At 72.5% G+C, this 56,581-nt stretch carries 51 protein-coding genes and 2 pseudogenes (1 of these 53 cut by a window edge); 24 read left to right on the top strand and 29 right to left on the bottom strand.

What is annotated here, in order from left to right; translation table 11 throughout:
- The 7 genes from IE172_RS22725 to IE172_RS22695 all read left to right on the top strand — a co-directional run.
- Positions 1–30: the 3' portion of a fumarylacetoacetate hydrolase family protein gene (locus IE172_RS22725; RefSeq protein ID WP_190099141.1), read on the top strand. The gene continues 798 nt to the left of window position 1, outside the view; only the last 30 of its 828 coding nucleotides appear in the window; the start codon falls outside the window, past its left edge; the stop codon is at positions 28–30.
- Entirely contained in the window at positions 27–659 is a 633-nt protein-coding gene (locus IE172_RS22720) for a maleylpyruvate isomerase N-terminal domain-containing protein (protein ID WP_190099140.1), read from the top strand. The genes IE172_RS22725 and IE172_RS22720 overlap by 4 nt, the downstream gene beginning before the upstream one ends.
- Positions 660–687: 28 nt before the next feature.
- Positions 688–1,941: an FAD-dependent oxidoreductase gene (locus IE172_RS22715; protein WP_229886305.1), complete on the top strand. Its 1,254-nt coding sequence runs from the start codon at positions 688–690 to the stop codon at positions 1,939–1,941.
- Positions 1,938–3,131 carry a thiolase family protein gene (locus IE172_RS22710; RefSeq protein ID WP_190099138.1) on the top strand — a complete coding sequence of 398 codons (1,194 nt, stop codon included), beginning with the start codon at positions 1,938–1,940 and terminating at the stop codon, positions 3,129–3,131. Before IE172_RS22715 ends, IE172_RS22710 begins: the two co-directional genes overlap by 4 nt.
- The gene (locus IE172_RS22705; protein WP_190099137.1) at positions 3,128–3,820 is read left to right on the top strand and encodes a 3-oxoacid CoA-transferase subunit A; all 693 of its coding nucleotides are present in this window, start codon (positions 3,128–3,130) and stop codon (positions 3,818–3,820) included. The genes IE172_RS22710 and IE172_RS22705 overlap by 4 nt, the downstream gene beginning before the upstream one ends.
- Positions 3,820–4,479, top strand: coding sequence for a 3-oxoacid CoA-transferase subunit B (locus IE172_RS22700; RefSeq protein ID WP_190099136.1), 660 nt, complete (start codon positions 3,820–3,822; stop codon positions 4,477–4,479). Before IE172_RS22705 ends, IE172_RS22700 begins: the two co-directional genes overlap by 1 nt.
- Positions 4,480–4,571: 92 nt before the next feature.
- Positions 4,572–5,180, top strand: a complete 609-nt coding sequence (locus tag IE172_RS22695) for a TetR/AcrR family transcriptional regulator (protein WP_190099135.1) — start codon at positions 4,572–4,574, stop codon at positions 5,178–5,180.
- Between the two features lie 12 nt (positions 5,181–5,192).
- Here the strand turns inward: IE172_RS22695 and IE172_RS22690 are convergent, their stop codons facing one another.
- The 4 genes from IE172_RS22690 to IE172_RS22675 are packed head-to-tail and all read right to left on the bottom strand — an operon-like array spanning position 5,193 to position 8,623.
- Positions 5,193–6,116: a LysR family transcriptional regulator gene (locus IE172_RS22690; protein WP_190099134.1), complete on the bottom strand. Its 924-nt coding sequence runs from the start codon at positions 6,114–6,116 to the stop codon at positions 5,193–5,195.
- A gap of 10 nt (positions 6,117–6,126) precedes the next feature.
- A complete protein-coding gene (locus tag IE172_RS22685) occupies positions 6,127–7,269 on the bottom strand; it encodes an NAD(P)/FAD-dependent oxidoreductase (RefSeq protein ID WP_190099133.1) in 1,143 nt (380 codons plus the stop codon).
- Positions 7,266–7,454, bottom strand: a complete 189-nt coding sequence (locus tag IE172_RS22680; RefSeq protein WP_190099132.1) for a ferredoxin — start codon at positions 7,452–7,454, stop codon at positions 7,266–7,268. The genes IE172_RS22685 and IE172_RS22680 overlap by 4 nt, the downstream gene beginning before the upstream one ends.
- Entirely contained in the window at positions 7,451–8,623 is a 1,173-nt protein-coding gene (locus IE172_RS22675; RefSeq protein WP_190099131.1) for a cytochrome P450, read from the bottom strand. Before IE172_RS22675 ends, IE172_RS22680 begins: the two co-directional genes overlap by 4 nt.
- A 245-nt stretch (positions 8,624–8,868) precedes the next feature.
- On the opposite strand from IE172_RS22675, the gene IE172_RS22670 reads away from it, so the two are divergent.
- The 7 genes from IE172_RS22670 (at position 8,869) to IE172_RS22640 (ending at position 16,519) form a co-directional block, all read left to right on the top strand.
- Entirely contained in the window at positions 8,869–9,843 is a 975-nt protein-coding gene (locus tag IE172_RS22670) for a phosphotriesterase family protein (protein WP_190099130.1), read from the top strand.
- Between the two features lie 48 nt (positions 9,844–9,891).
- Positions 9,892–10,848, top strand: coding sequence for a phosphotriesterase family protein (locus IE172_RS22665; RefSeq protein WP_190099129.1), 957 nt, complete (start codon positions 9,892–9,894; stop codon positions 10,846–10,848).
- Positions 10,849–10,861: 13 nt separating this feature from the next.
- Complete coding sequence (locus IE172_RS22660; protein WP_190099128.1) at positions 10,862–11,977, top strand: FAD-dependent oxidoreductase; 1,116 nt, start codon at positions 10,862–10,864, stop codon at positions 11,975–11,977.
- Between the two features lie 4 nt (positions 11,978–11,981).
- Positions 11,982–12,905: an alpha/beta hydrolase gene (locus tag IE172_RS22655; RefSeq protein ID WP_190099127.1), complete on the top strand. Its 924-nt coding sequence runs from the start codon at positions 11,982–11,984 to the stop codon at positions 12,903–12,905.
- 35 nt (positions 12,906–12,940) lie between these two features.
- Entirely contained in the window at positions 12,941–13,882 is a 942-nt protein-coding gene (locus tag IE172_RS22650; RefSeq protein WP_190099126.1) for an MBL fold metallo-hydrolase, read from the top strand.
- Positions 13,883–13,897: 15 nt separating this feature from the next.
- Positions 13,898–15,631, top strand: coding sequence for a CocE/NonD family hydrolase (locus IE172_RS22645; RefSeq protein WP_190099125.1), 1,734 nt, complete (start codon positions 13,898–13,900; stop codon positions 15,629–15,631).
- A 96-nt stretch (positions 15,632–15,727) separates the two neighbouring features.
- Positions 15,728–16,519 (top strand): VOC family protein, encoded by a 792-nt coding sequence (locus IE172_RS22640; protein WP_190099124.1) that lies wholly within the window; start codon positions 15,728–15,730, stop codon positions 16,517–16,519.
- Positions 16,520–16,700: 181 nt separating this feature from the next.
- Here IE172_RS22640 and IE172_RS22635 read toward each other — a convergent pair whose 3' ends face one another.
- Positions 16,701–17,354 (bottom strand): phosphoribosyltransferase, encoded by a 654-nt coding sequence (locus tag IE172_RS22635; RefSeq protein WP_190099123.1) that lies wholly within the window; start codon positions 17,352–17,354, stop codon positions 16,701–16,703.
- A gap of 84 nt (positions 17,355–17,438) precedes the next feature.
- Here IE172_RS22635 and IE172_RS22630 point away from each other — a divergent pair, with 84 nt between their 5' ends.
- Positions 17,439–17,864 carry a VOC family protein gene (locus IE172_RS22630; RefSeq protein WP_190099122.1) on the top strand — a complete coding sequence of 142 codons (426 nt, stop codon included), beginning with the start codon at positions 17,439–17,441 and terminating at the stop codon, positions 17,862–17,864.
- Positions 17,865–17,924: 60 nt separating this feature from the next.
- On the opposite strand, the gene IE172_RS22625 is transcribed toward IE172_RS22630, so the two are convergent.
- Both IE172_RS22625 and IE172_RS22620 read right to left on the bottom strand, forming a co-directional pair.
- Complete coding sequence (locus tag IE172_RS22625; protein WP_190099285.1) at positions 17,925–19,751, bottom strand: ATP-binding cassette domain-containing protein; 1,827 nt, start codon at positions 19,749–19,751, stop codon at positions 17,925–17,927.
- A 296-nt stretch (positions 19,752–20,047) separates the two neighbouring features.
- Positions 20,048–20,581 carry a VOC family protein gene (locus IE172_RS22620; RefSeq protein WP_190099121.1) on the bottom strand — a complete coding sequence of 178 codons (534 nt, stop codon included), beginning with the start codon at positions 20,579–20,581 and terminating at the stop codon, positions 20,048–20,050.
- 181 nt (positions 20,582–20,762) lie between these two features.
- Between IE172_RS22620 and IE172_RS22615 the strand changes: the two genes are divergently transcribed.
- The gene (locus tag IE172_RS22615; protein WP_190099120.1) at positions 20,763–21,611 is read left to right on the top strand and encodes an NAD(P)H-binding protein; all 849 of its coding nucleotides are present in this window, start codon (positions 20,763–20,765) and stop codon (positions 21,609–21,611) included.
- Between the two features lie 43 nt (positions 21,612–21,654).
- A pseudogene (locus IE172_RS22610) lies at positions 21,655–21,942 on the top strand (nuclear transport factor 2 family protein); the annotation flags it as partial.
- A 28-nt stretch (positions 21,943–21,970) separates the two neighbouring features.
- On the opposite strand, the gene ligA reads toward IE172_RS22610, so the two are convergent.
- A complete protein-coding gene (gene ligA / locus IE172_RS22605) occupies positions 21,971–24,049 on the bottom strand; it encodes an NAD-dependent DNA ligase LigA (RefSeq protein ID WP_190099119.1) in 2,079 nt (692 codons plus the stop codon).
- A gap of 118 nt (positions 24,050–24,167) precedes the next feature.
- Here ligA and IE172_RS22600 point away from each other — a divergent pair, with 118 nt between their 5' ends.
- From IE172_RS22600 to IE172_RS22590, 3 genes are all read left to right on the top strand, one after another.
- Positions 24,168–24,740, top strand: coding sequence for a TetR/AcrR family transcriptional regulator (locus tag IE172_RS22600; protein ID WP_190099118.1), 573 nt, complete (start codon positions 24,168–24,170; stop codon positions 24,738–24,740).
- Between the two features lie 56 nt (positions 24,741–24,796).
- Positions 24,797–25,981 carry a GDSL-type esterase/lipase family protein gene (locus tag IE172_RS22595; protein WP_190099117.1) on the top strand — a complete coding sequence of 395 codons (1,185 nt, stop codon included), beginning with the start codon at positions 24,797–24,799 and terminating at the stop codon, positions 25,979–25,981.
- A 210-nt stretch (positions 25,982–26,191) separates the two neighbouring features.
- Positions 26,192–29,470 (top strand): LamG-like jellyroll fold domain-containing protein, encoded by a 3,279-nt coding sequence (locus tag IE172_RS22590; protein WP_190099116.1) that lies wholly within the window; start codon positions 26,192–26,194, stop codon positions 29,468–29,470.
- Between the two features lie 85 nt (positions 29,471–29,555).
- Here IE172_RS22590 and IE172_RS22585 read toward each other — a convergent pair whose 3' ends face one another.
- The 8 genes from IE172_RS22585 to IE172_RS22550 form a co-directional block, all read right to left on the bottom strand.
- Positions 29,556–31,916 carry an AbfB domain-containing protein gene (locus tag IE172_RS22585; RefSeq protein WP_190099115.1) on the bottom strand — a complete coding sequence of 787 codons (2,361 nt, stop codon included), beginning with the start codon at positions 31,914–31,916 and terminating at the stop codon, positions 29,556–29,558.
- Between the two features lie 137 nt (positions 31,917–32,053).
- Positions 32,054–33,091, bottom strand: a complete 1,038-nt coding sequence (locus IE172_RS22580; protein ID WP_190099114.1) for an ABC transporter permease — start codon at positions 33,089–33,091, stop codon at positions 32,054–32,056.
- Positions 33,088–34,050: an ABC transporter permease gene (locus IE172_RS22575; RefSeq protein WP_190099113.1), complete on the bottom strand. Its 963-nt coding sequence runs from the start codon at positions 34,048–34,050 to the stop codon at positions 33,088–33,090. Before IE172_RS22575 ends, IE172_RS22580 begins: the two co-directional genes overlap by 4 nt.
- Entirely contained in the window at positions 34,043–35,602 is a 1,560-nt protein-coding gene (locus IE172_RS22570) for a sugar ABC transporter ATP-binding protein (protein WP_190099112.1), read from the bottom strand. The genes IE172_RS22575 and IE172_RS22570 overlap by 8 nt, the downstream gene beginning before the upstream one ends.
- A 68-nt stretch (positions 35,603–35,670) precedes the next feature.
- A complete protein-coding gene (locus tag IE172_RS22565) occupies positions 35,671–36,765 on the bottom strand; it encodes an ABC transporter substrate-binding protein (protein ID WP_190099111.1) in 1,095 nt (364 codons plus the stop codon).
- Between the two features lie 629 nt (positions 36,766–37,394).
- A complete protein-coding gene (locus IE172_RS22560) occupies positions 37,395–38,426 on the bottom strand; it encodes a LacI family DNA-binding transcriptional regulator (protein ID WP_190099110.1) in 1,032 nt (343 codons plus the stop codon).
- Between the two features lie 543 nt (positions 38,427–38,969).
- Complete coding sequence (locus IE172_RS22555) at positions 38,970–40,526, bottom strand: MDR family MFS transporter (RefSeq protein WP_190099284.1); 1,557 nt, start codon at positions 40,524–40,526, stop codon at positions 38,970–38,972.
- Positions 40,527–40,669: 143 nt separating this feature from the next.
- Entirely contained in the window at positions 40,670–41,341 is a 672-nt protein-coding gene (locus IE172_RS22550; RefSeq protein ID WP_190099109.1) for a TetR/AcrR family transcriptional regulator, read from the bottom strand.
- 95 nt (positions 41,342–41,436) lie between these two features.
- Here IE172_RS22550 and IE172_RS22545 point away from each other — a divergent pair, with 95 nt between their 5' ends.
- Together IE172_RS22545 and IE172_RS22540 are read left to right on the top strand one after the other, a co-directional pair.
- Entirely contained in the window at positions 41,437–42,627 is a 1,191-nt protein-coding gene (locus IE172_RS22545) for an MFS transporter (RefSeq protein WP_190099108.1), read from the top strand.
- Positions 42,628–42,691: 64 nt separating this feature from the next.
- A complete protein-coding gene (locus tag IE172_RS22540; RefSeq protein ID WP_190099107.1) occupies positions 42,692–43,663 on the top strand; it encodes a pirin family protein in 972 nt (323 codons plus the stop codon).
- 135 nt (positions 43,664–43,798) lie between these two features.
- Here IE172_RS22540 and IE172_RS22535 read toward each other — a convergent pair whose 3' ends face one another.
- The 3 genes from IE172_RS22535 to IE172_RS22525 all read right to left on the bottom strand — a co-directional run bounded on the left by IE172_RS22535 (position 43,799) and on the right by IE172_RS22525 (position 46,033).
- Entirely contained in the window at positions 43,799–44,479 is a 681-nt protein-coding gene (locus IE172_RS22535; RefSeq protein WP_190099106.1) for a class F sortase, read from the bottom strand.
- 5 nt (positions 44,480–44,484) lie between these two features.
- A complete protein-coding gene (locus IE172_RS22530) occupies positions 44,485–45,324 on the bottom strand; it encodes a DUF4397 domain-containing protein (protein ID WP_190099105.1) in 840 nt (279 codons plus the stop codon).
- A gap of 361 nt (positions 45,325–45,685) precedes the next feature.
- Complete coding sequence (locus tag IE172_RS22525) at positions 45,686–46,033, bottom strand: helix-turn-helix transcriptional regulator (protein ID WP_190099104.1); 348 nt, start codon at positions 46,031–46,033, stop codon at positions 45,686–45,688.
- A 138-nt stretch (positions 46,034–46,171) separates the two neighbouring features.
- Between IE172_RS22525 and IE172_RS22520 the strand changes: the two genes are divergently transcribed.
- A complete protein-coding gene (locus IE172_RS22520) occupies positions 46,172–47,191 on the top strand; it encodes a TerC family protein (RefSeq protein ID WP_229886275.1) in 1,020 nt (339 codons plus the stop codon).
- 107 nt (positions 47,192–47,298) lie between these two features.
- Positions 47,299–47,736 carry a universal stress protein gene (locus tag IE172_RS22515; protein WP_190099103.1) on the top strand — a complete coding sequence of 146 codons (438 nt, stop codon included), beginning with the start codon at positions 47,299–47,301 and terminating at the stop codon, positions 47,734–47,736.
- 101 nt (positions 47,737–47,837) lie between these two features.
- On the opposite strand, the gene IE172_RS22510 is transcribed toward IE172_RS22515, so the two are convergent.
- The 10 genes and pseudogenes from IE172_RS22510 to ppdK form a co-directional block, all read right to left on the bottom strand.
- Complete coding sequence (locus tag IE172_RS22510; protein ID WP_190099102.1) at positions 47,838–48,104, bottom strand: metal-sensitive transcriptional regulator; 267 nt, start codon at positions 48,102–48,104, stop codon at positions 47,838–47,840.
- A 40-nt stretch (positions 48,105–48,144) separates the two neighbouring features.
- A complete protein-coding gene (gene trxA / locus IE172_RS22505; protein ID WP_190099101.1) occupies positions 48,145–48,513 on the bottom strand; it encodes a thioredoxin in 369 nt (122 codons plus the stop codon).
- Between the two features lie 167 nt (positions 48,514–48,680).
- On the bottom strand, positions 48,681–49,541 hold the full coding sequence (locus IE172_RS22500) for a sulfite exporter TauE/SafE family protein (RefSeq protein ID WP_190099100.1): 861 nt from the start codon (positions 49,539–49,541) through the stop codon (positions 48,681–48,683).
- Positions 49,542–49,546: 5 nt separating this feature from the next.
- Positions 49,547–50,128 carry a rhodanese-like domain-containing protein gene (locus IE172_RS22495; RefSeq protein ID WP_190099099.1) on the bottom strand — a complete coding sequence of 194 codons (582 nt, stop codon included), beginning with the start codon at positions 50,126–50,128 and terminating at the stop codon, positions 49,547–49,549.
- Positions 50,125–51,528 carry an MBL fold metallo-hydrolase gene (locus IE172_RS22490; RefSeq protein ID WP_190099098.1) on the bottom strand — a complete coding sequence of 468 codons (1,404 nt, stop codon included), beginning with the start codon at positions 51,526–51,528 and terminating at the stop codon, positions 50,125–50,127. Before IE172_RS22490 ends, IE172_RS22495 begins: the two co-directional genes overlap by 4 nt.
- Entirely contained in the window at positions 51,525–51,872 is a 348-nt protein-coding gene (locus IE172_RS22485; RefSeq protein ID WP_190099097.1) for a rhodanese-like domain-containing protein, read from the bottom strand. The genes IE172_RS22490 and IE172_RS22485 overlap by 4 nt, the downstream gene beginning before the upstream one ends.
- Positions 51,873–52,104: 232 nt before the next feature.
- Positions 52,105–52,314 (bottom strand): annotated as a pseudogene (locus tag IE172_RS22480) (hypothetical protein); the annotation flags it as partial.
- Positions 52,315–52,412: 98 nt separating this feature from the next.
- A complete protein-coding gene (locus IE172_RS22475; RefSeq protein ID WP_190099096.1) occupies positions 52,413–53,060 on the bottom strand; it encodes a CBS domain-containing protein in 648 nt (215 codons plus the stop codon).
- An 85-nt stretch (positions 53,061–53,145) separates the two neighbouring features.
- Positions 53,146–53,529, bottom strand: coding sequence for a hypothetical protein (locus tag IE172_RS22470; RefSeq protein WP_190099095.1), 384 nt, complete (start codon positions 53,527–53,529; stop codon positions 53,146–53,148).
- 132 nt (positions 53,530–53,661) lie between these two features.
- On the bottom strand, positions 53,662–56,358 hold the full coding sequence (ppdK, locus tag IE172_RS22465) for a pyruvate, phosphate dikinase (RefSeq protein ID WP_190099094.1): 2,697 nt from the start codon (positions 56,356–56,358) through the stop codon (positions 53,662–53,664).
- Between the last annotated feature and the right edge of the window lie 223 nt (positions 56,359–56,581).

Here is a 56,581-nt window from a genome sequence, read left to right as displayed (position 1 = left end):
GCCTGCGCCAACAAGGTGGTCGAGGGATGACCGCCCCACGGACGCTCGCCGAGGCGCGCGCGTGGGCCCGCACCGGCACCGAGCTGATGCTCGACGCCGTCGCGGGCTTCGACGAGGACGCCTTCACGGCCCCGAGCGTGCTGCCGGGCTGGTCCCGCAAGCACCTGGTGGCGCACGTCGCCGCCAACGCCGACGCGCTGTGCAACCTGGTGCACTGGGCGGCCACCGGCGAGGAGACGCCGATGTACGCCTCCGCCGAGGAGCGCGCCGCCGGCATCGCCAAGGGCCCCACCCTCTCCGCCGGCGAGCTCCGCTCCTGGCTCACCGACTCCGCGAACAAGCTCGCGGCGGGACTCGACGGGCTCACCGACGAGCAGTGGCGGCACGAGGTCGTCACCGTTCAGGGCCGTACCGTCCCCGCCACCGAACTGCCCTGGATGCGTGCCCGCGAGGTCTGCGTCCACGCCGCCGACCTCGGCAGCGCGGTCGTCACCTTCGCCGACCTCCCGAAGGGCTTCCTGACCGCCCTGGTCGCCGAGATCGGCGCCAGACGGGAACTGGCCGAACTCCCCGACGGCCCGCTCCCCGAGGTCGCCGCATGGCTGGCCGGCCGTCCCCACTCGCTCGCCGACGCTCCCGAGCTCGGCCCGTGGCTGTAGAGAAGTGAGTCCCATGTCCAACCCTGATGTGATCGTGGTCGGTGGCGGCATCGGCGGCCTCGGTGTGGCGTTCTCGCTGACCCGCCAGGACCGACGCGTCCGCCTGCTGGAGAGCGCCCCCGCCTTCGGCGAGGTCGGCGCCGGCATCCAGCTCGCCCCCAACTGCACCCGCATCCTCGACGACTACGGCCTGCTGGACGAGGCCAAGAGCCTCGGCGTCGTCCCGGACGCGATGGTCATGCGCGACGCCGTCGACGGCGACGAACTGACCCGGCTCGACCTGCGCGACCTCGAGAAGCGCTACGGCTACCCGTACCTGGTCATCCACCGCAGCGACCTGCACGGCCTGCTGCTGCGCGCCTGCGAACGCGCCGGCGTCGAACTGATCAACGACGCGCACGTCACCTCGTACGAGAACACCGACGGCGGCGCCCGCGTGACCACCGCCGCCGGCGAGACGCACGAGGCCGGCATGGTCATCGCCGCCGACGGCCTGCACTCGGCCGCCCGCAAGCTGTTCGTCGACGACCGGCCTGTCTCCTCGGCCTACGTCGCCTACCGCGGCACCGTTCCCGCCGACCAGCCGCGGGTGAAGTCCGTCGACCTCAGCGAGGTGGTCGTCCACATCGGCCCCGGCTGCCACTTCGTCCACTACGGACTGCGCGGCGGCGCCATGCTCAACCAGGTCGCCGTCTTCGAGTCGCCCAAGGCACTGGCCGGACAGGACGACTGGGGAACCCCCGACGAGCTCGACGCGGCCTTCGCCCGGACCAGCGAGTTCGTCCGGGACGGCCTGCCCTTCATGTGGCGGGAGAAGTGGTGGCGGATGTTCGACCGCGACCCGATCATGACGTGGGTCCACGGCCGGATCGCGCTGCTCGGCGACTCCGCGCACCCGCCGCTGCAGTACATCGCCCAGGGCGCGATCATGGCCATCGAGGACGGCTGGGTGCTGGGCGAGCACGTGGCCCGCAACCGCGCCGAGGACGGCACGGTCGACTGGAGCACCGCGCTCGCCGCCTACGAGGCCGTCCGCCCGGAGCACTGCCGCCGAGTACTGACCACCTCCCGCAAGTGGGGCGAGCTGTGGCACCTCGACGGTGTCGACCGGGAGCGGCGCAACGTGCTGCTGCGCGCCCGCGACACCTACGACTACACCTTCACGGACTGGCTGTACGGCCCGACCGCGCTGACTCCCGACCAGGAGCCGGAGATGTTCACGCCGATCCCCCTGGACTCGGTGCCCGTCGGGGAACCCCTGCCCGCGGGTGAGGCGGCATGAGCGAGGCCTACCTCTACGCGGCGGCCCGCACCCCGTTCGGACGGTTCAACGGCGCCCTCGCCGGGGTGCGCCCCGACGATCTCGCCGCCACCGCGCTGACCGGGCTGCTGGACAAGGCGCCCGCCCTGGACCGCGCCGCGATCGGCGACGTGGTGTGGGGCAACGCCAACGGCGCCGGTGAGGACAACCGCAACGTCGGCCGGATGGCCGCGCTGCTGGCCGGGCTGCCGGTGAGCGTGCCCGCCACCACCGTCAACCGGCTGTGCGGTTCCAGCCTCGACGCGGCGATCATCGCCTCGCGCACCCTGGAGACCGGCGACGCGGACATCGTCGTCGCCGGCGGGGTCGAGTCCATGACCCGCGCGCCGTGGGTGCTGCCCAAGCCGGACCGGGCCTTCCCGGCCCGCGACGTCACGGCCGTCTCCACCACCCTCGGCTGGCGGCTGGTCAACCCCGCCATGCCGAAGGAGTGGACGGTCTCGCTGGGGGAGAGCAACGAGCTCCTCCGGGAGAGGTTCTCGATCTCCCGGGAACGGCAGGACGCGTTCGCCGCGCGTTCCCACCGGCTCGCCGACGCCGCCTGGGACGACGGCTTCTACGACGGCCTGGTCCTGCCCGTGCGGGACCTCGCCCGCGACGAGGGCATCCGCCCCGGTACCGACCCCGGGAAGCTGGCGGCCCTGAAGCCGTCGTTCCGGCCCGACGGGACGATCACGGCCGGCAACGCCTCCCCGCTGAGCGACGGCGCCTCGGCCGTGCTGCTGGGCACCGGGGCGGCGGCCGACCGGATCGGCCTCGCGCCCGCCGCGCGGATCGCCGGGCGCGGTGTGCACGCGGTCGAGCCGCAGGCGTTCGGCTTCGCCCCCGTGGAGGCGGCCGAGAAGGCGCTGCGCCGCGCGGGCATCGGCTGGGACGACGTCGGCGCGGTCGAGCTGAACGAGGCGTTCGCCGTGCAGTCCCTCGCCTGCGTGGACGCCTGGGGCATCGACCCCGACATCGTCAACACCCGCGGCGGTGCGATCGCGCTCGGGCACCCGCTGGGCGCCTCGGGCGGCCGGCTGCTGGGCACCCTGGCCGAGGTGCTGCGCGAGCGGCGGCAGCGCTGGGGTGTGGCGGCCATCTGCATCGGCGTGGGCCAGGCCCTCGCCGTGGTGCTGGAGAACGTGACCGACGAGGTGAGCCGGGGATGACCACGACCATCGCCGCCACGACCGACGAGGCCGTGGCGGGCGTCGAGGACGGCTCCACCGTCCTGGTGGGCGGATTCGGCCTGGCGGGCATGCCGTTCGACATCATCGACGCGCTCATCCGGCAGGGCGCCACGGATCTGACCGTGGTGTCCAACAACGCCGGCAACGGTGACGTGGGCCTGGCGGCGCTGCTGAAGGCGGGCCGGGTGCGCAAGGTGATCTGCTCCTTCCCCCGGCAGAGCGACTCCTACGTCTTCGACGACCTGTACCGCGCGGGGCGCGTCGACCTCGAGGTCGTGCCGCAGGGCACCCTCGCCGAGCGGATGCGGGCCGCCGGGGCGGGCATCGGCGCCTTCTACAGCCCCGTCGGTGTCGGCACCCCCCTGGCCGAGGGCAAGGAGACGCGGGAGATCGGCGGCCGCGTCCACGTCCTGGAGTACCCGATCAAGGGTGACGTGGCGCTGATCTCCGCACACCGCGCGGACACCCTGGGCAACCTCGTCTACCGCAAAACCGCCCGGAACTTCGGCCCCGTCATGGCCACCGCCGCGGCCACGGTCGTCGCCCAGGTCACCGAGATCGTGCCCGTCGGGGAGATCGACCCGGAGACCGTGATCACCCCGGGCATCTACGTCGACCGACTGGTACGCGCCGAGGCCCGCCGGCTGACCGTGCAAGGAGCCCGCTGATGACCACCACCTCGGAGCGGGCGGACCGCGGCCCGCTCACCACCGACGAACTCGCCGCGCGCATCGCCCGCGACATCCCGGCCGGTTCCTACGTCAACCTCGGCATCGGGCAGCCGACCCGGATCGCCGAGCACCTGGCGCCGGACGCGGGCATCGTGCTGCACACCGAGAACGGGATGCTCGGCATGGGCCCGGCCGCGACCGGTGACGAGGTCGACCCCGACCTCACCAACGCGGGCAAGGTGCCGGTCACCGAGCTGCCCGGGGCGGCGTACTTCCACCACGCCGACTCCTTCGCCATGATGCGCGGCGGTCACCTCGACGTGTGCGTGCTCGGGGCGTTCCAGGTCTCCCAGCACGGCGACCTGGCCAACTGGCACACCGGCGACCCCGACGCCATTCCCGCCGTGGGCGGCGCGATGGACCTCGCCGTGGGGGCCCGGCAGGTCCTGGTGATGATGAAGCTGTTCACCCGGGACGGCGCCCCCAAGCTCGTTCCCGCGTGCACGTACCCGCTCACCGGGCCCGGCTGCGTCCACCGCGTCTACACCGATCACGGCGTCTTCGCCGTCGGTCCGGACGGCGTCCGGGTGCTGGAGACGTACGGCGTCACGGTGGCGGAACTGAGGGAGCGGCTCGCGGTCGAGCTGCACCCCTGATGCTTTACGTCACGTAAGGACTGCGTTTGTGGCGTCGGCTCACAGTCCGGTGCGTTGCGTTCGCCATGCCGGGACGGCATAGGATCTCCGGCATGGCGAACCTTCGTGAGGCACAGAAGCAGATGACCCGCCGTCTGCTGCTGGAGTCGGGACTCGAGCTGTTCAAGACGAAGGGCTACGCCGCCACCACGGTCGACGACATCGCGACCGCCGCGGGCACCACACGCGTGACCTTCTACGCGTACTTCCCCTCCCGCAGCGAACTGATGAAGGCGCTCATCGACGAGCAGCTCAACGAGGCGCTGCAGCGTGTCCGGTCCCCCGAGCACGGCTCCACCGCCCGGGACCTCGTCGACACCGTCGCGGAGGGGACGCCGGAGGCGATCATGGCCTGGCTGCGGCGCACCGCCGAGATCTGGCCGGCCATCCGCCCGATCATCCGCGTCGGCCGCGACGCCTCGGTCGTCGACCCGGACCTCCCCGACCTGGTCGAGCGCTGGCTGGAGGAGGCCATCAGCGACGTCGAGGACGGCTTGGCCGTGGCCGGACGCCTCGCACCTCATCAGCGTCACTTCCGGGGCGTCCTCGCGATCGCCGAACTCGACTTCGTCTCCCAGCACTGGGACCGTTCCGACTGGAAGCTCACGCGCGACCAGATGCTCGACGAGCTCGCCGCCAGCTGGGTACGCCTGCTGAACTGATCCCGCCCGGGGTCACAGGGGCTTCGCCGCGTCGAACAGCAGGGTCCGCAGCCACTCCACGAAGAACTGGTCGCTCAGCCGGGGATTCCACACCATGTCGATGCCGAGCCCGGGAAGCGGGAAGGGGAACTCCTCGATCCGCAGTTCGGCGAGCGTGCGCATCGTGACGGCGACCCGGTGGCGCAGCAGCGCGACGCCGCCCCCGCGCGCGACCAGGAACGGCACCAGCAGGTAGTCGGAACTGAACTGGCCGACCCGGTAGGGGATGCCCTTGTCCTCCAGCACCGCATAGGGGAACACCCGCCGTTCGGTGTCCACGACGACGTGCGGCTGGGTGGTCAGCAGGTCGAGCGCGCTCGCCTCCGGCGGCGCCTCCGCCGAGGCCACCACCACACAGCGGTCGTCGTACAGCCGCTCGCGCGGGTGGGGCGAGAAGTGCCCCTCGGAGATCAGCACCACGTCGACGCCCTGGTCCGAGAAGGTCGCCTCGGTCGGCACGGCGATGGTGCGCAGCCGCAGGGTGGCGTGCGGGGCGTGCTCGGCGACCAGCCGCATCAGCCGGGGGCCGATGACGAACGCGGTGCTGTTGGTCAGGGCGACCGTGATGACCCGCCGGTCCGTGGCGGGATCGAAGGAGGGGAAGTTCACCACGCGTGCCGTCTGCCGCAGGGCGGTGCGCAGCGGTCCGAGCAGTTCCAGCGCGCGCGGGGTCAGCGTGACGCCCGTCCCGTGCCGGACGACGAGCTCGTCCCCCAGCATCCGCCGCATCCTCGTCAGGGCGTGGCTCATCGCCGGCTGTGACAGGCCGACCCGCTCCGCGGCCCGGGTCACCGAACGCTCCTCCAGCAGCGCGAGGAGGGGCACCAGCAGGTTGAGGTTGACCGACGCCAGCCGGTCGAGACCCGAACCCGTGGTGCCCTCCGCCTCCGCGCCCATGCGGCGAACCTTACGCCGCCGCCCGGGTCATCCGGCGAAGCCGGGGGACGGGTATCCGGTAGTCGAGTGCCACGGCGTCGGCGGTGCCGTCCGCGTGCGGCCAGCGCATCAGCGCCGGGCCGCCCCCCGGGCTCCCGTCGACGTACTCCGGTGCGCCTTCGACGGGAAGGTCGCCCACCGCCTTCAGGCTCAGCCCGAACTGCTCGGTCCAGAAGTACGACTGGAAGTCGAGTTCGGGCGCCTCGTCGCCGCGGACCAGGGCCCTGGCGGCGACCTTCGCCTGCTCGATCGCGCTGCTCCACAGCGGGACGCGGCGCACTCCCCGGGCGGTGGGGAACGCCGCGAGGTCACCGACCGCCGCCACGTCGGGGCGGACCAGGCCCCGGGTGTCGACCGGCACGGCACCCTTCGCGGTGAGCCCCGAGCCGGCCAGCCACTCCGTGTTGGGGACGTCGCCGGCGGCGGTGAGGATCACCTCCGCCTCCAGGACCGGGCCCTCGGCGAGGACGACACGGGCGTCACCGCCGTGGCCCTCGATCCGCGCGGCCCCGGTCTCCACGACGGCGAGTCCCCGCTCCCGCGCGGCTCCGACGAGGACACCGGCGAGGTAGGGGCCGAGCTGAAGGACCAGCGGGACGCCCTGGGAGACCACGGTGACCTCGCATCCCGCGGCCAGGCAGCCCGACGCGATCTCCATGCCGAGCGGGCCGCCGCCCACCACGACGACCGACGGCCTGGCCGCCAGGCGTCCGCGCAGCGTCAGCGCGTCGTCCAGCCCGCGCAGGGTGAGCTCCCCGGGCAGGTCGGACAGCCGTCTGGCCCGGGAGCCGGTGGCCAGCACGACACGGTTGTACGGCAGGACCGTACCGTCCTCGAGCGTGACCCGCCGGCGGTCCGGGTCCAGCCCGGTCGCCCGCACACCGAGCAGCTCCGTCGCCCCGTGGCCGGCCGGCGGCAGCCGGTGCGAGGCCATGTCGGCGTGGTCCAGCAGCAGCGCCTTGGACAGGGCCGGGCGGCTGTACGCCGGGTGCGGTTCGTCGCCGACGACGGTCAGCTCGCCGTCGAAGCCCGCCTCGCGGAGCGTGTCGGCGGCCGTGAGCCCGGCGATCCCGTTGCCGACGACGACCACGCGCTTCAGGGTGGCGGTGCTCATTCGACCCTCAGGGCGGCGACCGGGCACACACGGGCGGCGGCGTTCGCCAGGGCGGCGTCGGCGCCGTCGACCTCCTCGCGGTCCAGCACCAGTTCGCCCTCGTCGTCGAGGTGCATGAGCTGCGGCGCGGCCTCCTCGCACAGGCCGTGGCCCTCGCAGCGGGGGCGGTCGAGAACGATCCTCATGCGGGGATCACCTCCAGGACGGGGAGCTCTTCGATGCTCCGGGTGGTGTTGCCGGGGACGCGGACCTCGGGTGCGGTGACGAGGCGCTCGACGCGCCGGGACAGCGCCTCGATCACGGCGTGCGCCTCCAGGCGGGCGAGTCCCTGGCCGGCACAGCCGTGGGGGCCGTAGCCGAACGACAGGTGGTCGACCGGGTTGCGCGCGACGAGGAAGGAATCGGGGTCGTCGTAGTGCCGCGGGTCGCGGTTGCCGGCGCCGAGCAGCACGGCCACCTGGGAGCCCGCCGGGATGAGGGTCCCGTCGACCTCGACGTCCCTCGTCGCGCGCCGGCCCCAGGCGTTGATGGGCGGCCAGAAGCGCAGCACCTCGTTGAACGCCGCCGGCACCAGCGCGGGGTCGGCGCGGACCAGGGCGAGCTGGTCGGGGTGGCGGGCGAAGAGGGCGACGATGTTGCCGATCGCCGCGATGGTGGTGTCGACGCCGGCACCCAGGTACTGGTGGATGATGTGGCCGGCCGTGTTCGCCGGGACGGCGCCGCGCGCCTCGGCGTCGAAGATGCCGCGGCCCACGGAACCTTCGGCCAGGTCCGCGGCCGTGACCTGCGAGCACCAGGCGTAGAGCTCCCCGGCGACGGGGAAGTTCTCGGCGGTGCGCTGGTTCATCGGGCCGAGGACCTGCATGGCGGCCTGTCCCCAGCGCAGCATGTTGTCGCGCACGTGGCCCGTGAAGCCGATCAGGTCCGCGACGACCTCCAGCGGGAAGGCCCGGGCGAGGGCGTCGATGGCCTCGAACGAGCCCTTCTCGACGAGCCCGGCGACGAGCGCGTCGGCCTTCGCGTCGATGCCGGCCTTGAGACCGCGCAGCGCACGCGGGGAGAGGTTCTCCGTGAGCGTGGCGCGCAACCGGGTGTGCACGGGCGGGTCGGAGGCGAGCGACGTTCCGGTGAGCGCCTCGTTGGCCATCGGATTGAACGCGATCGAGGCCGACGAGAACGACTCCCAGTCCGCGAGGGCGTCACGGACCACGTCGTACCGCGTCAGCGCGTAGACGTCGTTGTGCGGGAGGTGGACGACGGGGCCCCGTTCCCGCAGTTCGGCGTAGACGGGGTACGGGTCGAGCACGACGTCGTCGGCGAAGAGGTCGACGTCGGAGGTGGGAGGAGTACGCATGCCCTCAGTGAAGACCTGGACCCCTCATCGAACAAATGAATGCTTTACATGCTCCTTCATGCACGGCGTGCATGTGACGACTCGCGGAGCGGGGGTGAAAGGGGTCATGAGCCGTTCGCGCAACCCCTGCACCTTTGTTTTTTCGTGGTGTTCGTTTCATTGACGGCATGTAAAGCGAATGGCTACCGTGACGGCACCCACAGGGCGTGCAGCGCGCACCCCGCACCGGAAGACGTGAGGCAGGCATGAGCGTCAAGAGCAGCACCGTGAACACCGTCCTCGGCCCCGTGCCGGCGGACGAACTGGGCGTCGTCTCGGTCCACGAGGCGTTGCTGTCGGTGGTGCCGGGCGCCGAGCACGCCCACGACATCCGCATCGACCGCGCGGAGGTCTTCGAGACCCTCGCCGCGAAGCTCAGGGACTTCCGCTCCCACGGCGGCGGCACGATCGTCGACAGCACCGGCATGTTCCACGGCCGCGACGTCCCGCTCTACGAGACCCTCGCCCGGACGACCGGTGTGCACATCGTCGCCTCGACGGGCCAGGGACCGGAGGAACTCCTCGGCGGGTACTTCCTCACCCCGCAGACCAACCCGCCCACCCCGTGGCCGGCGGAGAAGTTCGCCGACCTCTTCACCAAGGAGGTCACCGAGGGCATGGTGGTCCCGCGGGTCGAGCGTCGCGGCGCGGCGGGCCTGGTGGCCACCGCCGCGACCCGCGAGGGCATGACCGCGACCGACGAGAGCCTGTTCCGGGGTGCGGCCCGGACCGCTCTGAACACCGGCGTGGCGGTCTCCGTCCGGTACGGCAGGGACGCCCTCCACGACCTCGACGTCGTCCTCGACGAGAAGCTGCCCGCCGACCGCGTGGTCGTCGGCGGACTCGACCGCAAGGACGCCGTCGCCGCCGGCGCGCCCCTGGAGGTCGCCCGCCGCGGCGCCTACGTCGCCCTGGACCACGTGGGCACCGAGGACGACACCCACCTCACCGACGCCGAGCGAGCCGACCTGGTCGCCGGCCTCGTCGGGGCCGGCTTCGCCGGCCGGATCCTGCTGTCGGCCGGCGCGACCGGCGTGGCGAAGGGCCACACCGGCAACGACCTGCCCTACAGCTACGTCCTGACCACCTTCGTCCCGCTCCTGAAGACACAGGGTCTCAGCGACGAGGACGCGCGGCGGATTCTCGTGGAGAACCCGCGCGACCTGCTGTCGGTGCGCTGAGCGCACCGGCACCGACCACCGTCAAGTCTCTACTCAAAGGTGAGTGTTGTGTCGAGAGTGAACACGGTCCTGGGGCCGGTCCCGGCCGAGGAGCTGGGACTCGTGGCCGTCCACGAGCACATCGGGTACGGCATGCCCGGCTCCGAACTGGACACCACGTGGTGGAAGACCCCCGAGCAGCGGTACGAGGAGACCGTCCCGAAGCTGCGCGCCTTCCACGAGTACGGCGGCGGCACCTTCGTGGACGCGACCGGCATCTGCAACGGCCGTGACGTCGACCACTACAAGTCGCTGTCCGCGAAGACCGGCGTGCACATCGTCGCCTGCACCGGCTTCGTCGGAGGCGACACCGCCCTGCCGCACTTCGCGAACGCCGGCGTGGACTACCTCATGCGGCAGTTCGTCCACGAGATCACCGTCGGCATCGGCGACACCGGCAGCCTCGCCGGCGTCATCAAGGTCGGCGTCAGCCGCGGCGGCCGCATGACGGACCTGGACAAGCGCATCTACCGCGCCGCCGCCCGCGCCTCGCTCACCACCGGCGCGCCGCTGCTCACCCACCTGGCCATCGACGCCGAGAACGCGATCTCGATCTTCGACGAAGAGGGCCTGCCGCTGGACCGCGTCCTCTTCGGGCACGTCGACGACGGAGTGAACGCCGACAAGACGCGCGACGTGTGGATCGCCGAGAAGGGCGGCCGCATCGGCTTCGACACCTTCGGCTACGAGACCGAGCTGCCCGACCCGCCGTTCTGGGCCCGCCCCCGCAAGGAGCGCCTCGACCACTTCCTGCGGTTCATCGACGGCGGCCGGCGGCTGAAGCAGGTGCTCGCCTCCGCCGACGCCAACTGCAGCCCGCTCGGCTGGCCGGGCGTCAAGGGCCACACCGTCAACTACATCTTCGAGGACCTCATCCCGGACCTCCGCGCCGCGGGTCTCGACGACGCCGCCATCAAGACGATCTTCGTCGACAACCCGGCCGACTTCCTCACCCTTCAGAAGTAGAGAGAGAACCTCCATGCAGTCCTCAGAGCTGAAGAACCTGAAGATCGCCGTCGTCGGAGCGGGCTACGGCGGCGCGGCGGCGGCCAAGGCCCTCAGCCTGCTCGGCGCCCGGGTCGACGTCTACGAGCAGGCCAACCAGATCCGCGAGGTCGGCGCCGGCATCGGTCTGCGTCCCGCGACCATGAACCGGTTCCGCGAGTGGGGGATCTTCGACGCCATCGCGAAGGTCACCTCGCCGAGCGAGTACTTCGAGATCCTCACCGCGACCGGCGACCCCATCATGAAGGAGGCGTGGCCGGCCGACGGCGAGCAGACCCACACCCACCTGATCCACCGCGGCGACTTCATCGACGCCCTCATGGGCGTCCTCCCCGCGGGCATGGTCCACCTCGGTCACAAGCTCGAGGGCATCGAGGACAAGGGCGACCGCTCCGTCCTCACCTTCGCGGGCGGCAGCACCGTCGAGGCCGACCTGGTCGTCGGAGCCGACGGCATCAAGTCGGTCGTGCGCCGCGAGCTGTTCAGCGACCAGGGCCCGGTGTTCGCCGGCGAGCACGCCTACCGCGCCGTCATCCCCCTCGACGCCGCCCACGGCATGGTCGACGACGACAACCTGCGCATGTACATCGGCCGGGGCACCAAGGTCTACCTGCTGCCGCTGCGCCACCGGGGCCAGGTGTCGTTCGACATCACCGCCCTGTGTCCGGACGGCACCTGGACGCCCCGAATCACCAAGGACGACCTCCTGAAGACGGTGGAGGGCTTCGACGAGCGCCTCGTGAGCATCACGCGCGACCTCGACATGGCCACCGTCAACATCCGCGCCGTGTACGACATCGACCCCGTCGGCACATGGCACTCGGACTCCGTCGTCCTCGTGGGCGACGCGGCCCACTCGATGCTGCACCACCAGGGCCAGGGCGCCAACTCGGCCATCGAGGACGGCGGCGCGCTCGCCGACGCCCTGCGCCGGGCCGGCTCCGTGAAGGAGGCGCTCGCCCTCTACCAGGCCACCCGCAAGCCGGTGACCGACGAACTGCAGCGCATCTCGCGCCAGGGCTGGAGCGAGGACGAGATCGACGAGGTCTTCCCCGGCCAGAAGCCCGCCGCCGCTGCCCCGCAGGAGTGACACCATGACACTGCACCCCGAGATCGCGAAGTTCCTCGCCGGCCTGCCCGCGCCGGACGGCGGCCCGCTCGACCCGGCCGCCCTGCGCGCCGCCGACGAGGCGCACGTGCCCCCGCTCGACAAGCGCCTGCCGCTGCACGCCGTCGAGGACGTCACCGCGAAGACGCCCGCCGGCGACGTACCGGTCCGCGTCTACACCCCGGCCGAGGCCGACCGCCACGGCGTACTGGTCTACTTCCACGGCGGGGCGTTCTTCCTCGGCAGCCTGGAGACCCACGACCACGTCGCGCGCTCGCTGGCGAAGGAGACCGGACTCAAGGTCGTCTCCGTCGGCTACCGCCTGGCCCCCGAGGCGGCCTTCCCGGCCGGCCTCGACGACTGCTACGCCGTCGTGCGCTGGGCCGCCGAGGAGGACGCGGGCCTGGGCTGGGACGGCAGGACCCTCGCCGTCGCCGGCGACAGCTCCGGCGGCAACTTCGCCGCGGCCGTCGCGGCCAGGGCGCACGACGACGGCTTCGACCGGATCACCCACCAGATCCTCTACTACCCCTCGCTCGACCTGGACTTCGACGTCGAGCGCTACGCCTCCCTGCGGGAGAACGCCAAGGGGTACGGCCTGGAGACGGAGGGCCTGAAGCCCTTCAACGCCTTCTACCTCGACAGCGGCGCCGACCCCGCCGACCCGCTGGTGTCGCCGGTCAAGCGGGCCGACCTCACCGGGCTCCCGCCCGCGCTGGTCGTCACCGCCCAGTACGACCCGATGCGCGACGAGGGCGAGCTGTACGGCGAGCGGCTGCGCGAGGCCGGAGTGGAGACGACGGTCAGCCGCTACGACGGCGCGGGCCACGGCTTCGTCCAGCACTTCTCGTGGATCCCGGAGTACCACCGGGTCTTCGGGGAGACGCGCGACTTCCTCGGCCGGCACTGACCCGGCCGGCCCGGTACGAGTTCGGAAAGAGGACCATGACGCAGGCAGTCGACGTCCACCCCCTGGTGTCGCCGTGGGGACGGTTCGGTCTGTACAGCTTCTTCATCGACGCGCCCGAACCGGCGATCGTCGACACCGGCATCGCCTCCTCGCCCGCCGAGGGCATGGCTCCCGCGCTCGAGGCGATCGGGCGCCGCATCGAGGACGTGCGCTGGATCCTGCTCACCCACGGCCACATCGACCACGTCGGCGGGGCGCACGCCCTGTGGGAGCTCACCGGGCGGCGCGCCCGGGTGGTCGTCCACGAGGCCGACGCGCCGATGCTCCGCTCGCGCCGGGCCCATGTGGAGGAGTACCTCACGGGCCGGGGCCGCTACCTCGCCGACCCGGAGGGCGAGGCGAAGGTGACGGCCGCCGCCCAGGCCGTCATCTCCGGGGAGATGGAGCCGTCCCTGCTGGTCAGGGGCGGCGAGACCCTGTCCCTCGGAGGCGGCGTCACCGTGTCCGTGCACGCGGTGCCGGGCCACACGCCCGGATCGGTCGCCTACGTCGTCGACGGGCAGCGTTCGGTGTTCACCGGCGACGCCGTCCAGGTCCACGGGGCCGCCAACGGCTTCCCCGGCTTCACCGACCCGGGCGCCTACCGCGCGAGCCTGAGGTACCTGCGCGACGAGGTCCGTCCGCGGCACCTCTATCTCGGGCACCCCTACCGGCGCGCCGACGGGACGCCGTACGGCGTCGAACTCGACGAGGCGGAGGCCCAGGAGGCCATCACCCAGAGCCTCGACATCGAGGCCCGTGTCGCCACGGCGGCCTGCGGATGCCTGGAGGCGGGTCTGCGGGAGACGGACTCGCCGTACTCGCCGTTCGCCCGCGCGGCCGAGGAGCTCGGTTACACCGGCGATCCCACTCTCGAGCCGTCGCCGTTCTTCACCTCGATGGCCGGCTACCGCACGCACCTCGAACAGAACCTGTAGCACAGGAGCTTCACCATGACTGACCTTCATACGATCCGTGCGGGCGAGCGGCCGATCACCGTCCGCAAGGACCTCCGGGTGCCGATGCGCGACGGAGTCACGCTGGCGGCCGACGCCTACAGCGGCGCGGACGACACCCCGCGGCCGGCCCTGGTGGCCCTCAGCCCGTACGGCAAGGAGCTCCAGGCACTGGCCCTGACGACCCCGCCGCAGCGCCGCCCGAGCCCCATGTGGGACGGCTGCATCGAGGCCGGCGACATCGCGCGCGTGGTCGAGGAGGGCTATGTCCACGTCATCGGTGACCTGCGCGGCTCCGGCGCCTCCGAGGGCGAGCACATCGGCAACTACAACGCCGGCGGCGTCTCCCTCGGCCAGGACGCGTACGACTTCATCGAGTGGGTCGCCGCGCAGCCGTGGTGCGACGGCAACGTCGGCATGATCGGCATCTCCTACTTCGGTTCCATGCAGGTGCTCGCGGCGGCCGAGCGGCCGCCGAGCCTCAAGGCGATCTTCGTCAGCGGCGGCCACTACGACTTCTACGAGACCACCTACCACGGCGGCGTCATGTGGTTCATGCCGCGCGCCGCCCGTGAGGGCCGTGGCGGCGACTCCGGCTGGGCGTTCACCGACGGGGTGAAGTCCCGCATGCTGGAGACCCACTCGCCCGAGGAGATCAAGAAGCGGGTCGCCGAACGCCTGAACGACCCGGACGTGGCCGCCTGGCCCAACCTGGTCCACGTGCTGAACTACCCGAAGAACCACGAGGCCTGGTTCGACATCGTGATGAACGAGGTCGACGGCGAGTGGTACGAGGAGCGCAACCCGGTCACCCTCGCGCCGGCCATCGACATCCCGGTCTGGCTCCAGATCGACCAGGGCCGAGGCTGGACACTGGACGGCACCATCGAGCTCTACAACCGGATCAAGGGCCCCAAGAAGCTGGACATCGGCCCCTACCCGCCCATGCAGTCGCGCCCCTTCATCGAAGAGCACGACAAGATGTTCCGCTGGTACGAGTACTGGATCAAGGGCATCGACAACGGGGTCATGGACGAGCCCGCCGTCACCGTCCACGTCGAGGGATCGCGCCGGTACGTCACCGGCGCGCAGTGGCCGCCGAAGGACGTGGAGCACCGGCCGCTCTACCTCCGGCCGCGCCACAAGCTCTCCTTCGAGCCCGAGCCCATGGGTGCCGAGCACGCCGTTCCCGACGGCTTCTACCAGGCCCCGCTCACGGTCACCGACAAGGTGGAGACGCTCAGCTGGAGCACCGAGCCGTTCACCGAGCCCACCGAGATGATCGGCCAGGGGGCGGCGCACCTCTTCGCCCAGATCGACCAGCCCGACACCAACTTCATCCTGCGCATGTGGGACGAGGCGCCGGGCGGCAGGCGGCAGCTCATCACCACCGCCTACCTCAAGGCCTCGCACCGCGAGCTCGACGAGGAGCGCACCACCGAGGGCGACCCCTACCACCCGCACACCCGCGCGGTGCCGGTCGAGCCGGGGAAGATCGAGGAGTACGTCCTGCGCGTCTACCCGTTCGCGGCGACGTTCCTGCCGGGCCACAAGCTGGTCGTGGAGCTCTCCAACAACGAGCCGCTCGCCGACGCGCACAACGCGCTGCTGCCGCCGGACGCCTTCCACCTGCCGGTGGGCCGCCCGGTCACCCACAAGATCTACCGTGACGCCGCCCATCCCTCCCGGCTCCTGCTGCCGTTCACCAGGAGCGGGGCGGACGGGGAGTAGCCGCTCCCACGACGCCCGGACGCTGAAGCCGGAGGGCGGGTGTCAGTGCCCGGTGGCACGCTGAGGCCAGACGGACCCCAGCGAAAGGACCACGCGGTGATCACCACTGACTTCGCCCCCGGCTCGCCCTGCATGCTCGACCTCGGCGTCCCCGACGTCCGGGCCGCGGCCGCGTTCTACGGCGCGGTCCTCGGCTGGGACTTCGAGCCCATGGGCGACGGCGAGGACGTGGAAGGCGGGATGTTCAGCAAGGGCGGCAAGATGGTCGCCGGACTCGGCAGGCTCACCGAGGAGGGCGCCCGCCCGGCGTGGATGATCTACTACAGCGTCACCGACGCGGACGCGACGACCGCGGCCGTCGAGAGCGCCGGCGGCACGGTGCGGGTGCCCCCGATGGACCTCGAGCAGTGGGGGCGGATGGCGCAGTACAGCGACCCGCTGGGCGGCCAGTTCGCCGTCTGGCAGCCCGGGGAGAGCAAGGGCGTCGACCTGGTGGACGAGCCGGGCTCGCTGTGCTGGACCGAGCTCTACACGAGCGACGCGGCCGGAGCGAAGGAGTTCTACGGCCAGGTCCTCGGCTGGCGGTACAGCGACATGCGGATGCCGGGCGGCGAGGGCACCTACACCATGATCGTCCCGTCCGGACTGCCGGAGGAGCGGATGCACGGCGGCCTGATGGAGGTCGGCGGGGAGGACCTCGCCCTGGCGGGCGGCCGGCCCTACTGGCATCCGGTCTTCGCCGTCGCCGACTGCGACGCCGCGGTCGCCAAGGTGCGGGAACTCGGGGGCAGCGTCCAGATGGGGCCGGAGAACGCGGAGGGCGTGGGCCGCCTGGCCGTCTGCCTCGACCCCTTCGGAGCGGACTTCGTGGTCCTCGCCGAGATCTGAGCGGCCCCGGACCGCCGGGCCCGCGTCACCGGGACGGACGCCGCGCGACCACCCCGGTCCCGGTCCTCGTCCGAGGTGCGGTCCCGGCCCGCGCCCGGGCGTCGCGGCCGCCGGCCGGACCTCGCCGGCGCAGGACCGGCCGGGCTCGAAGCCGTCCCGGGCGGGCAGGACGACGGCGGCGTCAGCCCGCCGGGTGCGGTTGCCGCAGGGCGTCCCGTACGTCCTCGTCGGAGACCTGCGGGAAGTCCTCGTACCACTCGCCCACCGAACCCAGCCGCTCCGGCCGCTGCAGGGCGATGACGTCGTCGGCGTCGTCGCGCAGCGCGGTGGCGGTCCGCGCCGGGCACACCGGAACCGCCAGCGTCAGCCGCAGCGGTCCGCGGCGCCGCACATGCCGGAGGGCGGCGCGGGCGGTGACCCCCGTGGCGAGGCCGTCGTCCACCACGACGACACTGTGACCCCGGACGTCGGCGGCGGGGCGCGTGCCGCGGTAGACCCACTCGCGCCGGTGCAGCTCGACACGCGCCCGGGCCACCTCGGAACTCAGCTCGTGCTCGGAGAGGTCCAGGGCGCGCAGTCCCGTGCGGTCGAACAGCGGCGGGTCGTCCCCGGCGATGGCCCCGACGCCCACCTCGGGCGCGCCGGGCACCCCGATCCTGCGGACCACGAGCACGTCCAGCGGGACGGCCATCACCCGGGCGATCTCCGCGCCGACCGGGACACCGCCGCGTGGCAGGGCCAGCACGGTCACATTGGCGAGGTCGCCGCTGCTCGCCCACTCCAGCAGCCTGACGGCCAGCTCCTGGCCGGCTTCCCTGCGGTTCCGGAATCGCACGGCTCGCTCCCTTCCTCGCCCCCGGGTGCCGGGTAACCGTCCGCGTCCCCGGCACTCACGCCCGCCGTGCGCGACAGTGGAAGGATGAACGCACCCGACGCGATGCCTCTGGCCGGTGCCCGTGTGGCGACACGGCTCCCCGCACGCGACCTCGACCGGGCACGCCGCTTCTACGCCGAGCGGCTCGGCCTGGAGCCCGTCGACGAACGGCCCGGGGGACTGCTGTACCGCTGCTCGGGCGTGGAGTTCGCCCTCTACCGGTCGACGGGAGCCTCTGCGGGCACCTTCACCCAGATGGCCTTCGAGGTCGACGACATCGAGCGCGTCGTGTCCGGGCTGAAGCGGCGCGGCGTGGTGTTCGAGGAGGTCGACGTGCCCGGCTTGCGCACGACCGGCGGCATCGCCGCGATCGACGGGAACTACCCGACCAAGGGCTACCGCGGCGAGCGCGCGGCGTGGTTCCACGACAGTGAGGGAAACCTGCTCGGGGTGGGCGAGCCGGTCACCTGACCACCGCGGGCCGCGACGCACGGGCGGCGGCGTCCGCGCCACCGCCCGTGCGGAGCGGGCTCAGCGGTCCTGCGACAGACGCAGCAGGTCGGCGAAGGTGCCGCCGGCGTGGGCGAGGTCGTCGTAGGTGCCCTGTTCGGTGATGCGGCCCTGTTCCATGACGACGACGCGGTCGGCGATCCTGGTGTTCTCCAGACGGTGGGTGACCACGATCGTGATGCGGTCGCCCGAGATCGCCTTGATCTTCTCGAAGATGCCGTGCTCCCCGCGCGGGTCCATCTGGGACGTGGGCTCGTCCAGGATCAGCAGCGGGGGCCGCCGGTACAACGCCCGGGAGCAGGCCAGGCGCTGCCACTGGCCGCCGGAGAGCTCGGAGCCGCCGAAGATCTCCCGGGCCAGGAGGGTGTCGAGGCCGGCCGGCAGGTCCTCCACGGCCTCGCGCATGCCGACCGCGTCGACGGCCTCCCAGACCTCGCGGTCGTCGGTGCTGCGGGGCTGGCCCAGCGTCACGTTCTCCCGGGCCCGCAGCGGCCATTGGGCGAAGATCTGCGGTACGAGGCCGGTGCAGTCCCACACCGTGGCCGGGTCCGTGTGGGCGATGTCGGTCCCGTTCCAGGTGACCCGTCCCTTGTCCGCGAGGTAGATGCCGGTGATCAGGCGGGTGAGGGTGCTCTTGCCGGACCCGTTCACGCCGACCACGGCGAGGATCTCCCCGCGCCGCAGGGTGAGGGACACGCCGTCCACGGCGGGCCTGTCCTTGCCGGGGTACCGGTACGTCACCTCCTCCAGCCGGATCTCCTCCACCGGGGCTGCCACCGCACCCGGACCCCGTTCGGGTGCCTGGCGGGCGGCGTCGTCGAAGAACGCCTGCATGTCGCTCAGGTACAGGCTCGTGTGGAAGACCGCGGCGCCGTTGACGACGACCTGGGACAGCGCCGCCAGCGTCGTCTGGACGGCGACGACCGCCGTGGCGGCGACGGCGGGCGCGATCCGGCCGGTGACGGCGAGCCACGCGAGCGTCCCCCAGGTGACGGTCAGGAACGCCCCGCCGGCGAGGGACGACAGCAGGGCGATGCGCAGGGTGCGGGGAGCCGCGGCCAGGGACCGCCGGTCGACCCGCTCGGAGAGGGCCCGGTACCAGTACAGGATGTAGTCCGTCATGCCGTTGGCGCGGACCTCGTCGCCGTACTTCGGTGTGGTCGCCCACCAGCGCGTCATGCCGCGCACGTTGCGGTCCGCGACGTTCGCGTAGTGGATCTCGTAGTCCACCCGCGCGGTCAGGACGGCGCCGACGCCGGCCGGCGCGACGGCCAGCAGGAGCAGCGGCAGCATCAGCGGGTTGAGCACGGACAGCACCCCGCCGGCCGTGACCATCCTGATGAGGGCGGCCATGAAGCGCTGCGCGTCCATGACCATGACGTGCGTGCGCGTCACGCCCATCTCCGCCGCCTCCTGACGGTCGGAGAAGCCGTCCGTGGCGTACGCCGTGGCCTCGACCCGGCAGACCGATGCGACGAGCGCCGAGTCGGTCTCGGTCGTCAGCCGCGGGGTGATGCGCCGTTCGGCGTAGGCGGCCACGGCCTCCGACGCGCGGGCGAGGGCACTCGCCGCCGCGACGACGATCAGCGCGGGCAGCGCCTCGCGCAGGCGGTCCGCGACCGTTCCGGGGCCGAGCAGGGGGCCCATGGCGCGGGCCGTCGCCGCCAGCAGCACCGCGGCGGACACGCCGGTGACCAGCTGGCACAGCAGGAGCAGGAGCACGGCCCGGCGGTCGGTGCGCCACGCCATGGCCGCGATCCGCCGCAGCACGGAGGGGAGCTGGGAGCACAGGGCGCTGAAGCCGACCTGGCCGAGCGGGTTGACCGAGTAGTGGCCGGAGTACGTCATCTCGGCGGGCGGCGGAGGAGGGACGGAGCGGGCGGTCGTGTGAGTCAACGGCACTTCTCCCTTCGGAGCGGGTGGGTGAAGGCGACGGCACGAGACTCAACGAGACCGGCAGCGATATCGGACACAGGGGTTTCGGACGAAGCGGATTCCGCGGGGGGACGCGGCGGCGGGGGGAGTCCGGTGGGCCGGACCCCGGCCGGCAGGGGGTGACGGACGGGCGCCCCGGTGGCCGAAACGCCGCATCCGATACCTGGGTGACGGAAGTGGTCACCCCGCCCGCGGGGTGCCGGCACCGGTCAGGGTGTCGTCCTGACGGGCGCGCTGCTGCGTCCGTGGAGCCGGCCGGTGAGCTCGGTGTCGAGCGTCTCCTGGGCCACCCGCATGCCCTCGGCGTACTCGGGGTCCTGGAGCCGCTTCCACATCTCCTCCTCGCAGACGTCCTCCAGGTGGGCGACCACCCACCAGATGTTCCCGAAGGGGTCCTTGACCCGCGCTCCGCGCTGTCCGAAGGCGTTGTCCGACAGCGGTGTGACGATCACTCCACCGGCCGCGACAGCCCGGGAGACGGCCGCGTCCGCGTCCGGCACGAACACGCGCAGCAGGCTCGGCGTCGAGGGCCAGTCGGGGCGCCGGTCGAAGGCGAGCACGACGGTGTCGCCGATCCGGATCTCACCGTGCCCGATCGAACCGTCCTCGGTCGGCACCCGTCCGATCTCCTCCCCGCCGAACGCCTCGGTGACGAAGTCGAGGAACCCCCCGGTGTCGTCGGTCACCACCCAGGGCGCGACGGTGGTGTAACCCTCGGGCGCGGCATGGGTCCGGGCTCGCATCTGTGGTCCTCTCGTCGTCGAAGTGGAGCGCCCGGCACGTTAGGCGGGAACGAGGACCATGGCTGTCCTACTCGGCGGGCGGGAGAGGTGGCACCGGGACCGGGCGGGTACCGGCGTCTTCCCACCCGGGCGCCGCGGCTCGCGGCCAGAACCCGGCCGCAAGGGTTCCTACGGTCGTCCCATGACACAGACACAGAAGATCCTCGTCACCGGAGCCACCGGAACCGTGGGCCGCCAGGTCGTCGCCGAACTGCTCGCCCGCGGGCACGCCGTACGCGCCCTGACCCGGGACCCGGCGACGGCGGACCTGCCGGACCGCATCGAGGTGGTGCGCGGCGACCTGACCGAACCGGACAGCCTCGTCCCGGCGTTGGAGGGCGTCACGGGCCTTCATCTGATCACCTTCGCCGGTGCCCTCTTCACCCCGCTGGAGACCGGTCCGCGCATCCTGGAAGCGGCCCGCGCGGCCGGCGTCCGCCGGATCACCGTCCTGAACGGAGGCGGACCGACCCCGCTCGAGGACACCGTGCGTGCCGAGGACGGGGTGGACTGGACCGTGCTCATGCCGGTCGAGTTCATGGCCAACGCCCTGGAGTGGGCGGACGGCATCGTCACGGCCGACGAGGTCCGCGAGCCGTTCGTCTCCCGCCTCAGTGCCATGGTCCACGAGGGCGACATCGGCGCCGTCGCCGCCGTCGCGCTGACCGAGGAGGGGCACGGCCGTCAGGAGTACGTGATCACCGGCCCCGAGGCACTGACCGTGCGCGACAAGGTGGACGCGATCGCCGGGGCCCGGGGCCGGCCCGTCTCCCTGGTCGAGCTCTCCGAGGAGGAGGCCGTCGCACGGTGGCGGGCGGCGGGGCAGCCGGAGGAGGTGATCGGCTTCCTGCTCGACGTGTACGGCAACACACCCGAAGCCGGCCGCACGGTCCTCGACACCGTGGAGAAGGTCACCGGCCGCCCGGCCCGTACCTTCACCCAGTGGGCCGCGGAACACGCCGCCGCCTTCACGGCGACGGGCCCGGCGTAACGGGCGCACCCACCGGGCCGGACGCGTCAGAACCGCCTCGGCGGCGGCCCCGGGCGTCCGGCCCCGCTCGACCGCCGCCGAATGCGCTGCCCAGTTCACCGAGCTGACGGAGCACACCGTGCCGGAGGAGGCGCGGGCCACGGTCGACGCCTTCCTCGTCGACGGCCGGGACGCGGTTCTGACGGGTCGTCTGTCGGGGACGGTAGGGGCCACGGGACGCTCCTTCGAAGGCCCGTTAGCCCTGCGCCTGACCGTCGAGGGCGGCCGGATCACCCGGGACCACCTCTACGAGAACAGCCTGTCCATCGCCGAGGCCTGCGCCACCGGCTGACGACCCGTCGCCACCAGGGGCTCCCGCCTCAGCCGAGGAGTTCGCCGACCATGGCGGCGAACTCCTCGGGGGTGGCCAGACGGACGCCGAGCTGCTCCGCCTTGGCGCGCTTCGACCCCGCGCCCTCGCCCGCCACCACCAGCGTGGTCCTCCTGGAGACGCTGGAGGAGGAGCGGCCGCCGGCCCGCTCGATGAGTTCGTTCATCTCGTTGCGGGACAGCTTCTCCAGGACGCCGGTCATCGCACCGGTGACCACCACCGCCATGCCCTGCAGCGGTCCTCCCGCCGCCGGGCCGTCGCCGTCGGAGGCCGCGTCGGCGGCCGGCGGGGGAGTCGCTCCCGGCTCGGTCATGTTGACACCGGCGGCGGTGAGCCTGTCGATGAGCGGGGCCAGTTCGGCCATCTCCGCCACGATCGACGGAGCCTTCTCCGAGCCGATGCCGTCGACCCGCTGCATGGCGTCGGCGTCGGCGGCGCGGATGCTGTCCATGGTCGCGAAGTGGCGGGCGATCCGCCGTGACATGGACCGCCCGGTTCCCCGCACACCCAGCGCGCACAGCACCCGCGACAGCGGCTGCTCCTTGGCCTTGGCGATCGCGGCGAGCAGATTGTCGGTGCTGGTCTCGCCCATCCGCTCCAGGGCGAGCAGCTGCTCGCGCCGGAGCGTGAACAGGTCGGCGAGGTCGGTGACCAGTCCGGCCTCGACGAGCTGGACGACGCGGGTGGTGCCCAGGCCCTCGATGTCGAGCTGGTCGCGGCCCGCCGCGTACGCCAGGGAGGCGACCAGGTGGCAGTTGCGGCCCTGGGCGCACCGCCAGCGTTCCTCGCCGGTGTCGATGTCGGAACCGCAGCGCGGACACTGGGCCGGGAACACGATCGGCTGCTCCTCGCCCGTACGCAGATGGGCGACCGGGGCCTCGATGCGGGGGATGACGTCACCCGCCCGGTGCACCATGACGTGGTCGCCCAGGCGCAGGTCCCGCCGGGTGATGTCGGCCGGGTTGTGCAGGGTGGCGTACGTGATCGTGGAGCCGTCGATGACGACCGGTTCGAGGACACCGCGCGGCGCGATGATGCCCGTACGGCCTACGTTCCACTCCACCTCCAGCAGCCGGGTGATCTTCTCCACCGCGGGCAGCTTGTAGGCGATCGCCCAGCGCGGCGCGCGGGAGCCCGACCCAGCGGCCTCCCGGTCGGCGGCCAGGTCCGCCTTGACGACGATCCCGTCGATGCCGAACGGGAGTTCGGCGCGCAGCGCGGCGATCTCCTTCACCCGGAGCAGGACCTCCTCCGGCGTCTCGGCGACGGTGTCCGGGACGGCCGTTCGCGCGCTGGTGTGCACACCGAGGTCCGCGGCCAGCGCCATCAGGTCGCTGTGCGCCATCTCCCGCATCCGCTCCGCCAGGGACCCGTCCGTGCCGGGCAGCGGCAGCAGCCCGTAACCGAAGAACGTCATCGGCACCGTGTAGGCCCGCTCCCTGGCCCGCAGGGTGCCCGCCGCCGCGTTGCGCGGATTGGCGAACGGCTGTCCGCCGTGCCCCGTGCGCACCTCGTTGGCGTGCTCGAACTGGGCGGACGTCATCAGGACCTCTCCGCGCACCTCCAGGGTGACCGGCTCGTGGAGCCGCTCGGGCAGCCCCACCACGGTGCCGATCGCGTGCGAGACGTCCTCCCCGGCCGTCCCGTCCCCGCGGGTGATCAGCCGGCTCAGCCGGCCCTCGCTGTAGCGGGCGGCGATCGCCAGTCCGTCCAGCTTCGGCCCCACACTGAAACGGGTCGCCTCCCGACCCGTCCGGCGCGCCAGGGACGCCGTCCAGGCGGTGAACTCCTCCGCCGAGAACACGTTGTCCAGGCTCAGCATCGGCACCGTGTGCGGCACGTCGCCCTCGACCGCGCCGCCGGCGACCTTCCCGGTGGGGGAGTCGGGGAGTGTCCCCTCGGGGTGCTCCGCCTCCCAGTCGGCGATCCCCCGAACCAGCCGGTCGTACGTGTCGTCGTCCAGCGACGAGGTCCCGCCCTCGTAATAGGCGGCTGCCGCGCGCACGGCGTCCTCGACCGCCTGCGCGTACGCGGCGGCGTCGACGATCACTGCTGCAGGAGTTGTCATGCGGTCCATCCTGCCGCCCGCCACTGACAATCGATCATGATACATAGGCATTTGCCTAAAAGCTTTAGGTGAATGCATAATCGGATCAGTCGGCAGGAAGAACGGAGGGAGGACGGGTGTGGCACGCGGACGACTGAGCCCGGAACGCCTGACCCGGGCGGGCGCGGAACTGGCCGACGAGGTCGGCTTCGAGCAGGTGACCGTCTCGGAGGTCGCCCGCCGCTTCGACGTCAAGGTGGCGAGCCTCTACTCCCATCTGAAGAACTCCCACGACCTCAAGACGCGGATCGCGCTCCTTGCCCTGGAGGAACTCGCCGACCGTGCCGCCGAGGCCCTGGCCGGGCGGTCCGGCAAGGACGCACTCACCGCGCTGGCGAACGTCTACCGCGACTACGCGCGGGAGCACCCCGGCCGCTACGCGGCCGCCCAGTTCCGGCTCGCGCCGGAGGCGGCCGCGGCCAGCGCCGGAGTCCGGCACGCGCGGATGACCCGGGCCCTGCTGCGCGGCTACGACCTGACGGAGCCGGACCAGACCCACGCCGTCCGGCTGCTCGGCAGCGTCTTCCACGGCTACGTGAGCCTCGAGATGGGCGGCGGCTTCAGCCACAGCGCCCCCGACACGCAGGAGACGTGGACCCGTGTCCTCGACGCGCTGGACGCCCTGCTGCGCAACTGGCCGCGGACCCCCTGACACGGCCCCCGATCAGCCGCTCACCCACCCACCCCCACCGCGGACGGACCACCACGATGCCCTCCACACCCTGGATCACCACCCCCATCACCGCCGCTCTCGTCCGTGGCGCGCTCGACCTGGAACGCACGCCGCGAGGGCTCCTGCCGCACCGCCTGCCCGCCTGGGCCCGCGCCCGGAACACCGACGGACAGCTCGCCATGGCCGAGTGCCAGCCCTCCGGCGTACGCGTGGTCTTCCGTACCCGCGCGACCGCCGTCGAACTGGACACCCTGCCCACCAAGCGGATCTACGTCGGCGCACCGCAGCGCCCGGACGGCCGGTACGACCTGCTCGTCGACGGACGCCCGGCCGGCCGGGCCGTCGCGAACGGCGGCAACACCGTCACCATCGACCTGAGCACCGGGAAGGCCGAACCCGGCAGCGGTCCCGTGGCCACCCTCCGCTTCACCGGGCTGCCCGACGACGACAAGACCGTCGAGATATGGCTGCCGCACAACGAGACGACCGAGCTCGTCGCGCTGCGCACCGACGCCCCCGTCGAACCCGACGCCGCCTCCGGCCGCAGGACCTGGCTGCATCACGGCAGCTCCATCAGCCACGGTTCCGACGCCGCGAGCCCCACCACCACCTGGCCCGCGCTGGCCGCGGCGCGCGGCGGCGTGGAGCTGATCAACCTCGGACTGGCCGGCAGCGCCCTGCTCGACCCGTTCGTCGCGCGGACCATGCGCGACACGCCCGCCGACCTGATCAGCGTCAAGATCGGCATCAACCTGGTCAACGCCGACCTGATGCGGCTGCGCGCCTTCGGCCCCGCCGTCCACGGGTTCCTCGACACCCTCCGGGACGGTCACCCCACCGCGCCGCTGCTGGTCGTGTCGCCGATCCTGTGCCCCATGCACGAGGACACACCGGGCCCCACCGCCTTCGACTTCAGCCGGGTCGATGAGGGACAGCTCCTGTTCACCGCCGCCGGTGATCCCGCCGAACGGGCCGAGGGCAAGCTGACACTCGGCGTCATCCGGAACGAACTCGAACGCATCGTGTCCCAGCGGGCGGCGGACGACCCGAACCTGTACCACCTCGACGGCCGTGACCTCTACGGCGAGGCCGACCACGGTGAACTTCCGCTCCCCGACGGTCTGCACCCCGACGCGGCCACCCACCGGCGCATGGGGGAACGCTTCGCCGCCCACGCCTTCGCGTCCGACGGCGGCCCGTTCGCGGAGGTCAGGGGCTGACCTGCCCGAAGCACCCGAGCCTCCTCATCCTCGCCCGCGTACAAGGCGCCTGACGGAACATCAGCTGTGCGCAGGGCCTGGACAGTCGCCGGACGGCATGTTGTCATTCCGCTGCACGGCTCTTTTCCAACGTTGGAAGGGAATCCCGGCCGAGCCGATGGCCGTGCCTGCTCGTCGTGGCCCCATGCCCTCTGCGCGAGGAAAGGTTCGATGACAAGACAACACTCCCGCCCCAGAAGCCGGTGGTGGGCTCTGCTGACCGTGACGGCCCTGGCCCTCTCCACCGGCGCCCTGGCCCCGGCGGCGGCGGCGACACCGGCGGCGCCGGCGTCCCCGACCGCCGCCCCCGCGGTCGCCGACGCCGACGTCCAGGTCCACGGCCTGAAGGGCGAGTACTTCGCCATGTCGGCACCGGGAGCCCGGGACTTCGCCGAACTCGGCGGCACCCTCCTGGAGCCGCAGATCAACTTCTCCGGACTGACCAGCACCTTCCAGGAGCTGACCGGGCGCACGGAGCACACCACCGCCCGCTGGACCGGGCAGATCGAAGCGCCCGAGGACGGCGACTACACCTTCCACGCCATCGGCGACAACGGCTTCCGGCTCTTCATCGACGGCGAGCCGGTCATCGACCACTGGGAGCCCGACTGGGACCGGGAACAGACCAGTGCGCCGCTCACCCTGAAGGCCGGAGAGAAGCACGACTTCCGCCTGGAGATGTTCCAGGACCTCGGCGGATCGAACATGTTCCTGCGCTGGTCGACGCCGACGACGCCCAGGCAACTCGTCCCGGCCTCCGCGTTCACCCCGCCCGCCGGCTTCGAGGTCTTCCCGGTGGAACTGACCGTCGGCCAGGACGGACGCACGCTGCGGGCCCGGTTCGAGGACCGGGTGAGCGACCACGCGCAGGTGGCGCAGCACCTCAGGATCGAGGCCGACACGACCGCCATGCCGGTCAAGTCGGTCGCGGCGGCCCGCGGTGACCGCGACTCCCTCGACATCACGCTCTCGGCACCCATCCAGAAGAACCAGCAGGTCCGGGTCACCTACGACGGCGAGGGGGGCCTCAAGGCCGGAGGCGAGACCGTGCCCCGGATCGTCCGCTACGCCTCCAACACCTCCACCCACCGCATCACCACCCCCTGGGGCGACAAGGTCGACCGGAGGAACCCGCTGCCGGAGTACCCGCGCCCGCAGCAGGTCCGCTCCCGGTGGAAGAACCTCAACGGCCCCTGGCAGTTCAGCGGTGCCGAGGCCGGCGAGCAGCCGGTCTTCGGCAAGGACCTGGACGAGAGGATCGTCGTGCCGTTCCCGGTCGAGTCGCAGCTCTCCGGGCTCGAACGGCACGAGGACCACATGTTCTACCGCAGGCTCGTGGACGTGCCGAACAGCTGGAAAGTCGGCAAGAGCGGCAACGGCAACCGGTTGAAGCTCCACTTCGGTGCCGTGGACTACCAGGCCCGCGTCTGGGTCAACGGCAAGAAGGTCGCCGAACACACCGGCGGCTACAACGCCTTCAGCGCCGACATCACCGGCGCCCTCAAGGGCAGGGGCCCGCAGGAGATCGTGGTGGCGGTCACCGACACCGGCGGCGCCGACCAGCCGACGGGCAAGCAGTCCACCGACCCCGGCGGCATCTTCTACACCCAGACCTCCGGCATCTGGCAGACCGTCTGGATGGAGCCGGTCGCCGAGACCTCCATTGACAACGTAGTCACCACCCCCGACGTCGACAGCGGCACCCTGGCCGTCACCGTCGAGTCCGCCGGCGCCTCGCGGCGGGCCCGGGTCGAGGCCGTGGCCCGCGACGCACGCGGCAAGGTCGTCGGCAGGGTCAGCGGGCCCGCCGGCACCCAACTGCGGCTGCCCGTCGCCAAGCCGCGCCTGTGGAGCCCCGACGACCCCTACCTCTACGACCTGGACGTCACGTTGAAGGACGGCAGGTCGACCGACGAGGTCGGCAGTTACTTCGGCATGCGCGAGATCGGCATCGAGGACGTCGGCGGCTACCGGAAGCTGGTGCTCAACGGCAAGCCCGTCTTCTCCCTCGCCACCCTCGACCAGGGCTTCTGGCCCGACGGTCTGTACACCCCGCCCAGCGACAAGGCCCTGGCCTTCGACCTGGAGGCCCACAAGGAGCTCGGCTTCAACGCCGTGCGCAAACACATCAAGGTCGAATCGCCCCGCTGGTTCTACCACGCGGACCGGCTCGGACTGCTGGTCTGGCAGGACTTCGTCTCCGGCAACCTCACCGGCGACACCGGACGGAAGGCCTTCGTCGACCAGGGCCGGGAGATGATGCGCCAGCACCACAACTCGCCCTCCGTCATCGGCTGGATCGTCTTCAACGAGGGCTGGGGCGAGTGGGACCGCGAGGAGAGCGGCCGCATCGCCGAGGCGGTGAAGGCAGCCGACCCCTCCCGCGTCGTCAACGCCCACAGCGGGGTCAACTGCTGCAACTCCAAGGGCGACTCCGGCAAGGGCGACATCATCGACCACCACGACTACAACAACGACGACCCGCCCTTCCCCGACCACCGCGCGGCCATGGACGGCGAGCACGGCGGCTTCACCCTGCGCACCCCGGGCCACATGTGGCCGGGCACTCCGACCGTCATCTACAGCGGTGTCGCCGACAAGGAGGCGCTGACCCGCAAGTACGTCGAGAACACCGAGAAGTTCTACCTCGACCAGGCCGGCGCCGAGCTGTCCGGCTCGGTCTACACCCAGATCAGCGACCTGGAGAACGAACTCAACGGCCTCTACACCTACGACCGCCGGGAGATCAAGGTCGACCCCGTCCGGGTGCGCGAGATCAACCGCAGGGTCATCGCGGCGGGCGCCGCCGCGGGGGACCGGGAGCAGCTCACCGGCGGAGGTTCCTGGGCCCTCGACGAGGGCGCCGGCACCACCGCGAAGGACGACGGCCCGAACGGCAGGCCGCTGAAGCTGACCGAGGGCACCGCCTGGACGGAGGGGGTCAGCGGCAGTGCGCTGAGGTTCGACGGCCGGGGACAGCACGCCCGTACGGACGGCCCGGTGCTCGACACCACCGGCAGCTACACCGTCTCCGCCTGGGTCACCCTCGACTCCCTGCCCGGCAACTACGCCACCGCCGTCAGCCAGGACGGCCGGCGCCAGGCGAGTCCATTCTACCTCCAGTACGGGCAGGGCGCCTTCGCCTTCAGCACACCCGACGGGCAGCGCGCCCGGCTCCAGACCGCGCCCGAGACCGGCCGGTGGTACCACCTCGTCGGCGTACGTGACGACGCGACCGGCCGGATCACGCTGTACGTCGACGGCAAGCAGGCGGCCACCGCCACCGCCGGCCCCGCCTACGCCGGCTCCGGGCCCCTGGCCGTGGGCCGCGCCCAGTGGAACGGCCAGGACACCGACTTCTGGCACGGGGCGGTGGACGAGGTCCACGCCTACGACAGGGCGCTCACCGCGGAAGAGGTGAGCGCCCTGCACACGGCGGAGAAGCCCTAGCCGGCCCGACGGCGGGGGTGCGGGCACCGGGCGGCGCCCGCACCCCCGCCGTCACCGCCCCGTCACGCGGACCGCTTCGCCGCGGTCACGGGGCCCAGGGGCCCTCCACGGCCCAGGTGGTGTCCTCCGTGAAGCGGTCGGGGTTGTCCCACGCGCGTGTCCCGCCCGGGACGGCCAGCCACAACTCGGCGTCGTAGTGACGCAGATACTGCCCGGGGAAGTTGTAGGCGGACAGCCGGACACCGCCGTTCGCCCCCCGGACCGGGCAGAAGGTGGCATCCGCGCGGAACAGGTCACCGCTGCCGCCCTCCTTGTACACACGGGAGTTGCGGTGGCGCAGGTACTCGCCGGGGTAGTTCCGCGACTCGAAGGAGTAGCAGGAGGTGTCGGCCAGACCGGGGACGGCCCGCCAGGTGGCGTCGCTCTTCAGCAGTGCGCCGCTGCCGGCGGTGACGACCTCCGTGAACACGGCGCCGTCCCGGTGCCGGACGTAGCGGTCGGTGTGACCCGGCGTCGTCACGCGCAGGGACCCGTACTGACCGGTGGGCAGCGTGACCGGAGCGGCCGGCGAGCGGGAGGCGTCGATCAGCGCCCGGTTGGCGGCCCGCACCCCTGCCTCGTCGACCTTGACCACCTGACGGTCGTAGGTGAGCAGCCCGTTCGCCTCGTTCTCCACGTCGGTGATCTCGGTGTACACGGACGCCGACAGTCCCCGCGGCAGACGCACCTCGCGGATGGCGTCCAGCAGGCCGGTGAACCGGCGGTTCAGGCGGGCCGCGTCGGGCTGGTCCTCGTAGCTGAAACCGCCGCCCGGATACCACTCGTGACCGGCGACCCTCAGGCCGAGCCCGCCGAACTCGCCGAGCACCGCGGCGCGCGTCGCACCGGGCACCGTGTTGCCGGGGCCGACGTAGACGTGGTGGTCGACGACGTCACCGTTGCCGCCGTCCACGGCCCCGCAGCAGTTGACACCGCTCATGTTGTCGACGAGCCGGGACGGGTCGTACGCCTTGACCTCGTCGGCGATGCGCGCCTGGTCGTACTGGCCCCACCCCTCGTTCTGGTTGACCCACATCACCAGCGACGGCGAGCTGCGGTGCTGGTCGATGACGCGGTCGTACTCGGCCTCCCACTGGGTGCGCGCGGCCGCGTCCGGGGTGCGCTCCATGGAGGGCATGTCCTGCCAGACCAGCAGGCCGAGCCGGTCGGCGTGGTGGAACCAGCGCTGCGATTCCACCTTGATGTGCTTGCGGACCATGTTGAAGCCGAGGTCCTTGTGCTTCTGCAGGTCGTACCGCAGGGCGGCGTCGGTCGGGGCGGTGTAGACGCCGTCCGGCCAGTAGCCCTGGTCCAGGGTGCCCGTCTGGAAGACGAACTCCCCGTTCAGCACCGGGCGGAGGACACCGTCGACCCGGGCCAGGCCGATGGAGCGCATACCGGCGTAGCTGCCGACGGAGTCGACGGCCGTGGTGCCCGAGAGCAGATCGGCCCTGACGTCGTAGAGGAACGGGTCGTCCGGGCTCCACCGGCGGGGGTTCGGCACCGCTACGGTGAACGTGCCGCCGACCGGACCGGTCGCCGTGCCGACGGTGGTGCCGCCGCTGGAGACGGTGACCCGCGCCCGGTGCCCGTCGGCGCCGGATGCCCGGACGGTGACCTCGATCCGGTCGTTGACCAGGTCGGGCACCATGTCGAGGCGGGTGACGTGCGCGGCGGCCGTGGGCTCCAGCCACACGGTCTGCCAGATGCCGGACGCGGCCGTGTAGAAGATGCCGCCGCCCGGATGCGGTGTCACGTCGTTGAGCCGCTGCTTGCCGACCGCCTGGGTGCCGGCCTGGGTGGGGTCCCACACGGACACGACGAGTGTGTTGGTGCCGCCGTTCAGCAGGCCGGTGATGTCGTACGAGAAGGAGTCGAAGCCGCCGCTGTGGACGGCACCGGCCTGCCGGTCGTTGACCCACACGGTCGTACGCCAGTCGCTGGCACCGAAGTGGAGCTGGACGCGGCGGCCGTTCCAGTCCGGCGGGACGGTGAAGGTGCGCTTGTACCAGAGCTTGTCGTTCTGCGTGATCCTGCGCTGGATGCCGGAGAGCGCCGACTCGGCGACGAAGGGGACGCGGATCCGTTCGGTGAACGACGCGGGCCGGCCGGAGCCGGCGGAGGTGACGGCGAAGTCCCAGATGCCGTTGAGATTGGCCCAGTCGGGGCGGGTGAGCTGGGGCCGCGGGTACTCGGGGTGCGGATGGTCGACGGAGACCTGGCCGGTCCAGGGCGTCGTCATCGGCGGGGATTCGGGGGCCCACGCGAGTGGCGCCGCGGTCGCGATGCCGGACCCGGTGAGGGCCGTGCCGGCGAGCAGCACCAGCACGGCCGACAGGGCGGTGAGCCACCACGGCCGTCGTCCGGACCGGGGGAGGGGTGGACAGGGGGCGTGTGATCGACGCATCGTCACTCCTCGGAGAGTGGGGGTGGGAGACGTGCGCGTGCGGGAAGCGGCCGGCCCCCGCCGTGGCGTGGCCGGCCGCCCGGTACCGGACGCGGCAGCCGGTAGCCGAACGGCTCCCGGCTGCCGCGTCCGGAGCTTCACATCAGCTGCCGGCGGCGGCCCAGCCAGGTCTGGGCGACGACCACGACGGCCAGGAACGCCCCGCTGACCACCTGCTGGTAGGAGGAGTCCAGGGAGCCGATCTGGTTGATGACGTTCTGGATCACCTTCAGCAGCAGCACGCCGACCAGCGCCCCGCTGACGTAGCCGAGTCCGCCGGTGAGCAGGGTTCCGCCGATGACGACGGCGGCGATGGCCTCCAGCTCCATGCCGTTGCCCAGGATCGTCACCCCGGAGGCGAGCCACGCCGCGTTCAGCGCGCCGGCCAGTCCGGCCAGCACCCCCGACAGGGCGTAGACGAGGACCTTCGTGCGGGCGACCGGCGCGCCCATCAGGGCCGCCGCGTCCTCGTTGCCGCCGACCGCGTACACGTGCTGACCGAACCGTGTGCGGCGCAGCACGACGGCCCCGGCGGCGAACAGCGCCAGTGTGATCCACACGGGGTTGCCGAGGCCCAGGGTGCTGCCCTGGCCGAGTTCGGCGAGGAAGGAGCCCTTGCCGATCAGGTAGGTGTCGGCGCCCTCGTCGGTGAGCGCCAGCATCAGACCGCGCGCGCCGAGCATCGCCGCCAGGGTGACGATGAACGGCGCCAGCCGGGAACGGGCCACGAGCAGGCCGTTGACCACGCCGACCGTCCCGCACACGACGAGCGGCAGCAGCAGCGCGACCGGGGTTCCGTGCCGTGAGCCCCAGGCCGCCAGCACCCCGCCCAGCGCGAACAGCGAACCGACCGACAGATCGATACCGCCCGTGATGATCACGAAGGTCATGCCGAGCGCGACGATCGCCAGGAACGCCGAACTCGTCGCCATGTTGGCGATGTTGTCGCCGGTGGCGAAGGAGTCGAAGCTGAACGACGCCACCACCGACACCACCACCAGCACCGCCGGCGCGCCGTGCCGCTGGACCAGCGCGCTCACCCGCTCGGAGCGTGCCGCGCCCACGGGCTCACCGGCGGGTGCCGGCCCCTTGCCGCGCGTCGCGGCCACCGGGGCGTCCGTCTCGGTGGCACTCATCGCTTCCCCCGTCCCCGTGCCGCGTAGACCGCGCACACGATCACCATGGCCTGCGCGATCTGGGTCCAGGAAGGCGGCAGATCGTGCTTGATGAGGGTGGCGGTGAGCAGCTGGATGAGGACGGCTCCCGCCACGGTGCCGGCGATGTTCACCCGGCCGCCGGTCAGCGGCGTCCCGCCGACGACGACGGCGGTGATCGCGGACAGCTCCATCAGATTGCCAAGCGAGGTCGGGTCGCTGGCCTGCAGCCGTGCCGTGGCGAGGACACCCGCCACGGCGGCGAGCAGCGCGCAGGCCACGTACACCACGATCAGCACCCGGCGCACCGGCAGTCCGGCGAGCTGTGCCGCGGGGCGGCTGTCGCCGATGGCGAGGAGCTGCCGTCCGAAGGTGGTGCGGCGGACGACGAAGGCCACCAGCAGGGCGAGCGCCGCGGCGATGAGGATCAGGTACGGGACGCCCAGTACGTCGCCGGAGCCCAGGGAGGCCAGCGCGGGGTTGCGCAGGTCCTCCAGCTGCGGCAGCAGAACGAGGGCGAGACCGCGCCCGCCGACCATCAGGGCCAGGGTCGCCACGATCGGCTGCACCCCGACGAACGCCACCAGCGCGCCGTTGGCCAGCCCTGTCCCGGCGGCGAACACGGCCACCACCAGCAGGGCCGGCAGGAGTCCGTAGCCCAGGTAGAGGGCCGTCACGGAGGCCGCGAGCGCCATCACGGCACCGACCGACAGGTCGACGCCCTCGGTGCCGATGACCAGGGCCATGCCCAGCGCGACGATGATGACGGGAGCGACCTGCACGGCCTGGGTGCGGAAGTTCTCCGCGGTCAGGAAGTGCGGGGTGACGACGATGTTGACGGCCATCAGCAGCGCCACGCCGGCGTAGACGCCGTACGCCTGCAGCCACTGCAGGACGCGGGTCCGGTCCGGCGGGACGGCCTTGAGGGTGGCTTCAGCCATCGGTGGCCGCCTCCCGCACCGCGTCCCGGTCCGGGGCGTGCCCGGCGATGGTCCGCATCAGTTCGTCCTCGGTGACCTCGTCGCCGGTCAGCTCGCCGACGACGGCACCGTCCTTCAGTACGACCACGCGGTCGGACCCTTCGATCAGTTCCTCCGGATCGGAGGAGATGAGCAGGACTCCCAGGCCGTCCGCGGCGAGTTCGTCCACGAGCTTCTGCACCTCGGCCTTGGCGCCGACGTCGATGCCCCGGGTCGGTTCGTCGAGCAGCAGGACCTTCGGGTTCATCGCCAGCCAGCGGGCCAGCAGCACCTTCTGCTGGTTGCCGCCGGACAGTTCGCCGACCTTCTGGTGCGGCGAGGACGCCTTGATGCGCAGCCGCTCGACGAAGGTGTCGACGATGCTGTCCACACGCGTCTCGGAGACCAGGCCGAAGCGGGAGAGCCGGGGCAGGACCGCCAGCGCGATGTTCTCGCGCACCGACAGACCGGGCACGATCCCCTCGCTCTTGCGGTCCTCCGGCAGCAGGCTGACGCCCGCCCGGATGGCGGCGGGCGTGGAGCCCGCGCGCAGCGGGACCCCGGCCACGACGACGCTGCCCGAACTCCTCGCCAGAGCACCGGAGATGGCCTTCGCGGTCTCGGTGCGTCCCGAACCGAGCAGCCCGCCTAGACCCACGACCTCACCCGGGCGGACGCTCACGGACACGCCGTGCACCTGGTGCGGCACGGTCAGGTCCGTCGCTTCGAGCACCGGCCGGCCGTCGGTCGCGTGACGGTCGCCGGTGAACTTGGTCAGCCCCTCCCGGCGCACCTCGCCCAGTTCCCGGCCGAGCATGGTGGACACCAGGGACAACCGGTCGAGTTCCGCGAGGCGGCCGTGGTGCACCCGACGGCCGTCGCGCAGCACGGTGACCGTGTCGCACACCGCGTACAGCTCGTCCAGGCGGTGACTGACGTAGACGACGGCTATGCCCTCGTCGCGCAGCCGGCGGATGACCGAGAACAGCGTCTCGACCTCCCGCGGTTCCAGGGAGGAGGTCGGTTCGTCCATGATGACGATCCGCGCCTCGCTCGCCACGGCCCGGGCCAGGGCGACCATCTGCTGCGCGCCCACACCGAGGCTGCGCAGCGGACGGCGGACGTCCACCCGCACGCCGTAGGCGCCGAGCGTCTCCTCGGCCTCGCGGTGCATACGGGCGAAGTCCAGCAGACCGAGCCGGTTCCGCGGCTCACGGCCCAGGAAGAGGTTGCGGGCCACGCTCAACAGGGGGATGAGGTTGACCTCTTGGTAGATGGTCGAGATGCCGGCCTTCTGGGCCTCCAGCGGCGTGGCGAACGAGACACCACGCCCCTGGAAAACGATGTCACCGGCGTCGGGCCGGTGCACCCCGGTGAGGAGCTTGATGAGGGTCGACTTGCCGGCGCCGTTCTCGCCGATCAGTGCGTGGACCTCGCCGGCGTGCAGGGTCAGGTCCACGCCGTCCAGGGCCCGGACGCCGGGGAAGGTCTTGCTCAGTCCGCGGACGGCGAGGACTTCGGCGGGGGGAGCCACCTGTGCCTCCAGGAGAGAAGTGGTGACGGACGGACAGAGGGGCCCGGGCTGCGGGGCCCCGAGAAGGATCAGTAGGCCTTGCCGAGGTCCTGCTCGGCGTTGTCGGCGCTGTAGGCGCTGTCCTGGATCACGATGTCCTGGGGGACTTCCCTGCCCTGGGTGAAGGTGTCCAGCGTCTGGAACGCCAGCGGGCCGAACCTCGGGTTGGACTCGATGACACCGCTGATCCAGCCGTCGACGACGCCCTGCACGGCGTTGCGCGTGCCGTCGACCGTGACGATCTCGATGTCCCCGGCCTTCTTGCCGGCGCCCTTGAGCGCGGCCACCGCGCCCAGGCCCATCTCGTCGTTCTCCGCGTAGATGCCCTTGATGGCGGGCTTGGACTGGATGAGCTGCTCGGTGACCTGCTGGCCCTTCTCGCGGGTGAAGTCACCGGTCTGCTCGAAGACGATCTTCAGGCCGGGGGCCTTCTCGGTGACGCGCTCCTTGAAGCCCCGGGTGCGCTCGGTGGTGACGTTGTTGCCGGCCGAGCCCAGCAGGATGGCGACCTCGCCCTTGCCTCCCGTGGCCTCGATCATCCGGTCGGCGGCACGCCTGCCCTGCTCGACGAAGTCCGAGGCGATAAACGAGACGTAGTCCTTGCAGGGCGTGGCGTTGATCTTGCGGTCGATGGTGACGATCGGGACCTTCTTGGCGGCGGCGGCCTGCAGCACCGGGTCCCAGCCGTCGGAGTTGAGCGGGGCGATCACCAGCAGGTCGGCGCCCTTGGCGAGCAGGTCCTGCACGTCGCTGATCTGCTTGGAGAACTGCGACTGGGCGTTGGCCGTCAGCAGCTTGACGCCCCTCTTGGCGGCTTCGTCCTTGATGGACTGCGTCTCGGCGATGCGGAACGGGTTGGCCTCCTTCTCCGACTGGGAGAAGCCGACCGTGGCGCCCTTCAGGTCGATCTTCCTGCCGCCGTAGGCGTCGACGGTGCAGGTCCTGCTGCCCGGCTTCGGCGTGACGACCTTCTGGCCGGCGTCGGCGGCGGCCGGGGACTTCTTGCCGTCCGCCGCGTCGTCCTCCGACTTGGCGCAGGAGGTGGCGGTCAGGGCCACGGCGGCGGCCAGGGCCACGACCACGGGGCGGGCGAGGAGGAGGGAACGGTGAGTGGTGCGCTGCATGGTGACCCCGATCCGGGTGACGCTGAAAAGGGAACTGGGGAGCCGACGGACGCGCGGGTGTGGAGCCGCTCCCCCTGTGCACGGCGGCGTCCGGTGCGCCGCAAGGAGGTTTTACATCGTTGGAAGGAGGCTGTAAACCCCTCGCGCGCAAGGTCGGAAGGGGAGGGCCGGCCGGTTCGGGGCGCCGGGGCCGCCGGGCAAGCGCTTGCATCCGGGGCGGAGGTGACGGCGGAGCTGCTTGTGGCCAAGTGGCCTTGCAGCAGGGGTGTTTGGGCGGCGGGGGGAGGGGGGACGTTGGTGGTGCCGCGGCAGCGGTGAACCGAACGCGTGGCGTCAACGCCGTCAAGTGTGCGTGCGACTGCTGTAGTTCACTCGACTGCCACCCAAGTCACACTGCGCGCACCGCAGTCGGTGTGCCCACACGACCGGTGCTCGGTGCTTCCTCGGGCTGCGCCGTGCCGGTCCGGTCGGCGGTACCCCCGCGCCCGCACTCGTGCCGGCTCACGCCGCCGACTCCGCCGTCGTCGGGCACGTACCGCCGCGGCGTGGTTCCAGACATCCGGCGCCGGAGTCGTGCCACGGCGAACACGCGCACCGCTCCCCGGTGCGCGCCCCCGCCGCGACGCCCGTCAGGCGGCCCCCCGGTTGGTGGCGGCCGGGCGGCCGAGCGTGCTCTCCCGCTCCACGAGCTGGTGGTCCGCCCAGATGCGACGTGGCTCCGGCGCCCGGTCGTGGAGCCGGGCCAGCACCGACTCCACCGCGAGCCGGCCGATGGCGGCCTTGTCCGGGGACACGGACGTCAGCGTGACCGCGCCGAAGCGGCCCTCGATCACATCGTCGAAGCCCACCACGGCGATGTCCTCCGGCACTCGCAGACCGCGCTCGTGCAGCACCCTCATCGCGCCGATCGCCATGGGGTCGTTGTAGGCGAACACCGCGTCGGGCCGCCGTCCGCTGTCCAGGATGTGGTTCATGGCGAGCGCCCCGTCGGCGTGCCCCCAGCCGTCGGTGGCCGCGACGAGCCCTTCGTCGGCCGGGAGTCCCGCGGCCGCCAGTTCCTCGCGCCACCCTCGTACGCGCAGCTGGGCCGGCTCGCTCCGCCCGCGCCGGGCCCCGATGAACGCCACCTCCCGCCGCCCCAGCCCGATCAGATGCCGTACGGCGGCGCGGGCCGCGGCGACGTTGTCGATCGCGATGTGGTCGTAGGGCAGGTCGTAGTCCCGCTCCCCGAGCAGCACCAGCGGCACGTCCTCGGAGCGGTCGCGCAGGTCCTCGGTCTCCAGCTCGATGGGGCTGAGGATGAGCCCGTCGATGACCCGGGCCCGGAAACCCTGGCTCACCAGGAGTTCCTGCTCGCGCGACCCCCCGGTGTGGTCGAGCAGCACGATGTAGTCGTGCTGGGAGGCGGCGTCGATGACGGAGGCGGCCAGTTCGGCGAAGTAGGGGTTGCCGAGCTCGGGCAGTGCGAGCGCGATGATGCCGGTACGTCCCTTCCTCAGGTGCCTGGCGGCGAGGTTGGGCCGGTAGCCGAGCACGTCGATGGACCGCTGGACACGCTCCCGCATGGCCGGGGTGACGTGCTGGTAGTTGTTCACCACGTTGGAGACGGTCTTGATGGAGACCCCCGCGTGCGCGGCGACGTCCTTGAGGCTGACCCGCACGGCAATCCCTTCGTGAGCGGCCCGACTCGGTTGGCCGGTGCGGATGGGATGCCGTCACCATGAGTCGTGCGCCGAGCCGCTGGGCTCAAGTTTTACAACGTTATACACGCCGTTCCGCTGCACTGACAAGGCCAGGGAGGCCGAGGCGTCCGCCGCCGTTCGTCACCACCCCTGAGGACGGGCGGGGCCGCCGGGCGGACGGACCGTACCGTCTCTCGCCGGCCCCTCGCGCGGCGCCCCCTCCCGCTGTCCCGGATCGTAGGGCAGTGCGGAGCGGGCCGGCCGCCGCGACGACGCTGTCGGCGTGGGCCCGGCGCTGCACGGGCCGCGGGTGCGGCGGCCCGGGCCCTCCGCCCCGTACCCGCTGCCGGGGGCGATGGCACCCTCGCCGCCCACGATGTGCCGCTGCCGGAGGACGGACGCCACCGCCCGGGCGCCCGCTCACGGCGCCCGGGCGGGCGGTGCTCGCGCCGGGGACCCGGTACGCGTTCGCCCCGGGTCCGCGTGCGCGGACCCGGGGCGAACGAACGTATGACAGGGGTCTCAGCCGCCGACCGCCGCCTTGTCGGTGGCCGCCGCGGAACCGGACTCCTCGGCGAGGCGCTCCATGCCACTGGTCGTCTTCAGGGGCTTCTCCTTGAGGAACACGACCGTGATCAGCGCCAGCAGCGCGCAGGGGGTGGCGATGAGGAACAGGTCGGCGGTGGCGACGCCGTAGGCGTGCTCGACGATTGCGCGCACCGGCTCGGGCAGGGTGCTCATGTCGGGGACGCCGGCCTCTCCGCCGCCCGGGCCCGCGGGGATGCCCGCCGCGTCCAGGCCCTTGGTCATCTCGGTGGCGACCCGGTTGGCGAGGATCGCGCCGAGGACACTGGTGCCGATGGTGCCGCCCATGCTGCGGAAGAAGGACAGCACGGAGGTCGCGGCGCCCAGTTCACTGGCGGGCACGTCGTTCTGGGCGGCCAGCACCAGGTTCTGCATCAGCATGCCGACGCCGACGCCGAGGGTGGCCATGTAGATGCTGAGCAGGGTGAACGAGGTGTCCGCGCCGATGGTGGAGAGCAGACCGAGACCGACGGTCATGATGACCGCCCCGGCCACCAGGTAGCGCTTCCAGACACCGGTCTTGCTGATCAACTGACCGGCCACGGTGGACGACACCAGCAGACCGATGATCATGGGCAGGCTCATCAGGCCCGCGACGGTCGGCGACTTGCCGAGGGAGACCTGGAAGTACTGCGAGAGGAAGACCGTTCCGCCGAACATGGCGACACCGACCAGCAGGCTGGCGACGGTGGTCAGCGTGACCGTGCGGTTGCGGAAGATGCCCAGCGGGATGACCGGCTCCTCCGTACGCGCCTCGACGAACACGGCGGCGGCCAGCAGCAGGAGTCCGGCGCCCGTGAGCGCGGCGGTCTGCCAGGAGACCCAGTCGAACTCGTTGCCCGCCAGCGTCACCCAGATGAGCAGGGCGCAGACACCCGCCACGATGAGGAAGGCGCCCAGGAAGTCGATCTTCGCCTTGCGGCGGACCACGGGCAGGGCCAGGGTGCGCTGGAGCAGCGCGATGGCGAGCAGCGCGAACGGCACGCCGATGAAGAAGCACCAGCGCCAGCCCAGCCAGGAGGTGTCCACCAGCACACCGCCGATCAGCGGTCCGGCCACCGTGCCGACGGCGAACACCGCGCCGAAGATGCCGGCGTACTTGCCGAGCCTGCGGGGCGGGATGATCGCCGCCATCACGACCTGGGCGAGCGCGGTCAGACCGCCCGCGCCGATGCCCTGCAGGACACGGCTGAAGATGAGCAGTTCGACGCCGTTGGAGAAGCCCGCGAGCAGTGAGCCGATCACGAACATGCCCAGCGACAGCTGGAGCAGCAGCTTCTTGTCGAACAGGTCGGACAGCTTGCCCCACAGCGGCACCGTCGCCGTCATGGCCAGCAGTTCCGAGGTGACGACCCAGGTGTAGGAGGACTGGCTGGCTCCCAGGTCGGCGATGATCGTGGGCAGCGCGTTGGCCACCACGGTGCCCGCCAGGATCGCCACGAACATGCCGGCCATCAGCCCCGACATGGCCTGGAGTATCTGCCGGTTGGACATGGGAGCGGGCGGCGCCGTATCAGGCGCCTGTGTTGCGGTCACGGTCGTCTCTCTCAACGGATCGGTGGTGAAAGCGGGGTCGCGCCCCGTCGGGGAAAAGGGGGGCGGAGGGGCGGCGGCCGCTCCGGGCTGGCGCGCGGCGTCTACCGGGCCGGTGCCGGCAGCCCGGCGGCGAGCAGGGCGAACACCTCGCGGAACACGTCGGCGAAGGGGACGTCTTCGTCCTGCCGGTCGCACCAGTGCTGCACGCTCACCCGGACCGCCGTACCGGCCACCGCCGCGAGCAGGCGCGGATACAGGGCGATCGCACGGCCCTCGCCGCCGGGGGACTGGGTGGTCCCGCTCTCCCGCGCGCCCGGGGTGATCCGCTCCGCGATGACCTCGGCGAGGCCCGCCTCGTCGGCCATCTGGGCGCCGAGGCTGCGTACGAGCAGGTGCGGGGCCGCACGCAGCACCTCGGCGTGCAGGCTCCACAGCTCGTACTGCCTCTCGGCCTCCGCCAGCTCGGCGGCGAGCGCTTCGCGCAGCGCCTCCAGGGGCGTCAGGTCCGCCGGAGCGTCGAGGAGCGCCCGGCGCACCCGCACGCCGACGTCCGCGTCGACGACGACGAAGGCGTCGTCACGCGAGTCGAAGTAGTTGAAGAAGGTGCGTACGGAGACTCCGGCGGCCGCGCTGATCGCCTCGACGGTGACGTGGTCCGCCCCGTGCTCGGCGGCGAGGCGCACCGCGGCCTCCGCGAGAGCCGCCCGCGTGGCCCGCTTCTTGCGTTCCCGCAGCCCGCCGCCCGCGCTGTCCTTCCCCGTCATGTCGTGCATGCTATGCAAAAATGCACGCTCTGCAAAATCACCCTGACCGTGCCCCGGCCGTGGCGTGCCGGAAGGGCGCCCGGGTCGGGGGTTAGCGTCGGGCCATGGCCGGTGATCGCCGCGGGTGGCGGGTGTGTCTGCTCGGCGGTGCCGTCTTCGCGGTGTGCATGACCGGCACCACGCTGCCGACCCCGCTCTACCCCCTGTACCAGCAGAAGTTCGGCTTCTCCGAGCTGACGGTCACCGTCGTGTACGCCGTGTACGCCTTCGCGGTCATCGGCGTGCTGCTGCTCGCCGGGAACGCCTCGGACGCCGTCGGCAGACGCCCGGTGCTGCTGTGGGGCCTGGGCTGCGCGGCCGCGAGCGGGGTGTGCTTCCTGAGCGCCACCGGGATCGGCTGGCTGTACGCCGGGCGGTTGCTCTCGGGGCTGTCCGCGGGTCTGTTCACCGGGGCCGCCACCGCGTACGTCATGGAATCGGCCCCGCCCGGCGGCGGCTCCCGGGCCACGTTCGTCGCCACGGCCGTCAACATGGGCGGGCTCGGCTGCGGCCCGCTGCTCGCCGGGGTGCTCGCCCAGTACGCGCCGTGGCCGCTGTACCTGCCGTTCGCCGTGCACCTGGCATTGGTGGCCTGCTCGGCCGCGGTTCTGCTGTGGCTGCCCGAGACGGTGGAGGAACGCCGGCCGCTGCGGACCGTACGGCCGCAGCGGCCCGGGGTGCCCGCGGGGGTCCGACAGGTGTTCGGGCCGGCGGCGACCGCCGCGTTCGTCGGCTTCTCCCTGTTCGGTGTGTTCACCTCCGTCAGCCCGGCGTTCCTCGCGCAGTCCCTGGACGTCACCGACCACGCGGTGAGCGGAGTGGTCGTGGCGCTGGCGTTCTTCGCCTCCACCGGCGGTCAGATGGCCGTCGGCCGGGTCGGCGTGGGACGGTCGCTGCCGCTGGGCTGCGTCGGGCTCCTCGCGGGGCTGGCCCTGCTCGCCGCCGCGCTCTCCTGGGACCTGCTGATCCTGGTGGTGCTGAGCGCGGTCGTCGGCGGATTCGGCCAGGGCCTGGCGTTCCGCGGAGCGCTGTCCGCCGTGAGCGGGGCGTCCCCGGCGGACCGGCGGGCCGCGGTGATCTCGTCGCTGTTCGTGGTGGCGTACGCGGGGATCTCGGTGCCGGTCATCGGTGTCGGCCTGCTGTCGGAACCGATGGGCCTGGAAGGCGCGGGACTGGTGTTCATCGCCTGCATGGGAGCCTTGGTGGTGACCGCGGCCGGCTACCTGGTGCGCCGTCCGGTGGCGACGGGGGTGTGACCCGGGTCCTGCAGTCGCCTCATTAATATTGAAAATTGAACTTCCTGGGTGGAGGGTGGACGGCATGAGCAACACGGAGACACGGCCGCCGGAGCTGAAGTGCGGCGGCGAGGCGGAGGCGGCGCGCCCGGCCGACGTCGAGATGCTCACCGCGCGGGACGTGCCGCTCGGCGGGCCGCGCGCGATGCGGGTCCGGCGCACCCTGCCGCAGCGGGCCCGGACACTCATCGGCGCCTGGTGCTTCGCCGACCACTACGGCCCCGACGACGTCGCCGGCACCGGCGGCATGGATGTCGCTCCCCACCCGCACACCGGTCTGCAGACGGTGAGCTGGCTGTTCAGCGGCGAGATCGAGCACCGCGACAGCCTGGGCAGCCACGCCTACGTCCGTCCCGGCGAACTGAACCTGATGACCGGCGGCCACGGCATCAGCCACTCGGAGGTGTCCACGCCGGACACCACGGTCCTGCACGGGGTGCAGCTGTGGGTGGCGCTGCCCCGCGAACACCGGGACACGGCACGCGACTTCCAGCACCACGTCCCGCAGCCGCTGCCGCTGGACGGCGGTGAGGCGCGCGTCTTCCTCGGCTCGCTCGCGGGCGCCACGTCCCCCGTGCGGACCTTCACCCCACTGCTGGGCGCCGAACTGACCCTGGCCCCGGGCGCCGTGACGACCCTCCCCGTCGACCCCGCCTTCGAACACGGCGTCCTCGTCGACACGGGCGACGTCCTCGTCGGGGGAACCGCCGTCCTGCCGGCCGAACTCGGATACGCGGCCCCCGGCCGCACGGCGCTCACCCTGACCAACCGGGGGCCCGGGGCGGCACGCCTGATCCTGCTGGGCGGACCGCCCTTCGACGAGGAGATCGTCATGTGGTGGAACTTCATCGGCCGCTCGCACGAGGACATCGTGCGGGCCCGCGAGGACTGGATGAACGGCACCCGCTTCGGTGAGGTGCACGGGTACGACGGGGCCCCGCTGCCGGCGCCGGAGCTGCCGAACACGCCCCTGAAGCCGCGGGGAAGGGCACGCTGATGCGCTGCCCCGGACACCCGGAACGGCAACGGCCGACAGCCGGCGCGTGAGGGGCGCCGTCCGTCCGCCGGACGGCGAGCCGGCGTCGGCGCTCGCCGGACCGTTCCGCCGCGCCGTGCCGACGGGCGGCCGCGGTCAGCCGTGCCCGGGGACGGGAACGGCGTACACCAGCAGGTTCCGCTGGTAGCCGCCGTGTTCGCGGTCATACGGGGGCGCGCAGGTGATCAGGGTCAGGACGGGCCGTCCAAGGCGCCGGAAGACCTCGTCGGGGAGCCTGTCCTTGTCGACCACCTCACGGGCCGTCACCTCGTAGCGGGCAGGGGGCGCGCCCTCGCGGGCGACGGTGACGTCGTCGCCCTCGCGGACCTCGTACAGCTGGGCGAAGGCGCCCAGGTCGCCGGTGCGGTCGTCCACGTGGCCGAGGAGGACGGCGGACCCGTCGGGGGCGCCCGGTGCGGGGCCGTGGCGGTACCAGCCGACCCGCCCCGCGTCGCCGGGGATCTCCGCCGTGCCGTCGTCCCCGACGCCGACGGGGTGCACCCGGGCGTCCAGGGACACCCGTGGAATGCGCAGCCTCGTCGGCTCGGGCACGGGGGCGGACGGTTGCCGCGCCTCGCCCCGCCCGCCGTCGCGGACCCCCGACGAGGGCCCGACCCCGGGCTCGAGGGCCCGTGGCCGGTCGCCGAAGTCCGGCGGTGCCGGGGCCGTGGCCGGCCGCAGGGACCAGGCCAGCAGGGCCGCCAGGACGGCGGCGACGACCGCGGCGGCCGCGAGGGCCGCCGCGGACGGTCGCCCGCCCCCGGTGGAGCGGCGCACGGCCGTCAGCCGCTGCGGGTGTACCGGCGGCGGGCGGCGAGCAGTCCGGCGACCGCGACGGCGCCCGTGGCGCCCCAGGCGAGCCAGGCGGTGGCGGACTCGTTGGCGGAGGCCATCGCACCGTTCCCGCCGGCGTCCACACCGTTCGGCGCGGAGTCCATGCCGCTGATCGTCTGCGTCTTCAGCGCGAGGTTGTCGTCCTCGGCGCTGCCCCAGGCGTAGACGATGGTGCCGGTGCCCTCGGCGAGGTCGAGGTCGGCGGGGCCGATGGCCACGGTGCTGGTCCCGGCCAGGACGACATCGGCGTTCACCGTGCCGGCGGGCACCTCGAGCGACTTCTCGTTCGGGTTGGTCAGGTCCTCGATGACCGGCTTGCCGCCCGCACGGACGTCCACGGCGGGTGCCGCGGCCACGTGACGGACGGTCAGCCGCGACTGGCCGGCCGGCACCTCGAAGGTGTCGTTGACGAACGCGGTGAGCGTGGGGTCGCCCTGCGCGTCGAGGTGGGCCGCCAGCGTGGCGTTCGCCCCGGCCGGTACCTCGACGCTCTTCTGGATGGCGGGATCGCCGTCGGGGCCCTGGCCGTCGGCGAAGACCTCGATGTCGTAGGTGCCCGGGTCCAGGGACTGCGGCTCGGTCAGGGTGCCGGGCTCGAAGTCCGGGATCAGTTCCCGGCCGTTGGCGAACACGTCGACGGTCAGGCCCGGAACGCCATGGAAGACGGACACGGATGCCTTGCCGTCCTCCTGCGCGCTACCGTCTGCGGCGGCGGGTACTGCCGCGGAGAGGGTGAGGACGCAGGCCCCGGCGGTGGCGGTGGCGATCTTCCTGCTGCGTGCGTTCATCGTCGAGACTCCCTTCACGAGGGCCCCGGTCGAATGGGGCCCGGCTTCCCGGGTGCGGCTCCCCGGACGTGCCACGCGACGAGTCGTTCGGTCGGGTGGCGTACGGGTGCTGTCGGGAGGGGGGATCGCTGGTGACGTCACGTGTGCTGTCGGAGGCGAGGGCGGTCCGGACCGGCCCGTGCGTGTGCCCATGGGCCCGGCGCGTGCGTTCCGGCCGCCGGGGGACGAGGCGGGCGCTCCTCGTTGAGCGGCCCGCTCTCCGTGACACGAGAACCAGTGTGGGACGCGGTGCGGCGAGCCGCCACTTGCCGGAACCTCTGCCTCCGCCCGCCCGCGGTGGCGCTCGCAGGGCGGTGGATGGTCAGGAGACGGTGCTCCCGGTGTCCTCGGCGGGGGTGTCCTCGCGGTGCAGGAAGGTGGCCAGCAGGTCACCCACGGGGTGGTCGGCTTCGCTGGGGTGACGCAGGGCCACGGTGGGGTCGATGGTGTAGCGGTTGCGGCGGCCGACGCGAGTGCGGGTGAGATATCCGGCCGCCTCCAGGTCGGCGACGATCAGTTGCACGGCGCGTTCGGTGATGCCGATGAGGTCGGCGACGTCGCGTCCCCGTGCTTCCGGGTCACGGGCGAGGGCGATCAGGACACGGGCGTGGTTGGTCAGGAACGTCCACTGGTCGCCGCGCTTGGCGGAGGGCTGGCTCACGGACCCCATCCTACGAAGCCGGTTTCGTCTGACCGAAGAAGTCTCGCGAAAGAAGATTGACGAAAAATATTTCGCGTAATTCTTGACGCAGATTGAGGGCCGGATGACGCTGGACGTGTCGCTCCCGTCCGAGGAAGCCGAGCAACCATGAACGAACTGTCCTTCGCCGTCCCCCTGTGGATGTGGGCGGCGGTCACCGCCGGTATCGGCGTGATGCTCGCCGTCGACCTGATCGCCCACCGCGACAACCACGTGATCGGCTTCCGTGAGGCCGCGCTGTGGAGCGCGCTGTGGATCGCCGTCGGCCTGGGGTTCGGCCTGATCCTGCTGGCCTGGCAAGGCGGCGAAACCGCCTCCACCTACTACGCCGGCTACCTGATCGAGAAGGCCCTGTCGATCGACAACGTCTTCGTCTTCGCGCTGGTCTTCTCGTTCTTCGCCGTGCCCGACGGCTACCAGCACAAGGTGCTGTTCTGGGGTGTCATCGGCGCACTGGCGGCCCGGCTGGTGTTCATCTTCGTCGGCGCCGAGCTCCTGCGCGTGTTCTTCTGGACCGCCTACCTCTTCGGTGCCTTCTTGATCTGGACCGGGTGGAGGATGGCCGTCTCCAAGGACGAGGAGGTCCACCCCGACCGCAACCCTGTCGTTCGCCTGGTCAGGAAACTCATCCCCACCGATCCGCGGTTCCACGGCGACTCGTTCTTCGTCCGCGTCGGCGGCAGGCGCGTCGCGACGCTGCTGTTCGTGGTCCTCGTCGCGATCGAGGCGACCGACCTCGTCTTCGCCGTCGACTCCGTCGCCGCGGTCCTCGCGATCACCACCAACACCTTCCTGGTGTGGACCGCCAACGCCTTCGCCGTCCTGGGCCTGCGCAGCCTGTACTTCTGCCTCGCCGGACTGCTGCGCCGCTTCCCGTACCTGCACTACGGCCTCGCGGTCCTGCTCGCCTTCGCCGGCGTCAAGCTCATCCTGTCCGAGACGCCCGTGGGCAAGCTGCCCATTCCCCTCACCCTCGGCGTCATCGTCACCACGATCACCGTGTCCATCGTGTGGTCGCTGATCGCCACCCGGGGCCGGCCCTCCGGAACGGCCGGGGACGAGACCCGCGGCGCGGCGGCCCTCACTCCCGCCGCCCGGCACAGTACGCACGACAAGGAGTCGCCATGACCGCACCTCCCCGTGTCCCTCCCCGCCCGGAAGGCGCCGCGGCCGTGAACTCCTCCCGCCCCGCGTCCGGACCAGGTCGCTCGCGCCCTCGGTTTCCGGTGGCCGCCGTGCTGGCCGACCGCCTCGACGACGTCCCCGTGGTGGAGGCCGCCATCAGGCTGGCCGACGCCCGCGGCGGCCCACTGCTGCTGATCGCGGTGCTGCCGTCCCTGATCCCGGGGGCCGTGGCGCGCCCGCCGGACAGCGCCGCGGTGCGCGCGGTGGCGGGGCGGGCCCTGCCCCGCGTGGCCCGGGCCGGTATCGCCCACACGTCCGCCGTCTACCACCGCCCCGCCGGCCGTGCCGGACGGCTGGGGGCGGCCAAGGGGCTGCTGGACGTGGCGGTCGCGTACGGCTGCTCGGTGCTGGTCGTCTCGCTCAGCGGGCCGGCCGGGCTCGATGCCTGCACGGTGATGGACGCGGCCGCCATCCGTGGCGGGCCGCTCGTCCGTGCGGCTTCACCGGTGCCCTGGGTGCCGCTGGTCACACCCTGCCCCGAGCGCTGACCGGCCGGCCGGGGGCGGAGTCGAAACGGCGGGTCGGCGCCCTCGGCTCGGCCCCGCGTCCCGGGGGAGGCGGCTCGGCTCCCCTCGGCGCCGGTGGCGTCTCAGGAGAGGGAGAGGAAGAGCCTTTCCATCTTCTGGGTGTCGAGGCTGTCGGCGCCGCCCTCCTGGCTCAGGCACTCCTTGAGGCCGCTGGCGACGATGGCGAAGCCGGCGCGGTCCAGGGCGCGGTTGACGGCGGCGAGCTGCGTGACGACGTCCTCGCAGTCGCGTCCGTCCTCCAGCATGCGGACGACGCCGGCGAGCTGTCCCTGGGCGCGCTTGAGGCGGTTGGCGGCCGACCGTACCTGGTCGGCGGGAAGCTGGACCATGGGGTGTCCTCTCGAAGGGCCGGTCGCGGACCGGCGGTGGTCAACGGCCGGGGCTCGCGGTGGTGAGGGAGGCGCGTACCTCGTCCATGTCGAGTCCGCGGACGGCGGTGACCAGCTCGTCCAGGGCCTGCGGCGGCAGGGCGCCCGGCTGGGAGAAGACCAGGATGCCTTCGCGGAAGGCCATCAGGGTGGGGATCGAGGTGATGTCCGCGGCGGTTGCGAGTGCCTGCTCCGCCTCGGTGTCGACCTTGCCGAAGACGATGTCGGAGTGCGCCTCGGAGGCCTTCTCGTAGACGGGGGCGAACATCCGGCACGGTCCGCACCACGCGGCCCAGAAGTCGACCAGGACGATGTCGTTGCCGGTGACGGTCTTCTCGAAGTTCGCGGCGGTCAGTGCGACGGTGCTCATGGGGTGGTCCTCTCCGTTTCGCCGGAATGCCCGGGTCGATACCCCCTGGGGTAAGGAACACGCGAAGGGGGCGGGGCATTCCCCGGTCCGCACGCATGCCGTTGCCCCGGCGCGCCGAGGGGACGGGACGCCGGGGCCGTGGCAGTGGTGGGCCGGGCCGGGAAGCGCTAGACCCGGTGGACGGCCCGTCGCAGCGGACAGCGGGCGGCGAAGCCGTAGCAGAGACCCGCGCCGGCGCCCAGCGCCGCGAGGGCCGCCAGGACCGGGACCGCGATCCGGGCGGGGGCCTGCTGGACCAGGACGAAAGTGCCCATGGCCAGGACGAACCAGGCGAACAGCCGGGAGAGGACGTCCGCGGGGACGCGCCCGGCCAGCCGCGCGCCGGCGAGACTGCCGACGACCGCGAACCCGGTCACGGCCAGGGTCAGGCCCCAGTCGATCTGGACGCTGGAGAGGTAGCCGGCGAAGCCGGCCGCCGACTTCATCGCGATGACCAGGAGCGAGGTGCCGATGGCCACCGGCATGGGCAGCCCGCCCAGCAGCGCCAGCGCGGGGACCACGAGGAAGCCGCCGCCCGCGCCGACCAGGCCGGTGGCCAGGCCCACGGCCGCGCCGTCCAGCAGGACGCGTCCAACGGGGAGTTGCCGGTGGGCCCGGTCGGGGCCGGTGGTGCGCCTCCCGCGGAGCATGGCGGCGGCGGTGACGATCATCATGACGGCGAAGGCGATCAGCAGGACCATGTCGGGGATGTGGCCGCCGATGAGCCCGCCGGTGTAGGCGCCGGCCATGCCGGCCGCTCCGAACAGGACGCCGGTGCGCCAGCGGACCCGTCCGCCGCGGGCATGGTTGATCATGCCCACGGCGGAGGTGACGCCGACGACGAACAGGGAGGTGGCGATGGCCTCCTTGGCGTCCATGCCCGCGACGTAGACCAGCAGCGGGACGGTCAGGATCGACCCGCCTCCCCCGAGCAGGCCGAGGGAGACGCCGACCAGCAGCGCGAGGACGAGGACCAGCGTCAGCGTCATGACGGTCACCTGCCGTCGGCGAGCCGGGCGACGGCCTTGCGCGGGTCGAAGGACGGGGTGCGGTTCCACGGCATCTTCGACAGCAGCACGCCCATGGCGCAGGTGTTGCTGATCGCGGCGAAGGCCAGTCCGCCGCCGACGAACGCGGACAGCGCCTGCATTCCGGGGACGAGGAAACTGCCGACGGCGCCGACCAGCACCAGGGAGCCGGCGACCAGGCGGACCTGGCGCTCCATGTCCCAGCGCTCCTGGCCGTAGTTCGTCGGGGCGCCGGATTTCTCCCAGGCGGTCATGCCGCCCGACAGGACCGCCAGACCGGGCAGTCCGGCCTCGGCGAGGGCACGTTCGGCCTGCCCGGCCCGCTGGCCGGAGCGGCACACCAGCACCACGTCGGTGTCCAGGTGCCGGGTCAGCTCCTCGCGGTGTTCGCGCAGGGTGGCCAGCGGGACGTTGTAGGAGCCGGGGATGTGCGCTCCCTCGAACTCGGCGGGGGAACGGACGTCGAGCAGCCGGGGCGGGTTGGCCGAGTCGAGCCTGGCGCGCAGTTCGCCGATGGTCAGGCTGCGGGGGGTGGCGGAGGCGGTCACGCGTTGATCTCCTGTCGGTTGTCGGAGGATGCGGGGGTTTCGGAGGGGAGGGCGCACAGGTCCAGGTCGCGGGCGTGGTCGAAGCTGTCGTCGACGGCGACGACGTCGCGGCCGCGGGCGTGGAGCAGTGCGGCGACGACTCCCGCGCGGTAGCCGCCGGCGCAGTGCACCCAGACGCGGCCCGCGGGGATCTCCCCGAGGCGGCCCGGCACCTCGTGGATGGGGATGTGCACCGTGCCGGGGATGTGCGCCTCTTCGCGTTCCTGGTCGCGGCGCACGTCCAGGACGACGAAGTCGTCGTCGCCGGCCAGGGCGGCCTTCAGGTCGCCGAAGGTGGCGCGCTCGTACGAGGCCAGGGGCTCGCCGCCGGACCAGTCCCCGGGACTGCCGGTGGCCATGGCGGCCGGGCGGTCGATGCCTATGCGGACCAGTTCGCGCTGGGCCTCGGCCACGTCCGCGGCGCTCTCCCCGAGCAGGGTGAGCGGGGTGCCCCATGGGATCAGCCAGCCCAGGTAGGTGACGAACTGGCCGTCCAGGCCGAAGTTGAGGCTGCCGGCCAGGTGCCCGGCGGCGAAGGCGGTGCGGTCGCGCAGGTCCACCACCCACTCGCCGGCCTCGATCCGGCGGCGCAGCTCGGCCGGGTCCGCGACGGACGGCGCGGACAGGTCCGGCTTGCCGGGCCCGCCGGCGTTGGCCGGGCCCATGTGGGCGTAGTAGGCCGGGTAGGCGTCCAGGCCGGCCAGGAGCTGGGCGACGTAGGACTCCTCGTCGGCGGTCAGCGCGGTGTTGGTGCGCTTCTCCTCGCCGATGGTGCTGGCCAGGCCGGTGGCCTGGGTGGCGGAGCAGAACGAGCCGAACCCGTGGGTGGGGTAGACGGCCGTTTCGTCCGGCAGTTCGTCCGCCAGCCGCCGTGCCGAGCGCCACTGGGCGCGTACCAGGGTGCCGGTGTGGTCCGGGCCCAGGAGGTCCGGCCGTCCGGTGGAGCCGTACAGCAGGGAGCCACCGGTGAACACCGCGACCTGTTCCCCGTCGGCCTCCAGGGCGTAGGAGAGGTGGGTGTGGGTGTGGCCGGGGGTGTGGATGGCCCGCACCCGCAGGGTGTCGCCGACCTCGATCACCTGGCCGTCGCGCACCGGGGTCCGCTCGTAGGAGACCTCGTCGTCGGCGTTCACCAGGTACCGCGCGCCGACCTCGCGGGCCAGGGCCAGGCCGCCGGTGACGTAGTCGTTGTGGATGTGTGTCTCGAACACGTGGGTGATCCGCACTCCGGCCGCGTCGGCCAGCGCGGTCACGCGGTCGTAGTCGCGCTGGGGGTCGACGACCAGGGCCACGGAACCGTCGTGGGCGAGGTAGGTGCGGTCGCCCAGGCCGGGGGTCTCGACGGGCAGGACGGTGATCATCGCGTCTCCTCGGGGGCGGTGGGGGCACCGGGCTCGTCGCCCGTGGCCGCCGGGCGGCCGGCGTCGATCCAGGCGGCGGTGCCGCCGCTGACGCTGTGGGCGTCGTAGCCCAGGTCGCGGAGCAGGGCGGTCGCCTGTGCGCTGCGGCCGCCGCTCTGACAGATCACGTGGACCGGCCGGTCCTTGGGCAGCGCGGCGAGGGTCAGGGGAAGGTCGGGCAGCGGTGCCGACCGGGCGCCGGGGACGTGGCCGGCGCGGTACTCACCGCGATCGCGGACGTCGAGGACGAGGGCGCCTGCGGCGTGCGCCGCCGCGAACGTGCGCTGGTCGATCTCGGGAACCATGCGGGGACTCCTGCTCGCTTGCCTTCAGCGATACCCAGGGGGGTATGCATGGCTCAACCGTAACAGGCTCCGGTCTATGCCCCGGGGGGTATCTGGATGTGAGGTGTTTCGCATGCCCGGTCGCCGCCCCCAGCCGGGCGCGGTGCCGCGCCCGGAACGCCGAAAGCCGCCGTACGGGAGCCCGGGAACTCCCCTACGGCGGCTTCGGACCGGTCGACCACCGGCTCCGAGGTCAGCCGTGGTGGGCGGTGCGCATGAGCGCCTGCGTGCCGTCCGGCACGGGCATCCGCGGACCGGCGGGAGCGCACTGGTCCTCGTAGGCGTTGAGGGCCTGCTGGGGCAGGGCGTCGAGGAAGTCCCGCTCGTCGACGCCGAGGTCCCGCAACGACGGCTCGATGCCCACGGCGTCGCGCAGCCGCTCCACGGCGGCGAGGGCCTCCACACGCCGAAGGACCCCTCCCGCGCCCTTGCGTCCCGGTCCAGCGGGGATGGTCGGCCCCACCCCTCCCGCCCGGGGTGCGCCGCCGCCCGCCGCCGCGTTCACGGGTTCCCGGCGGGAGCGAGCCGGGTGGGCGCCAGGCAGTCGTCGGTGCGGAAGCCGAGCCGGTTCACCACCCCGACCACGCCTTCCAGGCGCCAGACGGCGCGCACGAGCTCCGGCGCCTGACTGCGCCGTTCGACCCGGCCGGCCAGGGTGACGACCCCGTCGCGCACGGAGACGAGGACGGCGTCGGACGGCAGGTCCAGCGCGCCGACGACGATGTCCCCGGTCACCTGCCGGCGGATGTCGTCGTCGGCCCGCAGGAACACCCGGAGGAGGTCGCGGCGGGTGGCGATGCCGATGAGCCGGTCGGCCTCGTCGACCACGGGCAGCCGCTCGACGCCCCGGCGCTCCATCAGCCGGGCCGCGTCCGCCACGGTCTGCTCCGGGTGCACGGTGATCGCGGGACTCGACATCACGTCCCCCGCCGCGAGGGCGGAGGGCGGTGCGCAGCCGTCCCGGTGTGCCTGGGCGCGCACCAGATCGCTCCCGGACAGGACACCGAGGACCTTGTCGTCGGCGTCCACCACCGGGAGCCCGCTGATCCGGTGGTGCTCGAGCAGCCGCACCACCTCCTTGAACGGTGTCGTCCGGTGCGCCTGCACGACGTCCCTGGTCATCACTTCACCGACGGTGTGAGCGGTCATGGCGGAATCTCCTTCGCGAGCGCGACGGGGAGGGCCGGAGGCCGGCTCCGGCCCTCCCGCCGGGGCGGGCGGCGCCGTGCGGCGCCTACTTCTGCGGACCGCCGCGCCACGGGGGCGGCACGGCCGTCCGGCGGACGGTGGCGTCCCGGTGGACGACGCGTTCGACGCCGGCGCGCAGCCGGTCGTGGAGCCGGTCGGCGAGTTCACGGGCGGTCGCCTCGCGGGCGTGGACGACGACGAGGTCGCCACCGACCCGGATCTCGGCCCCGGCGGACCAGGGCAGCGCGACGTGGTGGGCCACGGCCCGGGACACGCGCACCTCACCGCTCGCCGGCGGCAGTCCGGGCCGGTCCAGTGCGGTGCCTACCTTCTCGCGGAGGTAGGCGACGGAGTCCTCGTCCACCCCGCCGTCGGCGCGCACCCGGACGGGGGCGGTGGTCTCACGGGTACCGATGTCCTTGGCGGTCATGTGCTCCACTCCCTGTGATCGTTCCGCGACACCTCAAGACTGCTGCGCTTTCCGTCCGGGTCCCAGAGGCGGCCGGCCCCGCCCGCAGGGGCGGTCGGCCCCCGGCACCGGGGCCGAGGGGCCCCGGCGGTCTCACCCGCTGTCGCTCCCCGCGGTGTCCCCGAGCGCCGCCCGGCCCGCCTCCAGGCGCGCCACCGGCACCCGGAACGGCGAGCAGGAGACGTAGTCCAGTCCCGCGCCGTGGAAGAAGTGCACCGAGTCGGGGTCGCCGCCGTGTTCGCCGCACACCCCGATCGTGAGGTCCGGGCGGGTGGCGCGGCCCTCGGCGACGGCGATGCCCACCAGCCGGCCGACCCCGTCGCGGTCGAGCGTCTCGAACGGCGAGACGGGGAAGACACCCTTGTCGAGGTAGGCGGAGAAGAACTCCGCCTCGACGTCGTCGCGGGAGAAGCCCCAGGTGGTCTGGGTCAGGTCGTTGGTGCCGAAGGAGAAGAACTCGGCCTCCTCGGCGATCCGGCCGGCCGTCAGGGCCGCCCGGGGCAGCTCGATCATGGTGCCGACGGGGCAGTCGACGGTGACGCCCGACTCCCGGGAGACGTCCGCCAGAACCCGTCGCACCTCCTCGCCCACGAGGCGCAATTCCCGCACGTCACCGACGAGCGGGACCATGATCTCCGCCCGGGGGGCGCCACCGGCCCGCAGCCGCCCGGCGACGGCCTCACCGATCGCGCGGACCTGCATGGCGACCAGACCGGGCACCACCAGCCCCAGCCGCACACCGCGCAGCCCGAGCATCGGGTTCTCCTCGTGCATACGGCGCACGGCGGTCAGCATGTCGACGTCGTGGGCGTCCGCCTCCCCGCCCCGGGCCTCGGCGGCGGCGATCCGCACCGCCAGGTCGGTGAGGTCCGGCAGGAACTCGTGCAACGGCGGGTCCAGCAGCCGGATGGTGACCGGCAGCCCGTCCATCGCCTCCAGGATGCCGGCGAAGTCCCGCCGCTGGAGGGGCAGCAGTTCCGCCAGGGCCCGGTCGCGGGCGGCGTCCGTGCCGGCCAGGATCATCCGCTCGACCAGCTTGCGGCGCTCGCCGAGGAACATGTGCTCGGTGCGGCACAGGCCGACGCCCTGCGCGCCGAACCGGCGGGCCCGGGCGGCGTCCTCCGGGGTGTCGGCGTTGGCCCGCACCTCCAGCCGCCGGACGGTGTCCGCGCGGGACAGCGCCCGGGCCACCGCGTCGACCACGCCCCGCGCGCCCTCGTCGTGCCGGCCGTCCTCCAGGAACCTGATGACCGCCGAGTCCACCAGCGGGACCGAGCCCGCGTACACCGCTCCCGCGGAGCCGTCGACCGAGACGACGGTGCCCTCCTCGACGACGGTGCCGTCCGCGGTGGTGAGGCGCCGGGCCCCGGTGTCCACGGTGAGCTCCTCGGCGCCGCACACGCAGACCTTGCCCATGCCGCGGGCGACGACGGCCGCGTGGCTGGTCTTGCCGCCCCGGCTGGTGAGGACCGCCTGGGCGGCGATCATGCCGGGCAGGTCGTCGGGGGTGGTCTCCTGCCGGACGAGGACGACCTTCTCGCCGGCGGCGGCGCGGCGCACGGCCCGGGTGGTGTCGAAGACCACGGCGCCGACCGCCGCGCCGGGGGAGGCCGGGACACCGCGGGCCAGCGCGGTGCCGGCCGCCGAGGCGTCGAACCGCGGGAACATCAGCCGGGCCAGGCCCTCGCCGCTCACCCGGGCCAGCGCCTCGTCCGGGGTGATGAGTCCCTCGTCGGCCAGCTCGGCGGCGAGGACGAACGCGGCCTCGGCGGTGCGCTTGCCGACCCGTGTCTGGAGCATCCACAGCATGCCGCGCTCGATGGTGAACTCGATGTCGCACAGGTCGCGGTAGTGCCGCTCCAGGGTCTCCATGTGTGTCCGCAGGCGGGCGTACGACGTGGGGTCCAGACGCTCCAGCTCGCTCAGGGGCACGGTGTTGCGGATGCCGGCGACGACGTCCTCGCCCTGCGCGTCGGGCAGGTAGTCGCCGTACAGGCCGGGGCGTCCGGTGGCGGGGTCCCGGGTGAAGGCGACGCCGCTGCCGGAGTCGGACCCCAGGTTGCCGAAGACCATGCGCTGCACGTTGACGGCGGTTCCGAGGTCGTCGGCGATGTGCTCGCGCCGCCGGTACAGCCGGGCGCGTTCCCCGTTCCAGGACTCGAACACGGCCAGTACCGCCCGGCGCAGCTGCTCGGCGGGGGACTGCGGGAAGTGTTCCCCGGTCTCCCGGTGGATCAGGTCCTTGTAGGTCTCGACCAGCCCGGCCAGGTCGGTCGCCGTCAGGTGCACGTCGTCCCGCACACCGCGCGAGCCCTTCAGGACGGCGAGGGCGTGCTCGAAGGAGGCGGCGTCGACGCCCATGACCGTGCTGCCGAACATCTGGACCAGGCGGCGGTAGGAGTCCCGGGCGAAGCGCTCGCTGCCGGAGGCCTTGGCCAGCCCGAGGACGGAGTCGTCGTTCAGCCCGATGTCGAGGATCGTCTCCATCATGCCGGGCATGGAGAACCGGGCGCCGGAGCGGACGGACAGCAGCAGCGGGTCGTCCGGCTGTCCCAGCAGCCGGCCGGCGGACGCCTCGAGGGCCGACAGGTGCGCGGAGACCTCCTCCCACAGACCCGCGGGTTCGCCGCCCGTGGCCAGGAAGGCCCGGCACGCCTCGGTGGTGAGGGTGAAGCCCGGCGGTACGGGGAGTCCGAGACGGGTCATCTCGGCCAGGTTCGCACCCTTGCCGCCGAGGAGACCGGCCATGTCACGGCCGCCCTCGGTGAAGTCGTACACGTGACGGACCATGACGCTGCGCTCCTCGGCCTCGGGGGCGTGACGGTTCCAGCGTCGGACGGAAGCGTGCCGGGCGCGAGGTGCCGGCCGTCCCTGCCGGGGGGACCGGGCGGCCCCGACCCACGCCGTCCGTCCCGGAAGGACCCTCGGGGCCCCGCCGGGGGGGTGCCTCTATGTCCTTCGTCAAGCGAGTCGGGGGCTCCTCGGCTCGTAGAAGGTGCCGTCGCGGAGCATG

It is taken from the genome of Streptomyces griseoflavus (assembly GCF_014649995.1).
GTDB lineage: Bacteria > Actinomycetota > Actinomycetes > Streptomycetales > Streptomycetaceae > Streptomyces > Streptomyces griseoflavus.
Note: the sequence above shows the minus strand (reverse complement) of the source record. Positions and strands in the feature narration are given on the sequence as shown.

Bases quoted from the DNA above. Each gene is read 5' to 3' on its own strand.
- IE172_RS22720 (WP_190099140.1), top strand. From the start codon at position 27: ATGACCGCCCCACGGACGCTCGCCGAGGCGCGCGCGTGGGCCCGCACC.
- IE172_RS22710 (WP_190099138.1), top strand. From the start codon at position 1,938: ATGAGCGAGGCCTACCTCTACGCGGCGGCCCGCACCCCGTTCGGACGG.
- IE172_RS22705 (WP_190099137.1), top strand. From the start codon at position 3,128: ATGACCACGACCATCGCCGCCACGACCGACGAGGCCGTGGCGGGCGTC.
- IE172_RS22700 (WP_190099136.1), top strand. From the start codon at position 3,820: ATGACCACCACCTCGGAGCGGGCGGACCGCGGCCCGCTCACCACCGAC.
- IE172_RS22695 (WP_190099135.1), top strand. From the start codon at position 4,572: ATGGCGAACCTTCGTGAGGCACAGAAGCAGATGACCCGCCGTCTGCTG.
- IE172_RS22690 (WP_190099134.1), bottom strand. From the start codon at position 6,116: ATGGGCGCGGAGGCGGAGGGCACCACGGGTTCGGGTCTCGACCGGCTG.
- IE172_RS22685 (WP_190099133.1), bottom strand. From the start codon at position 7,269: ATGAGCACCGCCACCCTGAAGCGCGTGGTCGTCGTCGGCAACGGGATC.
- IE172_RS22680 (WP_190099132.1), bottom strand. From the start codon at position 7,454: ATGAGGATCGTTCTCGACCGCCCCCGCTGCGAGGGCCACGGCCTGTGC.
- IE172_RS22675 (WP_190099131.1), bottom strand. From the start codon at position 8,623: ATGCGTACTCCTCCCACCTCCGACGTCGACCTCTTCGCCGACGACGTC.
- IE172_RS22670 (WP_190099130.1), top strand. From the start codon at position 8,869: ATGAGCGTCAAGAGCAGCACCGTGAACACCGTCCTCGGCCCCGTGCCG.
- IE172_RS22660 (WP_190099128.1), top strand. From the start codon at position 10,862: ATGCAGTCCTCAGAGCTGAAGAACCTGAAGATCGCCGTCGTCGGAGCG.
- IE172_RS22655 (WP_190099127.1), top strand. From the start codon at position 11,982: ATGACACTGCACCCCGAGATCGCGAAGTTCCTCGCCGGCCTGCCCGCG.
- IE172_RS22650 (WP_190099126.1), top strand. From the start codon at position 12,941: ATGACGCAGGCAGTCGACGTCCACCCCCTGGTGTCGCCGTGGGGACGG.
- IE172_RS22645 (WP_190099125.1), top strand. From the start codon at position 13,898: ATGACTGACCTTCATACGATCCGTGCGGGCGAGCGGCCGATCACCGTC.
- IE172_RS22630 (WP_190099122.1), top strand. From the start codon at position 17,439: ATGAACGCACCCGACGCGATGCCTCTGGCCGGTGCCCGTGTGGCGACA.
- IE172_RS22625 (WP_190099285.1), bottom strand. From the start codon at position 19,751: ATGACGTACTCCGGCCACTACTCGGTCAACCCGCTCGGCCAGGTCGGC.
- IE172_RS22620 (WP_190099121.1), bottom strand. From the start codon at position 20,581: ATGCGAGCCCGGACCCATGCCGCGCCCGAGGGTTACACCACCGTCGCG.
- IE172_RS22615 (WP_190099120.1), top strand. From the start codon at position 20,763: ATGACACAGACACAGAAGATCCTCGTCACCGGAGCCACCGGAACCGTG.
- ligA (WP_190099119.1), bottom strand. From the start codon at position 24,049: ATGACAACTCCTGCAGCAGTGATCGTCGACGCCGCCGCGTACGCGCAG.
- IE172_RS22595 (WP_190099117.1), top strand. From the start codon at position 24,797: ATGCCCTCCACACCCTGGATCACCACCCCCATCACCGCCGCTCTCGTC.
- IE172_RS22590 (WP_190099116.1), top strand. From the start codon at position 26,192: ATGACAAGACAACACTCCCGCCCCAGAAGCCGGTGGTGGGCTCTGCTG.
- IE172_RS22585 (WP_190099115.1), bottom strand. From the start codon at position 31,916: ATGCGTCGATCACACGCCCCCTGTCCACCCCTCCCCCGGTCCGGACGA.
- IE172_RS22580 (WP_190099114.1), bottom strand. From the start codon at position 33,091: ATGAGTGCCACCGAGACGGACGCCCCGGTGGCCGCGACGCGCGGCAAG.
- IE172_RS22575 (WP_190099113.1), bottom strand. From the start codon at position 34,050: ATGGCTGAAGCCACCCTCAAGGCCGTCCCGCCGGACCGGACCCGCGTC.
- IE172_RS22565 (WP_190099111.1), bottom strand. From the start codon at position 36,765: ATGCAGCGCACCACTCACCGTTCCCTCCTCCTCGCCCGCCCCGTGGTC.
- IE172_RS22555 (WP_190099284.1), bottom strand. From the start codon at position 40,526: ATGTCCAACCGGCAGATACTCCAGGCCATGTCGGGGCTGATGGCCGGC.
- IE172_RS22550 (WP_190099109.1), bottom strand. From the start codon at position 41,341: ATGCACGACATGACGGGGAAGGACAGCGCGGGCGGCGGGCTGCGGGAA.
- IE172_RS22545 (WP_190099108.1), top strand. From the start codon at position 41,437: ATGGCCGGTGATCGCCGCGGGTGGCGGGTGTGTCTGCTCGGCGGTGCC.
- IE172_RS22540 (WP_190099107.1), top strand. From the start codon at position 42,692: ATGAGCAACACGGAGACACGGCCGCCGGAGCTGAAGTGCGGCGGCGAG.
- IE172_RS22530 (WP_190099105.1), bottom strand. From the start codon at position 45,324: ATGAACGCACGCAGCAGGAAGATCGCCACCGCCACCGCCGGGGCCTGC.
- IE172_RS22525 (WP_190099104.1), bottom strand. From the start codon at position 46,033: ATGGGGTCCGTGAGCCAGCCCTCCGCCAAGCGCGGCGACCAGTGGACG.
- IE172_RS22520 (WP_229886275.1), top strand. From the start codon at position 46,172: ATGAACGAACTGTCCTTCGCCGTCCCCCTGTGGATGTGGGCGGCGGTC.
- IE172_RS22510 (WP_190099102.1), bottom strand. From the start codon at position 48,104: ATGGTCCAGCTTCCCGCCGACCAGGTACGGTCGGCCGCCAACCGCCTC.
- trxA (WP_190099101.1), bottom strand. From the start codon at position 48,513: ATGAGCACCGTCGCACTGACCGCCGCGAACTTCGAGAAGACCGTCACC.
- IE172_RS22500 (WP_190099100.1), bottom strand. From the start codon at position 49,541: ATGACGCTGACGCTGGTCCTCGTCCTCGCGCTGCTGGTCGGCGTCTCC.
- IE172_RS22490 (WP_190099098.1), bottom strand. From the start codon at position 51,528: ATGATCACCGTCCTGCCCGTCGAGACCCCCGGCCTGGGCGACCGCACC.
- IE172_RS22485 (WP_190099097.1), bottom strand. From the start codon at position 51,872: ATGGTTCCCGAGATCGACCAGCGCACGTTCGCGGCGGCGCACGCCGCA.
- IE172_RS22475 (WP_190099096.1), bottom strand. From the start codon at position 53,060: ATGACCGCTCACACCGTCGGTGAAGTGATGACCAGGGACGTCGTGCAG.
- IE172_RS22470 (WP_190099095.1), bottom strand. From the start codon at position 53,529: ATGACCGCCAAGGACATCGGTACCCGTGAGACCACCGCCCCCGTCCGG.
- ppdK (WP_190099094.1), bottom strand. From the start codon at position 56,358: ATGGTCCGTCACGTGTACGACTTCACCGAGGGCGGCCGTGACATGGCC.